The 54359-nt window shown below is 69.2% G+C and carries 62 protein-coding genes and 2 pseudogenes (2 of these 64 cut by a window edge); 35 read left to right on the forward strand and 29 right to left on the reverse strand.

The annotated features are described in order from the left end of the window. The 4 genes from ACAG26_RS12370 to ACAG26_RS12385 all read left to right on the forward strand — a co-directional run. Positions 1-456: the 3' portion of an MDR family MFS transporter gene (locus tag ACAG26_RS12370; RefSeq protein ID WP_370482554.1), read on the forward strand. Its footprint begins 1587 nt before the window's first position; the window shows 456 of its 2043 coding nt (coding positions 1588-2043); the start codon falls outside the window, past its left edge; its stop codon occupies positions 454-456. A gap of 136 nt (positions 457-592) precedes the next feature. Beyond that, a complete protein-coding gene (locus tag ACAG26_RS12375) occupies positions 593-1087 on the forward strand; it encodes a carboxymuconolactone decarboxylase family protein (protein ID WP_370482556.1) in 495 nt (164 codons plus the stop codon). Further along, complete coding sequence (locus ACAG26_RS12380; protein WP_370482558.1) at positions 1084-2427, forward strand: glutamine synthetase; 1344 nt, start codon at positions 1084-1086, stop codon at positions 2425-2427. Before ACAG26_RS12375 ends, ACAG26_RS12380 begins: the two co-directional genes overlap by 4 nt. Before the next feature lie 11 nt (positions 2428-2438). Then, positions 2439-3530: an amidohydrolase family protein gene (locus ACAG26_RS12385; protein WP_370482732.1), complete on the forward strand. Its 1092-nt coding sequence runs from the start codon at positions 2439-2441 to the stop codon at positions 3528-3530. A gap of 144 nt (positions 3531-3674) precedes the next feature. On the opposite strand, the gene ACAG26_RS12390 is transcribed toward ACAG26_RS12385, so the two are convergent. Together ACAG26_RS12390 and ACAG26_RS12395 are read right to left on the reverse strand one after the other, a co-directional pair. Next, positions 3675-4124 carry a nuclear transport factor 2 family protein gene (locus tag ACAG26_RS12390; protein ID WP_370482559.1) on the reverse strand — a complete coding sequence of 150 codons (450 nt, stop codon included), beginning with the start codon at positions 4122-4124 and terminating at the stop codon, positions 3675-3677. 13 nt (positions 4125-4137) lie between these two features. Beyond that, positions 4138-4242 (reverse strand): annotated as a pseudogene (locus ACAG26_RS12395) (hypothetical protein); the annotation flags it as partial. A gap of 217 nt (positions 4243-4459) precedes the next feature. On the opposite strand from ACAG26_RS12395, the gene ACAG26_RS12400 reads away from it, so the two are divergent. Then, a complete protein-coding gene (locus ACAG26_RS12400; protein ID WP_370482734.1) occupies positions 4460-6250 on the forward strand; it encodes a CocE/NonD family hydrolase in 1791 nt (596 codons plus the stop codon). A 5-nt stretch (positions 6251-6255) separates the two neighbouring features. Here ACAG26_RS12400 and ACAG26_RS12405 read toward each other — a convergent pair whose 3' ends face one another. The 3 genes and pseudogenes from ACAG26_RS12405 to ACAG26_RS12415 all read right to left on the reverse strand — a co-directional run bounded on the left by ACAG26_RS12405 (position 6256) and on the right by ACAG26_RS12415 (position 8552). Next, the gene (locus tag ACAG26_RS12405; protein ID WP_370482735.1) at positions 6256-7569 is read right to left on the reverse strand and encodes a cytochrome P450; all 1314 of its coding nucleotides are present in this window, start codon (positions 7567-7569) and stop codon (positions 6256-6258) included. Between the two features lie 24 nt (positions 7570-7593). Continuing rightward, positions 7594-8083: pseudogene (locus ACAG26_RS12410) on the reverse strand (SRPBCC family protein). Between the two features lie 40 nt (positions 8084-8123). Beyond that, entirely contained in the window at positions 8124-8552 is a 429-nt protein-coding gene (locus ACAG26_RS12415; protein WP_370482561.1) for a DUF6188 family protein, read from the reverse strand. 414 nt (positions 8553-8966) lie between these two features. Here ACAG26_RS12415 and ACAG26_RS12420 point away from each other — a divergent pair, with 414 nt between their 5' ends. After that, positions 8967-9356, forward strand: coding sequence for a hypothetical protein (locus ACAG26_RS12420; RefSeq protein ID WP_370482737.1), 390 nt, complete (start codon positions 8967-8969; stop codon positions 9354-9356). Here the strand turns inward: ACAG26_RS12420 and ACAG26_RS12425 are convergent. The 3 genes from ACAG26_RS12425 to ACAG26_RS12435 form a co-directional block, all read right to left on the reverse strand. Further along, on the reverse strand, positions 9353-9967 hold the full coding sequence (locus ACAG26_RS12425) for a chorismate mutase (RefSeq protein ID WP_370482739.1): 615 nt from the start codon (positions 9965-9967) through the stop codon (positions 9353-9355). The two genes, ACAG26_RS12420 and ACAG26_RS12425, sit on opposite strands and share 4 nt — an antisense overlap. Beyond that, positions 9925-10191, reverse strand: a complete 267-nt coding sequence (locus tag ACAG26_RS12430) for a DUF1918 domain-containing protein (protein WP_370482562.1) — start codon at positions 10189-10191, stop codon at positions 9925-9927. Before ACAG26_RS12430 ends, ACAG26_RS12425 begins: the two co-directional genes overlap by 43 nt. Positions 10192-10340: 149 nt before the next feature. Beyond that, a complete protein-coding gene (locus ACAG26_RS12435; RefSeq protein WP_370482564.1) occupies positions 10341-11315 on the reverse strand; it encodes an esterase family protein in 975 nt (324 codons plus the stop codon). Between the two features lie 374 nt (positions 11316-11689). On the opposite strand from ACAG26_RS12435, the gene ACAG26_RS12440 reads away from it, so the two are divergent. Then, positions 11690-12688, forward strand: coding sequence for a hypothetical protein (locus ACAG26_RS12440; protein ID WP_370482566.1), 999 nt, complete (start codon positions 11690-11692; stop codon positions 12686-12688). 9 nt (positions 12689-12697) lie between these two features. Here ACAG26_RS12440 and ACAG26_RS12445 read toward each other — a convergent pair whose 3' ends face one another. From ACAG26_RS12445 to ACAG26_RS12455, 3 genes are all read right to left on the reverse strand, one after another. Then, entirely contained in the window at positions 12698-13378 is a 681-nt protein-coding gene (locus ACAG26_RS12445; protein ID WP_370482568.1) for a DUF4389 domain-containing protein, read from the reverse strand. A gap of 96 nt (positions 13379-13474) precedes the next feature. Continuing rightward, positions 13475-14026, reverse strand: a complete 552-nt coding sequence (locus ACAG26_RS12450) for a YceI family protein (protein ID WP_370482570.1) — start codon at positions 14024-14026, stop codon at positions 13475-13477. 42 nt (positions 14027-14068) lie between these two features. Then, positions 14069-15319, reverse strand: a complete 1251-nt coding sequence (locus tag ACAG26_RS12455; RefSeq protein ID WP_370482574.1) for a cytochrome P450 — start codon at positions 15317-15319, stop codon at positions 14069-14071. A 189-nt stretch (positions 15320-15508) separates the two neighbouring features. Here ACAG26_RS12455 and ACAG26_RS12460 point away from each other — a divergent pair, with 189 nt between their 5' ends. The 8 genes from ACAG26_RS12460 (at position 15509) to ACAG26_RS12495 (ending at position 22842) form a co-directional block, all read left to right on the forward strand. Beyond that, a complete protein-coding gene (locus ACAG26_RS12460) occupies positions 15509-15925 on the forward strand; it encodes a hypothetical protein (protein WP_370482576.1) in 417 nt (138 codons plus the stop codon). 196 nt (positions 15926-16121) lie between these two features. Continuing rightward, positions 16122-17522 (forward strand): glucose-6-phosphate dehydrogenase, encoded by a 1401-nt coding sequence (locus ACAG26_RS12465; protein ID WP_370482577.1) that lies wholly within the window; start codon positions 16122-16124, stop codon positions 17520-17522. 25 nt (positions 17523-17547) lie between these two features. Continuing rightward, on the forward strand, positions 17548-18570 hold the full coding sequence (gene gnd, locus ACAG26_RS12470) for a phosphogluconate dehydrogenase (NAD(+)-dependent, decarboxylating) (protein WP_370482579.1): 1023 nt from the start codon (positions 17548-17550) through the stop codon (positions 18568-18570). 124 nt (positions 18571-18694) lie between these two features. After that, positions 18695-19666, forward strand: a complete 972-nt coding sequence (locus ACAG26_RS12475; protein ID WP_370482581.1) for a DUF4129 domain-containing protein — start codon at positions 18695-18697, stop codon at positions 19664-19666. Beyond that, positions 19663-20145: a hypothetical protein gene (locus ACAG26_RS12480; RefSeq protein ID WP_370482582.1), complete on the forward strand. Its 483-nt coding sequence runs from the start codon at positions 19663-19665 to the stop codon at positions 20143-20145. Before ACAG26_RS12475 ends, ACAG26_RS12480 begins: the two co-directional genes overlap by 4 nt. An 8-nt stretch (positions 20146-20153) precedes the next feature. Next, on the forward strand, positions 20154-21122 hold the full coding sequence (locus ACAG26_RS12485) for an AAA family ATPase (protein ID WP_370482740.1): 969 nt from the start codon (positions 20154-20156) through the stop codon (positions 21120-21122). 12 nt (positions 21123-21134) lie between these two features. Beyond that, the gene (locus ACAG26_RS12490) at positions 21135-22388 is read left to right on the forward strand and encodes a DUF58 domain-containing protein (protein WP_370482584.1); all 1254 of its coding nucleotides are present in this window, start codon (positions 21135-21137) and stop codon (positions 22386-22388) included. Position 22389: 1 nt separating this feature from the next. Next, a complete protein-coding gene (locus tag ACAG26_RS12495) occupies positions 22390-22842 on the forward strand; it encodes a hypothetical protein (RefSeq protein WP_370482586.1) in 453 nt (150 codons plus the stop codon). Here ACAG26_RS12495 and ACAG26_RS12500 read toward each other — a convergent pair. From ACAG26_RS12500 to ACAG26_RS12515, 4 genes are all read right to left on the reverse strand, one after another. Further along, positions 22820-23950 (reverse strand): nitronate monooxygenase, encoded by a 1131-nt coding sequence (locus ACAG26_RS12500; RefSeq protein WP_370482587.1) that lies wholly within the window; start codon positions 23948-23950, stop codon positions 22820-22822. The two genes, ACAG26_RS12495 and ACAG26_RS12500, sit on opposite strands and share 23 nt — an antisense overlap. A 168-nt stretch (positions 23951-24118) precedes the next feature. Continuing rightward, a complete protein-coding gene (locus tag ACAG26_RS12505) occupies positions 24119-25267 on the reverse strand; it encodes a thiolase family protein (protein WP_370482742.1) in 1149 nt (382 codons plus the stop codon). 23 nt (positions 25268-25290) lie between these two features. Next, positions 25291-25725 (reverse strand): Zn-ribbon domain-containing OB-fold protein, encoded by a 435-nt coding sequence (locus tag ACAG26_RS12510; protein WP_370482744.1) that lies wholly within the window; start codon positions 25723-25725, stop codon positions 25291-25293. A 223-nt stretch (positions 25726-25948) separates the two neighbouring features. Beyond that, positions 25949-27025: a diacylglycerol kinase gene (locus tag ACAG26_RS12515; RefSeq protein ID WP_370482589.1), complete on the reverse strand. Its 1077-nt coding sequence runs from the start codon at positions 27023-27025 to the stop codon at positions 25949-25951. Positions 27026-27158: 133 nt separating this feature from the next. Between ACAG26_RS12515 and ACAG26_RS12520 the strand changes: the two genes are divergently transcribed. Further along, positions 27159-27896, forward strand: a complete 738-nt coding sequence (locus ACAG26_RS12520; protein ID WP_370482590.1) for a glucose 1-dehydrogenase — start codon at positions 27159-27161, stop codon at positions 27894-27896. Here the strand turns inward: ACAG26_RS12520 and ACAG26_RS12525 are convergent. Further along, positions 27893-28798: a class I SAM-dependent methyltransferase gene (locus ACAG26_RS12525; RefSeq protein WP_370482592.1), complete on the reverse strand. Its 906-nt coding sequence runs from the start codon at positions 28796-28798 to the stop codon at positions 27893-27895. The two genes, ACAG26_RS12520 and ACAG26_RS12525, sit on opposite strands and share 4 nt — an antisense overlap. 90 nt (positions 28799-28888) lie before the next feature. Here ACAG26_RS12525 and ACAG26_RS12530 point away from each other — a divergent pair, with 90 nt between their 5' ends. Continuing rightward, a complete protein-coding gene (locus ACAG26_RS12530; protein ID WP_370482594.1) occupies positions 28889-29113 on the forward strand; it encodes a hypothetical protein in 225 nt (74 codons plus the stop codon). Here the strand turns inward: ACAG26_RS12530 and ACAG26_RS12535 are convergent, their stop codons facing one another. Further along, a complete protein-coding gene (locus ACAG26_RS12535) occupies positions 29114-29908 on the reverse strand; it encodes an HAD family hydrolase (protein ID WP_370482596.1) in 795 nt (264 codons plus the stop codon). A gap of 172 nt (positions 29909-30080) precedes the next feature. Between ACAG26_RS12535 and ACAG26_RS12540 the strand changes: the two genes are divergently transcribed. The 9 genes from ACAG26_RS12540 (at position 30081) to ACAG26_RS12580 (ending at position 39279) form a co-directional block, all read left to right on the forward strand. Next, a complete protein-coding gene (locus tag ACAG26_RS12540; RefSeq protein ID WP_370482598.1) occupies positions 30081-30590 on the forward strand; it encodes a hypothetical protein in 510 nt (169 codons plus the stop codon). Between the two features lie 87 nt (positions 30591-30677). After that, the gene (locus tag ACAG26_RS12545) at positions 30678-31985 is read left to right on the forward strand and encodes a competence/damage-inducible protein A (RefSeq protein WP_370482746.1); all 1308 of its coding nucleotides are present in this window, start codon (positions 30678-30680) and stop codon (positions 31983-31985) included. Between the two features lie 154 nt (positions 31986-32139). After that, positions 32140-32538, forward strand: a complete 399-nt coding sequence (gene tnpA / locus ACAG26_RS12550; RefSeq protein ID WP_370482600.1) for an IS200/IS605 family transposase — start codon at positions 32140-32142, stop codon at positions 32536-32538. 4 nt (positions 32539-32542) lie between these two features. Further along, positions 32543-33808 carry an RNA-guided endonuclease InsQ/TnpB family protein gene (locus tag ACAG26_RS12555; protein ID WP_370482601.1) on the forward strand — a complete coding sequence of 422 codons (1266 nt, stop codon included), beginning with the start codon at positions 32543-32545 and terminating at the stop codon, positions 33806-33808. Positions 33809-33888: 80 nt separating this feature from the next. Beyond that, on the forward strand, positions 33889-35343 hold the full coding sequence (locus ACAG26_RS12560; protein ID WP_370482602.1) for a lipase maturation factor family protein: 1455 nt from the start codon (positions 33889-33891) through the stop codon (positions 35341-35343). Positions 35344-35439: 96 nt separating this feature from the next. Next, a complete protein-coding gene (locus tag ACAG26_RS12565; protein WP_370482604.1) occupies positions 35440-37371 on the forward strand; it encodes a flavin-containing monooxygenase in 1932 nt (643 codons plus the stop codon). Position 37372: 1 nt separating this feature from the next. Then, positions 37373-38398: an alcohol dehydrogenase catalytic domain-containing protein gene (locus ACAG26_RS12570; RefSeq protein ID WP_370482605.1), complete on the forward strand. Its 1026-nt coding sequence runs from the start codon at positions 37373-37375 to the stop codon at positions 38396-38398. Positions 38399-38714: 316 nt separating this feature from the next. Then, positions 38715-38945, forward strand: a complete 231-nt coding sequence (locus ACAG26_RS12575; RefSeq protein ID WP_370482606.1) for an antitoxin — start codon at positions 38715-38717, stop codon at positions 38943-38945. Then, positions 38932-39279: a type II toxin-antitoxin system PemK/MazF family toxin gene (locus ACAG26_RS12580; RefSeq protein ID WP_370482607.1), complete on the forward strand. Its 348-nt coding sequence runs from the start codon at positions 38932-38934 to the stop codon at positions 39277-39279. Before ACAG26_RS12575 ends, ACAG26_RS12580 begins: the two co-directional genes overlap by 14 nt. A gap of 208 nt (positions 39280-39487) precedes the next feature. Here the strand turns inward: ACAG26_RS12580 and ACAG26_RS12585 are convergent, their stop codons facing one another. Together ACAG26_RS12585 and ACAG26_RS12590 are read right to left on the reverse strand one after the other, a co-directional pair. Continuing rightward, a complete protein-coding gene (locus ACAG26_RS12585; protein ID WP_370482609.1) occupies positions 39488-40744 on the reverse strand; it encodes an MFS transporter in 1257 nt (418 codons plus the stop codon). 4 nt (positions 40745-40748) lie between these two features. After that, complete coding sequence (locus ACAG26_RS12590; RefSeq protein ID WP_370482610.1) at positions 40749-41174, reverse strand: MarR family winged helix-turn-helix transcriptional regulator; 426 nt, start codon at positions 41172-41174, stop codon at positions 40749-40751. Positions 41175-41226: 52 nt separating this feature from the next. Between ACAG26_RS12590 and ACAG26_RS12595 the strand changes: the two genes are divergently transcribed. Then, positions 41227-41862: a TIGR03086 family metal-binding protein gene (locus ACAG26_RS12595; RefSeq protein ID WP_370482611.1), complete on the forward strand. Its 636-nt coding sequence runs from the start codon at positions 41227-41229 to the stop codon at positions 41860-41862. On the opposite strand, the gene ACAG26_RS12600 is transcribed toward ACAG26_RS12595, so the two are convergent. Together ACAG26_RS12600 and ACAG26_RS12605 are read right to left on the reverse strand one after the other, a co-directional pair. Further along, entirely contained in the window at positions 41852-43291 is a 1440-nt protein-coding gene (locus ACAG26_RS12600) for an adenylate/guanylate cyclase domain-containing protein (protein ID WP_370482747.1), read from the reverse strand. The two genes, ACAG26_RS12595 and ACAG26_RS12600, sit on opposite strands and share 11 nt — an antisense overlap. A gap of 41 nt (positions 43292-43332) precedes the next feature. Then, positions 43333-44247: an alpha/beta fold hydrolase gene (locus ACAG26_RS12605; RefSeq protein ID WP_370482612.1), complete on the reverse strand. Its 915-nt coding sequence runs from the start codon at positions 44245-44247 to the stop codon at positions 43333-43335. Between the two features lie 115 nt (positions 44248-44362). Between ACAG26_RS12605 and ACAG26_RS12610 the strand changes: the two genes are divergently transcribed. Next, the gene (locus ACAG26_RS12610; RefSeq protein ID WP_370482614.1) at positions 44363-44509 is read left to right on the forward strand and encodes a hypothetical protein; all 147 of its coding nucleotides are present in this window, start codon (positions 44363-44365) and stop codon (positions 44507-44509) included. Between the two features lie 24 nt (positions 44510-44533). Here ACAG26_RS12610 and dtd read toward each other — a convergent pair whose 3' ends face one another. Next, on the reverse strand, positions 44534-44965 hold the full coding sequence (gene dtd / locus ACAG26_RS12615; protein ID WP_370482615.1) for a D-aminoacyl-tRNA deacylase: 432 nt from the start codon (positions 44963-44965) through the stop codon (positions 44534-44536). A gap of 75 nt (positions 44966-45040) precedes the next feature. On the opposite strand from dtd, the gene ACAG26_RS12620 reads away from it, so the two are divergent. Beyond that, on the forward strand, positions 45041-45358 hold the full coding sequence (locus ACAG26_RS12620) for an MTH1187 family thiamine-binding protein (protein WP_370482617.1): 318 nt from the start codon (positions 45041-45043) through the stop codon (positions 45356-45358). Positions 45359-45377: 19 nt separating this feature from the next. Here the strand turns inward: ACAG26_RS12620 and ACAG26_RS12625 are convergent, their stop codons facing one another. Next, entirely contained in the window at positions 45378-46055 is a 678-nt protein-coding gene (locus tag ACAG26_RS12625; RefSeq protein WP_370482619.1) for a FadR/GntR family transcriptional regulator, read from the reverse strand. Between the two features lie 27 nt (positions 46056-46082). Here ACAG26_RS12625 and ACAG26_RS12630 point away from each other — a divergent pair, with 27 nt between their 5' ends. After that, complete coding sequence (locus tag ACAG26_RS12630) at positions 46083-47357, forward strand: CynX/NimT family MFS transporter (RefSeq protein ID WP_370482620.1); 1275 nt, start codon at positions 46083-46085, stop codon at positions 47355-47357. 81 nt (positions 47358-47438) lie between these two features. After that, positions 47439-47585, forward strand: coding sequence for a hypothetical protein (locus ACAG26_RS12635; RefSeq protein WP_370482621.1), 147 nt, complete (start codon positions 47439-47441; stop codon positions 47583-47585). A 19-nt stretch (positions 47586-47604) separates the two neighbouring features. Here ACAG26_RS12635 and ACAG26_RS12640 read toward each other — a convergent pair whose 3' ends face one another. Further along, entirely contained in the window at positions 47605-48246 is a 642-nt protein-coding gene (locus tag ACAG26_RS12640) for a M15 family metallopeptidase (protein ID WP_370482623.1), read from the reverse strand. Between the two features lie 126 nt (positions 48247-48372). Between ACAG26_RS12640 and ACAG26_RS12645 the strand changes: the two genes are divergently transcribed. Beyond that, the gene (locus ACAG26_RS12645; RefSeq protein WP_370482624.1) at positions 48373-48882 is read left to right on the forward strand and encodes an isoprenylcysteine carboxylmethyltransferase family protein; all 510 of its coding nucleotides are present in this window, start codon (positions 48373-48375) and stop codon (positions 48880-48882) included. A gap of 33 nt (positions 48883-48915) precedes the next feature. Here ACAG26_RS12645 and ACAG26_RS12650 read toward each other — a convergent pair whose 3' ends face one another. Continuing rightward, entirely contained in the window at positions 48916-49725 is an 810-nt protein-coding gene (locus ACAG26_RS12650; RefSeq protein WP_370482626.1) for a helix-turn-helix domain-containing protein, read from the reverse strand. A gap of 106 nt (positions 49726-49831) precedes the next feature. Between ACAG26_RS12650 and ACAG26_RS12655 the strand changes: the two genes are divergently transcribed. Beyond that, entirely contained in the window at positions 49832-50293 is a 462-nt protein-coding gene (locus tag ACAG26_RS12655) for a hypothetical protein (RefSeq protein WP_370482628.1), read from the forward strand. Here ACAG26_RS12655 and ACAG26_RS12660 read toward each other — a convergent pair. Then, positions 50263-51162, reverse strand: coding sequence for an SDR family oxidoreductase (locus ACAG26_RS12660; protein WP_370482629.1), 900 nt, complete (start codon positions 51160-51162; stop codon positions 50263-50265). The genes ACAG26_RS12655 and ACAG26_RS12660 overlap by 31 nt on opposite strands. A 99-nt stretch (positions 51163-51261) precedes the next feature. On the opposite strand from ACAG26_RS12660, the gene ACAG26_RS12665 reads away from it, so the two are divergent. Then, the gene (locus tag ACAG26_RS12665; RefSeq protein ID WP_370482630.1) at positions 51262-51822 is read left to right on the forward strand and encodes a TetR family transcriptional regulator; all 561 of its coding nucleotides are present in this window, start codon (positions 51262-51264) and stop codon (positions 51820-51822) included. On the opposite strand, the gene yaaA is transcribed toward ACAG26_RS12665, so the two are convergent. The 3 genes from yaaA to sigC are packed head-to-tail and all read right to left on the reverse strand — an operon-like array spanning position 51819 to position 53696. Continuing rightward, on the reverse strand, positions 51819-52565 hold the full coding sequence (gene yaaA / locus ACAG26_RS12670; RefSeq protein WP_370482632.1) for a peroxide stress protein YaaA: 747 nt from the start codon (positions 52563-52565) through the stop codon (positions 51819-51821). The genes ACAG26_RS12665 and yaaA overlap by 4 nt on opposite strands. A 10-nt stretch (positions 52566-52575) precedes the next feature. Then, on the reverse strand, positions 52576-53142 hold the full coding sequence (locus ACAG26_RS12675; RefSeq protein ID WP_370482749.1) for a phosphatase PAP2 family protein: 567 nt from the start codon (positions 53140-53142) through the stop codon (positions 52576-52578). Beyond that, positions 53142-53696 carry an RNA polymerase sigma factor SigC gene (gene sigC / locus ACAG26_RS12680; protein WP_370482633.1) on the reverse strand — a complete coding sequence of 185 codons (555 nt, stop codon included), beginning with the start codon at positions 53694-53696 and terminating at the stop codon, positions 53142-53144. The genes ACAG26_RS12675 and sigC overlap by 1 nt, the downstream gene beginning before the upstream one ends. A gap of 89 nt (positions 53697-53785) precedes the next feature. Here sigC and ACAG26_RS12685 point away from each other — a divergent pair, with 89 nt between their 5' ends. Then, positions 53786-54359, forward strand: the 5' portion of a protein-coding gene (locus ACAG26_RS12685) for a heavy metal translocating P-type ATPase (RefSeq protein WP_370482634.1). It continues 1664 nt past the right edge of the window; 574 of the gene's 2238 nt are visible here — the first part of the coding sequence; it begins with the start codon at positions 53786-53788; the stop codon falls past the right edge of the window.

A 54359-nucleotide genomic window follows, 5' to 3' on the forward strand; every position in this document is an offset into this window, starting at 1 on the left:
GCGCTGTTGGAGATCGCGATCGGACGGCTGCTGCGCGGCGCCCCGGGGGTGCGGTTGCGCAGCATCGCGCTGCGGCCCGACTGCGACCTCGACGTCGCCGCGCTGTGGGGGGTGCTGCGGATCCACCGCTACATCCAGACCTACCGCGCGGCGCGGTTGTCCGAGATCGGCGACGACCTGGGTGTGCCGTATGAGGTGCTGGAACCCGTCTTCGACCGGCTGGTCAACGACGGCTACGCGCTGCGCGACGGCGACAACCTGGGGCTGACCCGCGCCGGGCTCGCCTACGTCGATTTCGTCTCGCGGCTGCTCCATGAGTGGGTGCTCGACAAGCTGTCGAGGTCGGGGAGTTTTCAGGGCCGTCCGGACCGGGCCGCCGTGAATGCTGCGCTGGAGCGGATTTCGCAACGACTTCTGGCCCAACGTGATTGGCGTGAGCGTCAACCGCAGGGCTAAAGCGTCCGCGACTGTGCGGCCTCATCCGCCTGCCGGCCAAAAAGCGGATAAAACCGCACAGTCAGCAGCTTTTGCGAGGCGAACTTCGCCTAACGGCTCCTCGGCAGGGCATGTCCGGCGGCGTAGCATCACCACCATGAGCCGAATCGGAGCCTTCGCCGACGACGACCTTTCCGGCTGGTTCGTCAAATCCCCGGAACTCGGCGGCGCGCTGGCCGGACTGTCTGACGCCGTCTACAACCGCAACCGGCTGCCGATGCGCACCCGCGAACTCGCCCGGATGGTGATCGCTTACGACAACGAATGCGCGGTCTGCGTCAACACCCGCGACGCCGACGGGCCCGCCGCCGGCGTCGACGAGGAGCTCTACGAACACGTCGCGCAGTGGCGCACCTGGCCGGGCTACAGCCCCCAGGAGCGGTTAGCGGCCGAGTTCGCGCACCGATTCGCCACCGAGCACACCGTGCTGCGCGACGACGAAGACTTCTGGGCCCGTGCCGCCGAGCACTTTTCCGAGGAGCTGTTGGCCGACCTGGCGTTGTCGTGCGCGCTGTGGCTGGGCATGGGACGGGTGCTGCGGACCTTGGACCTCGGCCAGGCCTGCGCGTTCACCCTGCCCAGCCGGGTGTGAGCCGCCCGGCCGCGCCGCTGGCCGCCGCGGCGATCGCCCAGCTCGAATCCGAAGGGGTGGAGGCGGTCATCGGCACGGTGGTGAATCCGGCCGGGCTCACCCAAGCCAAGACGGTGCCGTTGCGGCGGACCAACACCTTCGCCGACCCGGGACTGGGCGCCAGCCCGGTCTGGCACGGCTTCGCCATCGACCAGACCGGGATCGCGTTCACCGACCATGTCGGCGTGGTGGGGGACCAGCGCATCCGCATCGACCTGTCGGCGCTGCGGATCGTCGGCGACGGGTTCGCGTGGGCACCCGGCGCGTTCTTCGAGCAGGACGGCACCCCCGTCCCGGCGTGCAGTCGGGGAACCCTGCGTCGGGTCGAGGCCGCGCTGGCCGAGGCCGGGATCGAGGCGGTGGTCGGTCACGAAATCGAGTTCGTCCTGGTGAATCCGGACGGAACGCGGCTGCCGTCGACCCTGTGGGCGCCCTACGGTGCGGCCGGTCTGCTCGAACATGAGACCTTCATCCGCGACATCATCGCCACCGCCGCCGCCGCGGGGGTCGGTGTCGAACAGATCCACCCCGAATATGGGGTCAACCAGTTCGAAGTCTCGCTCAGCCCGCTGTCGCCGGTCGCGGCCGCCGACCAGCTGGTGCTGACCCGGATCATCGTCGGGCGGGTCGCCCGCCGGCACGGCCTGCGGGTCAGCCTGTCACCGACCCCGTTTACCGACGGCGTCGGATCCGGTGCCCACCAACACTTCTCGCTGGCCAAGGCCGGCAAACCGCTGTTCTCCGGCGGCAAGGGCACCGGCGGGATGACCCCCGAGGGCGAAAGCGCGCTGGCCGGGCTGCTGCACGGACTGCCGGAAGCGCAGGGAATCCTGTGCGGATCTATCGTGTCCGGGCTGCGGATGCGCCCGGGCAACTGGGCCGGCGCGAACCTGTGCTGGGGCACCGAAAACCGGGAAGCCGCACTGCGCTTTGTGCACGACGGCCCCGGTGCCCCGGCCGGCGGCAACGTCGAAGTGAAAGTGGTCGACGCCTCGGCCAACCCGTATCTCGCCTCGGCCGCGATCCTGGGCTTGGCGGTGGACGGCATCGGGCAACACGCCGTGCTGCCGGAGGAAACCACGGTGGACCCGGCAACGCTGCCCGACTTCGACCACGCCAGACTCGCCGGTACCCAGGCCGAAGCCCTTGCCGCCCTGGATAACTCGGGGCGACTCCGCAAAATCCTGGGTGATCAGGTGATCGACCTGCTGGTCGCCGTCCGCCGCCTCGAGCACGACCGGTACGCCGACCTGGACCCCGAGGAGCTCACCGAGAAGTTCCGGATGGCCTGGAGTGTGTGACGGTGTCGGCGCTGACGGATCACATCGCCGCGGTGGGATTGATCGATCAGCATGTCCACGGCTGTTGGCTCATGGCGGGCGACCGGCAACGGTTTGAGAACCGGCTCAACGAGGCCAACACCGAGCCGCTGGCCGCCTTCGACTCCGGGTTCGATTCACAGCTGGGGTTCGCGGTCCGGGCACATTGCGCACCGCTGCTGGGGTTGCCCAGACACGCTGAGCCCGAGCGGTATTGGCAGCGGCGGGCGCAATCCGATGAAGCCGAGGTGGCCCGGACGTTCCTGGGCGCGGCCGGCGTCACCGACTGGCTCGTCGACACCGGGCTCGACGACGTGGCCGACGTCGCGACCATGCGCGCGCTGTCGGGGAGCCGCGCGCACGAGGTGGTGCGGCTCGAGCAGGTGGCCGAGCAGGCCGCGGCGGCACCCGGCGACTACGCCGCGGCCTTCGAGGAGATCCTGCAACGGCGCGCCGCCACCGCCATCGCCACCAAGTCGATCCTGGCCTACCGGGGCGGGTTTGCCGGTGATCTGAGCGCACCGTCGCCGGGTCAGGTCAGCCGGGCCGCCGCCCGGTGGCGCGACGCCGGCGGTGTCCGGGTGGCCGATCCGGTGCTGCTGCGGTTCGGGCTGCAGTGCGCGCTGCGGCTGGGCAAGCCGCTGCAGTTGCACGTCGGCTTCGGTGACCGCGACGCCGACCTGCGCACCGCCAACCCGCTGTATCTGAGGCAGTTTCTGCAGGACTCCGGCGACACCCCGATCGTGTTGCTGCACTGCTACCCCTATGAGCGGGAGGCCGGCTACCTGGCGCAGGCGTTCAACAACGTCTACCTCGACGGCGGGCTGGCCATCACCCATTTGGGGGCGCGTGCCCCGGCGTTCATTGCCCGACTGCTGGAGTTGGCGCCGTTCCGCAAAATCGTGTACTCCTCGGACGGCTACGGCCCCGCCGAACTGCACTACCTGGGGGCAGCGTTGTGGCGCACCGGCATACACCGGGTGCTGCAGGGTTTCGTCGAGGACGGCGACTGGAGCGAGGCCGACGCCATCCGGGTGGTGGACCTGATCGCCCGCGACAACGCGGCACGGATCTATCAGGTTTGACCTTGCGGTGGCGGACGAGTCGAGTGTGCGGTGAGGGCGGAGATTTCGCGAAAATCCCGCCCTGGACGCACACTCGGCGTCGTGTTGGCCCAGGTGGGACGCCGTGATGGCACGACGCGGCGCCGCGGCGGCAGAAAAGCTGAATCAGATCAATCCGGTGGCGTCGAACACCCATGACGTGTCCGCCAAGGCCAGGTCCTCCATCCAGTTCGGCGGCGCGAAGTTGGTGAGCCCGCCCAGGTCCCAGTAGTCCTTCCACAGCGTGATTTTTCCGTCGCGCACCTGGTGCACGGTCACGAACGGCAGCACCGCGGATTCCCCGCTGGCCCAATGCCACGTCTCGGAGTGCTCATACATCACGTCGGCGCCGTCGGACACCAGCACGCCGTCGTGGTTCTGGTAGCCGGCCAGCGGTTCCAGCCCGACCTTGAGCCGCTTGACGATGTCCTCGGGACCCCGCGCGGCCAGCGCCGGCCCGACCGGCATATCGACATAGATGCAGTCCTGCGACAGAAAGGTTTTCACCGCCTCCCAGTCGCGCCTGGACAACGCCCGCCACAGCCCGAGGACGGGCTCGCGGATGTCAGCCGGCATGGGCCGGCTCCGTTCCCGCGGTGCGGATCGACGGGGCGCCGGTGCCGTCGAACCACCGACCGTCCCGGATGATTGTGTCGTAGGTCACGGACGTCAATATAACGGCGACACTGGACAGGTGTCCAACGATTGGCTCGGCTTAGAGTGCGGGGAGTCGAGACGGCATGCGGAGGTAGCAGATGGCGGGATTGCGGGTGGGGCGGCGAGTCGGATGGGCGCTGGCGGCGCTCGGGACGGCGGCGGTGGTCGGCCGGGCCGCGACGGCGGTCCGGGATCGCAGCGAGAACCCGTCGCCGTTCCTGCCGTCGTGGACGCCGGGGCCGGCGCGCTACGGGGTGGGGGTGCGGCGCAATGTTGCGGTGCCGATGAGCGACGGCGTGGTGCTGCGCGCCGACATCCATTACCCCACCGTGCCGGAGACCGGGTCGCCGGCGGCCGGCCCGTTTCCGGTGCTGCTGTCGGTGACGCCGTACGGCAAGATGGCCCCGCCGCCGGCCGCCCAGATCGGTGGCGGCCCAACCCCGTACCTGATCAAGCGGGGCTACATCGAGGTGATGGTCGACGTCCGCGGCACCGGGGCCTCCGGCGGTTCGTTCGCGATGTTCGGCTCCGAGCAGGCCCAAGACGGGGTGGATCTGGTCGCCTGGGCGGCGACGCTGCCCAACGCCAACGGCCGGGTCGGCATGTTCGGGATCTCCTACCTGGCGATCAACCAGCTGTTCACCGCGGCCGCGGTGGGGCCGGACTCCCCGCTCAAGGCGATCTTCCCGGTGATGGCCGCCAACGACTTCTACCGCGACGCGGCCGCGATGGGCGGGGTGCCGCACCTGCGCACGGTGCGCGCCTACGGTGCGTTGTACACGCTGCTCAATGTCGTAAACCCGACCCTGGAGTTCTTCGCCCGGGGCGGGCATCCGCGGCCCCGGTCCGGGGGCCTAGCCGCGGTGCGCCAACGCGGCCGCGACCAGCGGCGCTACTTCGGACCGCTGGTCACCGAGGCCATGCACGGCGGTGACACCGCCTACGACGGGCCGTTTTGGGATGCCATGCGGCCGGACGCGGTGCTGCCCGACATCGCCGCCAACGGGGTGGCGGTGTTCCTGGTCGGCGGCTGGCACGACGCGTTCCAGCGCGGCGCACCGCTGAACTACGCCATCCTGCAAAACGCGTGTGCCGGGCGCCCGGCCCGGGCGCCGATGGAGCCGGGCCAGCCGCTGTCGGAGCGGATCCGGCTGTTGATGGGCCCGTGGTATCACGTGTCGAACTTCGACCGGCTGCACCTGCAGGCGCTGCAGTTGCGGTGGTTCGACCACTGGCTGAAGGATGACCCCGCCGCCGCGTTCGCCGGGGCGCCGTTCACCTTCCAGGCGATCGGGAGCCCGCGCTGGTTCCACGCCCGCGACTACCCGCTGGCCGAGGCGACACCGACCCGCTACTACTTGTCCGACTCCGGTCGCCTGACACCGGAGGCCGCCGAGCAGGAAACCGTGGCCACGTTGCCGTACCGGGCGCGGGGCCCGGTGGCCGGCCGCAGCCTCGAGCAGTGGAGCCTGGGCATGAACAGCTTCATCGCCACCCAGGCCGGCCGCCCGATTCGCTACGACCAGGACAACCGGCGGCTGCAGCGCGGCGCACTGTGCTACACCACCGAGCCGTTCGCCACGTCTACCCTGCTGGCCGGTCCGATCACGCTGACCGTGCAGGCCACCGCCACCACCACCGAGACGTTGTGGGTCGCCCACCTCGACGACGTCGCCCCCGACGGGGCCAGCCGGCCGTTGACCCAGGGGGCGCTGCTCGGGTCACACCGCGCGCTCGACCCCGACCGCACCTGGTATCTGCCCGACGGCACCGTGCTGCGGCCCCACCACGTCAGCACCCGCGCGGCCACCGACCCCGTCGTGCCCGGTGAGCTGACCCGTTACGACATCGAGGTGTTCCCCACCGCGGTGCTGATCGCCCCCGATCACCGGCTGCGGCTGACGGTGACCACCTACGACTTTCCCAACCTGGTGCCCACCCAGCCCGCCCGGGCCGCGTTGACCGGCGGCAGCTACCGCATCCACCAGGGCGGCCCCACCGCGTCACACATGCTGCTGCCGCTGCTTGACCCGGACCGGGTGTAGCCGGGTCACCGGCTGGCCAGCACCGGCTCACCCAACCGCACCGGCAGCGTCGACCAGCCCCGCAGCACCCGGGTGTCGCGGCGGCGCCCGGGGCCCGCGTCCTGAGCCTCGGGGAAGCGGTCGAAGAAGGCGCGCAAGCCGACCTGGCCTTCCGCGCGGGCCAGCGCCGCACCCAGGCAGAAGTGCCGGCCGCCGGAGAAGGCCAGATGCCGGCCGGCGTTGGCGCGTTCGAGGTCGAACCGGTGCGGGTCGGGGAACACGGCCGGGTCCCGGTTGGCGGCGGCCAAACCGATCACCACCACCTCACCGCGTCGGATGGCGGTGCCCGCCACCTCGGTGTCGGTGCCGGCCATCCGGGCGGTCAGCTGCACCGGGGAATCCAGCCGCAGGATCTCTTCGACCGCGCCGGCCCACAGCTCGGGGCGCTGCCGCAGGGTTTCCCGCTGCTGCGGCGCGTCCAGCAACATCCGAATCCCGTTGCCCAGCAGGTTGACCGTGGTCTCGAAACCGGCGGCCAACACCAGCCCGGCGACCGCGCGCAGCTCGGTCTCGTTGAGCTGGGTGTCGGGGTCGCCGGCCTCGGCGGTGCGGATCAACTCGCTCATCAGGTCGTCGCCGGGGGCGCGGCGCAACTGGCGCAGGTGGTCGGCCAGCCAGGCGTTGAAGCCGGCCACCCCGTGCTGCACCCGCCGGTACTGCGGCCAGGACACACCGAAATCGAGGCTGGGGGCCGCCAACTCGCCGTATTCCAGCACCCGCATCCGGTCGCGTTCGGGGACCCCGAGGATGTCGCTGATGATCGCGACCGGAAGCTGCGAACAGTACCGGTCGACGACGTCGACCACACCGGCGTCGCCGGCCAGCCCATCGAGCAGCGCCTCCGCCGTCCGTTGCACCCGGTCACCCAGCGCGGCGACCGCCTTGGGGGTGAACACCGAGGAAACCGTCTTGCGGTAGCGGGTGTGCTCGGGCGGCTCGACGGCCAACAGCGACGGTGGCCGCAGCGGCTGCAGCAGGTCATCCCGGGTGCGGGTCTCCAGCCAACGCAGCGGTGCGGGCAGGTTGGATCCGGGCGAGAACACCCGGAAATCGTCGGAGCGCAGCAACGCGTGGGCGACGGCGTGATCCACGGTCAGGTACCCGATGCGGGAGGCCACCAGCGGACCGTGGGACCGCAGTTCTTCGTAGAACGCGATGGGGTCGGCCCGCACCGCCGGGTCGGCGACCAGCCGGGCTTGCGGATCGCCGCGCCGCGCCGCGATCGACGCGACCCCGCGGACGAATCCGTGCAGGGCCAGCCAGTGCGCCCGTTGCCGCAACCCGCTCACCTCGACGCCCCTCGGCTACTGGTCTTCGACCACGTCCCTGATGCGCTCCAGGGTTTTGGTCATGTCCCGGATATTGCGCCGCTGGCGCAGAAAACCGCCAAACACCCAGTAATACACGGTGGTCAGCGGCGAGGAGGCCAGCCGGAACGATTCCGTGACGTCGGTGCCGTCGCCGCTTGGCGTCAACTGGTAGAGCCAGTTATTCACCGCCCGGTCGCCGGCCAAGACCGCGAACCCGAATTCGCGGCCGGGCTCGCACGCGGTAACCCGACACGTCGTCCAGTACACCGGCCCGATCTCATTGCGCCGTACGTGTCCGCGGAACCGGGCGCCCAGCGCGGGGCCGGTGGCACCGTCGAGCCACTCGGCCTCAAACGTTTCGGGGGAGAACCGCCCGGTGTTGCGGATATCCGCGATCAGCTCCCAGATCTTGTCCGGGGGTGCCGCCATGTGAACCGTCGCCGAACCTTGCATGGCTTTGATCCAAGCATGTTTGGGGGCGCAGTAAAACCGCGCCGGCCTTGCGGTGCGGCGAGTGGCTGGATTTAGGCCCGGTCGCCGTCCTCGGGCATATCGTGGCGCACCACGCGCAACTTCCCGCGGGCCAGGCAGGCCGCGTAGCCGTGGTACTTGCCGTACATCTCCCAGGCGGTGACGTGCAAGTCCGGCGCCACATCGATCTCGTGCCCATCGGAGAATTCCACGTGCAGGTTCCCGTGGTCGTCCCAGACCACTCGGGTGCACATCTCCCCGGCGAAATCGAATAGCGCCCGTTCCTGCACGGCCGGGTCGTGCGGGTCAATGGTGACCACTTCGGCAGGTGACTTATCCGTCGCGGGCAACCTCAGTCGGATCGGCGCCGATATGACGAGCTCGTTGTAATCGTCGAGGTTGAGCACCAGACCGTCGCGAAACATGATCCGTTGCAATACGCAGCCGTCAATCCACGGTCCGAGCAATTTCTGTTCCGCCATACATTCACTCTGGACGTTTTCCTAACGCGGCACAAGAGCCGAATGTCGGCTGGCCGCAAAAGCAGACAACGCTGATACAGATGTGCCAGAAGGTGGCGCGCGCGGCGACGAAATTGGCAATGGACACCACGCGCATCGATTACCGTGGGTACGCCGAGTTAACTGACGTGATCGGGCAAAGTCCCGATGCAGCCGACCTCCGCGGTGTTGCGCGGCGGACGGCTGATAACCCTTGTCTCGACGGTCGATCCGCGCTAGCGTGTCGTCGGCCTCCCGCACGATCAATTGGGGTGATCACCATCGACACGCTGACCAGTGCCACCACGTACCGGAGGGGTCGGTCCCATGGCTGAGGCCGCGCTGGATGACGGGGAAGCCCCGGTCATCGTCAGCCTGGTCGAGGCGGCGATGCAGATGTTTACCGCCGCGATCGACGCGCTGCCCGATCCCAGCGATGAGGAGTTCTCCGGTCGCGCCGCGGTAATCCTGTCCGGTCTCCGCAAGCTGCAAACCGCGCTGACCCAGGCCGCCGCCCGCGGCCGGGCCACGCCATCGGTCATTGTGGCGCTCAGCGGGGTCCGCACCCGCTACGACGACCTGATGGCCGACGCGGCCACCGCACCCGGCGCCACCTTGGGGCAACGGCTCTACGTCACCCGCCGCCGCGCCAAGCTTTCGGCGCAAGAGACCGCAAACGGCGCGGGCCTGCGGGCGGACCTGCTCGACGCCATCGAGGGCGATGAAACCCCGACCGACGAGGAAGCCGGCAAGATCAAGGAGCTCATCGCCGCGCTCGGCGGTTAGGGCCGGCAATAGGACCGGGTCGCGAACGAAAGCGCCTGCCGGTAAAGGGCGTCGAGCCCGCGGGCGCTGCTGACCGCGCCCAGCGCCGCGTCGAGTTGACTGGTGCATCCCGCGGAATGCAGCAGGTCCCACTGCCGGCCGATCTCTGCCACCATCACCTGGTTGACGGCGTCGATCGCCGACCGCGAAGCCGCCAGGTCGGGCGCGGTCCCGGGCGCGGCGGCGGGATCCAATTTCCATTGCCCGAAACGGGTGTACTCGACCGCCTCCGTCGCATTGATTTGGTCGGCGAAGACCCGCCGGACGTAGCCGGCATCGAGGTCGGCGTCGGCCGCATCGGCGGCCAGGGTGGCCAACTCCTGGTTGACCCGCACCGAATCCTCGACGGCCCGTCCGGCCGTCCATTTGAACGCCGCCACCGCCTCGGCGGTGTGCAGCCGCTCGGCGGCCGCATCGACCAGCGCGGTCAAATCGCCCGGGTCCGGTCGGGCCGGTGCTGGGGCGGCGAGCGCCGCCACGATGAGCACCGCGACCCGAACGGCGACGGACCGGGTGCGTCGACCCCGGTCTAACCGCTGGTGATGTGGTGCGCGATCGAGGTTGCCACCGATGCGGACTTGGACCGGCTCCGCTCGTCGGCGGCCTGCAGTTCCGCGGCGGTGACGATCATGGCGTCCGAGCCGGGAAACACCGTCGCCACATGGTCCGTGGCCCACTGGACCACGTAGGGCGGCGAGCCGTCGGCCGAATGCACCTCGGTGATTCGTCCGCGCTGATCCGGCTGCGTGATGGTCCCGCCCTTGATCACCAGCCAATCGCCAACATGGGCCTTCATCGTCCCTCCTTCCGTTGCGCCCCGTGACGATTGTGCGCGCTCTCGGCGCGGTTGGGGAGGGCCCAGTTGTGGCCGGGCGCGCGGGGCCGGAAAAGAAACTGCGCTTGGCGGCGGTGCCGACAAGCGCAGTTATCGCGGTGCGGATGGGGTTATCCGGCGCCCAGCGTGCTCTGCAGGTCCGGCTTCATCGCCTGCAGTTGGGCGCCCCAGTACTCCCAGCTGTGGGTGCCGTAGTCCGGGAAGTTGAACACGGCGTTGTGACCGCCGGCGGCCTCGTAGAGTTCCTGGAACTTCTTGTTCTGGCCGATCATGAAGTTGCCTTCAAGGAACGTCGCCGGCAGGTTGGCGCCACCCAACTCGTTGGGGGTGCCGTTGCCGCAGTACACCCATAGCCGGGTGTTGTTGGCGACCAGCTGGCCGACGTTGACGGTGGGGTCGTTGCGCTGCCACGCCGGGTCGTCGTCCGGGCCCCACATGTCTTCCTTCTTGTACCCGCCGGCGTCACCCATCGCCAGGCCGATCCAGCCCTTGCCCTCGGAGGGGTTGACGTAGCCCGACAGTGAGCCGGCGTAGATGAACTGCCCGGGGTGGTAGATCGCCAACGTCATGGCCGAGCCACCGGCCATCGACAGACCGACCGCGGCGCTGCCGGTGGGCTTCACGTTCTGGTTGGCCTGCAGGTAGCCGGGCAGCTCACTGGTGAGGAAGGTCTCCCACTTGTAGGTGGAGCAACCCGCCTTACCGCACGCCGGCCGGTACCAGTCGGCGTAGAAGCTGGACTGCCCACCGACCGGCATGACCACCGACAGGCCCGACTGGTAGTACCACTCGAACGCCGGGGTGTTGATGTCCCAGCCGTTGTAGTCGTCCTGGGCGCGCAGACCGTCCAGCAGATAGACCGCCGGGGAGTTGGGGCCACCGCTTTGGAACTGCACCTTGATGTCGCGCCCCATCGACGGCGACGGCACCATGAGGTAGTCCACCGGCAGACCCGGCCGGGAGAACGCCTGCGCGGGTGCTGTCCCGCCGGCGAGACCGCCCAGCCCGGGCAGCGCGGCGGCGGCGACCGCGGCGATCAACAGCCGACGGCCCCAGCCGCGCCATATTTTGCTCACGTTTGTCATACCTTGGCCCCTTAGAGATGTATGCACCGTGTGCTCCGCGGGTGAACTTACCCTGAAAGTGGCCGATGTGTCGATCACAACGCGAAGACATCGCGTTTTTGTAACGAAATGTGTGTTGCGTCGGCGGCACGTGATATGGGCGGCCGGCCGACTTAACCGGCCACGCCGATGGCGCTGTGCTTTTGGTCACCCAGTGCGGTGGCCTTGCGCACCTTGGGTAGGCTCACCCGCGATAAAGCCGACGAAGACCACGCTGTCCTGATCCGGTCCGGCGCGCGCGAACCCATACACACCGCACGAATTCGCGCTGCGGCGGTATCGCAGGTCGGGGCACGATTGGGGTGCGAATTTTGGAGACCGTTCTAGGCATATCGATGACGCGGACCAGGGTGGGGTGGGTCCTGGTGGAAGGCCACGACGCCGACGGCGTCACGCTCGACCATGACGAGTTCACCGTGCGCACGGGACGCGGGGTGCGCGCGGTCGATACCGCCGAACAAACCATGGCGGCGGTGTGGCAAACCCAAGCCATGGTCGACCAGCGTGACCAGCGGTTACACGCCATCGGCATGACCTGGAGCGACGAGGCGGCCGCGGATGCCGCCCTGCTGCTGGAGTCGTTGACCGATGCCGGGTTCGACAACGTCGTACCAATCCGGTTCGCGGATGCCGCCGAGGCGTTGACCCGCGGAATCGGGCCGGTCATCGGGTCGGAGCGGACCGCGGTCTGCCTCATCGAGGACGACGCGGCGACGGTCGTCATGGTCGAGGGCGGCGGCCACGGTGCCCGCACGGCGGTCAAACAGCCCATCGACGACAACGGCCTGATCCGGTGGCTGACGGCGCTGTTCGACCGGGCGAACTGGCACCCGGACGGGTTGGTGCTGGCGGGCTCGGGCACCAGCACCAACGTCGACGCCATCACCCGGCGGCTGGAGAAGTCGCTGGGTATACCGGTTTTCGCGCAATCCGGTGCGCAACTGGCGGTCGCCCGCGGTACGGCCCTGGCTGCCGCGCCCGGCGACGGGGAGTTCACCGATGCGCGGTTCGTCGCGCCGCGCCGTGGGCCCGCCGCCGCGCCGCGGCGGTCGTTGAGCTACGCCGGCGGGGTGACGATGCTGGTCGCCGGCGCGGTGACGTTCGTGGCCTCGGCGTCGTTGGCGCTGGGTTTGCGGTTCGCCCCCGAACACGGCCCCACCTCCATTGAGCAGGTCACCCACACCTCGTCGACACCCCCGGTGGCCGAGGCCGCGACCCCGCCCCGGCCGCCGCGGGCCGCCGCGGTGCGGGCCCCGGCCAACCGGCCGGCCGCCGAACCCGAGGACGCGCCGATCGCCGCGCACGATGAGGACGTCTCGGTTCCCTCGCCGTAGCCCGGCGACTTAGGATGATTCGGGCGACGGCTCCCGCGGGCCCAGATCCAGCCGAAACGGCGGGTATTCGTCGCGCATCAGCGACGCGTACACCCGCACCCGAAGCGCCCACCGGTTGATGCCGATCATCAAGTCGTACAGGCCCTTTGGGTAGCGGCCGGTGAACAGCAAACCGATCATGGCGATCAGCAGCAAAAGCGGCGCCAGCGGCAGCACGAAATGCAGATCCCAATGGTCGCCGTGGTCGTTGAAAAATCGCCAACCGCCGTTGTACAGCAGGGCCAGCACCAAATAGTGCGGCAGCGCCAGCAGCCACCATTTGACCAGCACCCGGCCGCGGTGCAGCCGCTCGGGGTAGTCCACCTCCAGGTCGGCGGGATACTCCGGATTGGGCCGCAGGCTAAACGGCGGATACCGGTCGGTTCCCAACGCCGAGATCGCGTAGAACGCGACCCGCCAGCGCCAGCGCATCACACCGACGGTGAAGTCGAACAACGCCCGGGGATACCGCCCGGTGAACAGGATCGCGAAAAAGGCGATCACGGTGACCACCAGGTAGCCGAGGGCCAAGACCAGCAGCACCAGGTAGTGCGGGATGGCCAGGATCCACTTGATCAGCCACCGCCAGCGCGATACCGCATCGAGCTCGCCGCGGACCCGGACCGGATAGCGGGCAGATTGAGGTTGCATGAGCGACGCCTCCTGCGACGGCTTCGACTCGAAGGTGAGCCTGCCCCGATTGTGTCGCAGCAACACCGCCAGGCCCAGCATTTGGGCTTCGGTCGCTCAGGTGTCCTTGGCGCGGGTGGCATGAAACGTGACCGAGACCTCGTCGGCGACTTTCAGCGAACCCATCATCATCGAGTAGGGCCGGACACCGAAATCGGATTGCCGGACCGCGGCTTTGCTGGACAATTCCCACACCGCACCGGAATTCGTTGTGTGGAGCTCGATTACCTGCCGGTGTGCGGTTCCGTGGATATTCAGCTCCCCGGTCAGCCGGTATCCGTCGGCGGTCGGTTCAACCGTGTTGGCGCCGAAACGAATCTGCGGATAGCGGCGGGCATCGAGGGAGCGTAAGGCGTTCGAGCGCACCAGCGCCTTTTCCGGCCCCGATAAGGGGGTCACGCCGCCTTCGCCGCGCAGCACCTCCAGGGAGTCCACGTCGACGGTGAGTTCGGCCGCCGCGGGCGCACCGCCGGCCCAGCGCACCGTCGCCTGCCAGTGCCGCATCGCGATGGTGAGACGATGCCCCATTTTCGCTGCTCGACCGGTGACGCCGGTGTGAATGAGCAGCTCACCGTGCTGCCCGTCGAAAGTCCACGCTGTGTCGGCCACAGCTGCCACCGTAGCGGCGGGCCCGCGACGGTCGGCGGCGCCTCAGTGGGCGACCGGGCACCGCGCGCCGTAATCGACCTGCCAGTGCTTGATCCCGTTGAGCCAGCCGGACCGCAGCCGCTCGGGTTGGCCCACCGACGTCAGCTCCGGCATCCCATCGGCGATCGCGTTGAACATCAAGTCGATCGTCATCCGGGCCAGGTTGGCGCCCATACAGTAGTGCGCGCCGGTGCCGCCGAACCCGACGTGCGGGTTGGGGTCACGCAGGATGTTGAAGGTGAACGGGTCATCGAACACCTCTTCGTCGAAATTCGCCGACCGGTAGAACATCACCACCCGTTGACCCTGTTTGATCGGCACCCCGGACAGCTCATAGTCGGCCAGCGCGGTGCGCTGAAACGAGGTGACCGGGGTGGCCCACCGAACGATCTCATCGGCCGTGGTGGTCGGGCGTTCCCGCTTGAACAGTTCCCACTGGTCGGGGTGGTCGGTGAACGCCATCATGCCCTGGGTGATCGAGTTGCGGGTGGTCTCGTTGCCGGCGACCGCCAGCAGAATGACGAAGAATCCGAACTCGTCGTCGGAGAGTTTGTGACCGTCGACGTCGGCCTGAACCAGGGTGGTGACCAGGTCGTCGCCGGGGTGCTCGGCCCGATCGGCGGCCATCGCCATCCCGTACATGATCAGTTCGACCGACGCCGCGATCGCGTCGTTGTCGGCGAATTCGGGATCCATGTCGCCGACCATCTGGTTGGACCAGTGGAAAATTTTCTTCCGCTCGGCCTGCGGCACCCCCATCAGGCCGGCGATCGCCTGCAGCGGCAGTTCGCACGACACCTGCTCGACGAAGTCGCCGGCGCCCTCGGCGGCGGCCACCGTGACGATCCGCCGCGCGCGTTCGGCCAGATCGTCGCGGAGGCGCTCGACCGCTCGCGGGGTAAACGCGCGGGAGATGATCTTGCGCAGCCGGGTGTGCTGCGGGGCGTCCATGTTGAGCAGCACGAACTTGCCGCGGTCGATCTGCTCGGGCACCGTGCCGTCCTTGTAGCGCGGTAACGCGGTCTTTTGCAGGCTGGAGAATACGTCGCTGCGCAACGAGATTTCCTTGACGTCTTTGTGCTTGGTCACCACCCAGAAGCCGCCGTCGTCGAAGCCGCCTCGGCCCACCGGCTGTTCGTTCCACCAAATCGGCGCGACCCGGCGCATCTCGGCGAGCTCTGCGACCGGCAGCCGCTCGGCGTAGATGTCGGGGTCGGTGAAGTCGAAACCGGGCGGAAGATTTGGCGTTGGCATCGGTGCATTCCTCGCGGCGACGGGTTCTGTGCCAGTAATACACCGCCGCTGCCCCCGCGGGCGTCACTATCACCGGATTGCGGACTCCGCCGGCCGCACGTTTGTGCGCGGAAGCACCCGGGCGCCCCGACGGCACCGGATAGGCTCTCGGCGAGGACCGACCGGGCACAGCAGACGTGAGGGTGCGACATGATTCGTGAACTAATGACCGCCGCTGCCATCGCCGCGGCCGTCTCGGCGCCGGTCGCCGGCGCCGAGCCACGCCACTATCCCGGCGACGTGCCGGGTATGGCCGAGGGTGCCACCCAGGGCGATGCCTGTTACAGCTGGGAGCGCTTCATCTACGGGCACGGCCCCGACGGGGAGGCGCTGGCCTGCCACTTCATCCCCAACCAGTTTCCGGGTAAGGACACCGGATTCTGGATGATCTCGTATCCGCTGCAGGGGGTGCAGAACATCGGCGCGCCCTGCTCGAACCCGCAATCGGCCGCGCAGTCACCCGACGGGCTGCCGCTGCTGTGTGTCGGGGCCCAAGGATGGCAGCCCGGCATATTTACCGGTGGCGCCGGTCCCTACGCCCCGCCGGGGATCCAACCGGTCGGCTGAATTCCGCTAAGCAGCTCGGGCGCTTGCGCTTTCGCGCATTGTGCTGGTTCGGTGCCGGCATCGTCGGCTTCCCGCCCTGACGGTTGCTGGTTGTCGGGCCTCACCGCAATGTTTAGGGTGGAGCCTGGTCACAGCGGGGGAGTGGGATGTGGTGCGCAGACCGATTGCTTAGCTGACTTTCGTTGGAGGTGGCGGATTGGCCGAACACAACGGCACCCCGTCGGACCTGCTGGTGATCTTCGGGATTACCGGGGATTTGGCTCGCAAGATGACGTTCCGTGCCCTGTACCGGCTGGAGCGCCGCCACTTGCTGGACTGCCCGATCTTGGGCGTCGCCAGTGATGAGATGACCGTCGAGCAGTTGGTCAAGCGGGCCCGCGACGCGATCGGCACGGCCGAGGACATCGACGAGGCGGTGTTCGACCGGTTGGCGCAGCGGTTGTCCTATCTGCACGGCGATGTCACCGACGCCGCGCTGTACGAGGCGTTGGCCGCCCAGATCGGCGCCGATCGGCACCCGCTGTACTACCTGGAGATGCCGCCGTCGCTGTTCGCGCCGATCGTGGAGAACCTCGGCAACGCCGACCTGTTGCAGCACGCCCGGGTGGCGGTGGAGAAGCCGTTCGGCCATGATCTCGCGTCGGCGCGCGAGCTCAACGCCCGGCTGCGCGCGGTGCTGCGCGAAGACCAGATCCTGCGGGTGGACCACTTCCTGGGTAAACAGCCGGTCGCCGAACTGGAATACCTGCGGTTCGCCAACACCACGCTGGCCGAACTGTGGGACCGCCGCAGCATCTCCCAAATCCACATCACCATGGCCGAGGATTTCGGTGTTGAGGACCGCGGAAAGTTCTACGACGCCGTCGGCACGGTGCGCGACGTCGTGCAGAACCATCTTTTGCAGGTGCTCGCCTTGGTCGCGATGGAACCGCCGGTCGGACCGAGCGCCGACGACCTCAACGACAAGCGCGCCGAGGTGTTCCGAGCGATGCCCGCGCTGGACCCCGCGCACTACGTTCGGGGCCAGTACGCGGGCTACACCGACATCGACGGGGTGGCGGACAACTCGCAGACCGAAACCTTTGTCGCCCTGCGCATGGAGATCGACAACTGGCGCTGGGCCGGGGTGCCGATCTTCCTGCGGGCCGGCAAGGCGCTGCCGGAGAAGGTGACCGAGGTGCGGCTGTTTACCCGCCGCGTGCCCGCATTGGCGTTCCTGCCCAAGCGCGAACGGGCCGAGCGCAACCAGATCGTGCTGCGCGTCGACCCCGATCCCGGAATGCGCCTGCAGTTGGTGGCCCAACGCGACGACTCGTGGGGCGATGTCCATTTGGACTCCTCGTTCGCCGCGGACCTGGGCGAGCCGATCCAACCCTATGAGCGGCTGCTGCATGCCGGGCTCACCGGTGACCGCCAGCTGTTCGCGCGGGAAGACAGCATTGAAGAGACTTGGCGGATCGTGCAACCGCTGCTGGACACCCCCGGCGCGGTGCACACCTACCAGCCCGGTTCCTGGGGGCCCGACGCGGCGCACACACTGCTGCGCGGTCACCAGGGTTGGCAAGAGCCGTGGATGCCGGGGGACAAGCGCGCCTGAGCGCGACGTAACGACAGGGGAGAAGATGCAGTTAGGGATGATCGGCCTGGGCCGGATGGGCGCGAATCTGGTTCGCCGGCTCGTCAAGGACGGCCATGAATGTGTGGTGTACGACCACAACCCCGACGCGGTCACCGCGATGGCCGGCGAGGACAACTGCACCGGGGCGTCGTCGCTGGCCGAGCTGGCCGAACAGCTCAACGCACCGCGCGTGGTCTGGGTGATGGTGCCCGCCGGTGACATCACCACCGGGGTCATCGAGCAGTTGGCCAGCACCTTGGCTTCCGGGGATATCGTGATCGACGGCGGGAACTCGTATTACCGCGACGACATTAAGCATGCAAAGATGCTGTCCGACAAGGGTATCCGCCTTTTGGACTGCGGTACCAGCGGTGGCGTGTGGGGGCGCGAACGCGGCTACTGCCTGATGATCGGCGGCGACGCGGACGCCGTCGCGCACGCCGAACCGATTTTCGCCAGCATCGCGCCCGGGGTGGATGCGGCGCCGCGTACCCCGGGGCGAACCGGTGAGGTCGCGCAATCCGAGCAGGGCTACCTGCACTGCGGGCCGTCCGGCGCGGGCCACTTCGTCAAGATGGTGCACAACGGCATCGAGTACGGGATGATGGCCTCGCTCGCCGAGGGGCTCAACATCTTGCGCAACGCCGACATCGGCACCCGCATCCAGCAGGGCGACGCGGAAACGGCGCCGCTGACGTATCCGGAGTTCTACCAGTACGACATCGACATCCCGGAGGTGGCCGAGGTTTGGCGACGCGGCAGCGTGATCGGTTCCTGGTTGCTGGATCTGACCGCGATCGCATTGCACGACTCGCCGACCCTGGACAAGTTCGCGGGGCGGGTCTCCGACTCCGGGGAGGGCCGCTGGACCTCCATCGCGGCGATCGACGAAGGCGTCCCGGCGCCGGTGCTCACCACCGCGCTGCAGTCCCGCTTCGCCTCCCGCGACCTCGATGACTTCGCGAACAAGGCGCTGTCGGCGATGCGCAAGCAATTCGGCGGACACGACGAAAAACCCGGTGGCTGACCCGGCCGGCCGGTAAGCCGGCCGGGAACACGGTCCCGCCGCATTCCGGCCGCCGGGAGCGGCCGGCGTGCCAGGATGGGGGTGCCGCAACCGCGGCGCGCGACCCAGTCGAGTGGTGTGGCCGATGCCCGGTATTGACAAGCCGACGGGGCGGGTGCTCGCCCTGATCGTGCTCTTGGTGCTCGGTGCCGCGGCGCTGCGCGGATACCTGCCCGACGCCGGCCGGCGAGCCCGACACTCGCCGGAGCACCCGGGCTCGGCGTTCGCGATGGCGGCGCTGCTCAGCGTGACGGTGGCGATCCTCGCGGTGTCCCTGATCGTACGGCTGCGGGAGCGGCGCACGCCGCTGCCCCGCGGCTCGGCCGAACTCGCCGAGGGCGCCGTCGGAGCCGGGGGACGACCGAGCTGGCGGGTGGTGCTGATCGGTCTGGCGGTACTACTGGCCTGGCTGCTGATCGTGGTGCTGCTGGTGCGCTGGGGCGCTCCGCACGGCTTCGGCCCGCCCGAATCCTCACCACAGGCGCCGACCGGGGCACCGGTGGGCGAGCCCGCCCCGCCCACCGGTGCCACCCCGCCGCCGCAACCCCGGTCACCGCGGCAGCCGGCTTCCGGGGACCTGTTGGGCTACCTGGCGGCCAGCGCGGTGGGGATGCTGGTGCTGCTCACCGCGGCCGCGGCGGTCGGGCGCCGCCGTCGGCGGCGGCGCCGACCCGCGCCGCCGATCCAGCGCGGCCGCCGCGGCCCCGAGGTACCCGCCGGCGGGGCGGAGTCCCTGGCGCGGGCGGCGCAGGCCGGGCTGGCCGAGATCGGCGACCTGGCCCGCGGCCCGCGCGAGGCGATCATCGCCTGCTACGCCACGATGGAGCGGGAACTGGCCCGGGTGCCCGACGCCGTCCCGCAGGACTGCGACACCCCGTCGGAGGTGTTGGCCCGTGCCGTCGATCACCACGCGGTGCACGCCGACAGCGCGGCGCAGCTGGTGAACCTGTTCACCGAGGCGCGGTTCAGCCCCCACGTGATGGACGAGGGGCACCGTGCAGCCGCGGTCCGCGTGCTTCGCCTGGTGCTGGCCGAACTTCCGCGGGGCGCACCGTGACCCGGCTGGTGATGCTGGGTCTCGGTTTGGTCGCCGGGGCCGAGCTGCTGCTGCTGGTGGTGCAGCAACGCCGCTATGTGCTGGCGATCTCGGGGGTTTCGGTGGGGTTGCTGCTGCTCGGATTCCGCCGCCTGCTGGGCCGCGACCTGGCGCCGGACACGCTGCCGCCGGATGCAAGCGTTGGTGATTCGTTGCGACACTGGGTATCCCGCACCGAGACGCTGATCCACTGGTCGGAGGCGACCCGGCGGGACTGGGATCGGCACTGGCGTCCGATGCTGGCCCGGCGCTACGAAAACGCGACCGGCCAATCGCGCGCCAAGGACCTGGCCGCGTTTACCGCCACCGGCCGGATGCTGTTCGGCGACGAGCTGTGGCAGTGGGTGGATCCGAGCAACGTCGCCGACAGCGGCGCCGGGGCGCCCGGGCCGGGCCGCGCGGCGCTCGAGGAGATCCTGCGGCGATTGGAGCAGGCGTGACCGGGGGCGTGGCAAAACCGGCGGCGGCGACCACCGCGCACTGCGAGGCGGTGCTCGACGAGATCGAACGCGTCGTGGTCGGCAAACGGTCCGCGCTGAGCCTGATCCTGATCGCCGTGCTGGCGCGTGGACACGTGCTGATCGAGGACCTGCCCGGCCTCGGCAAAACCCTGATCGCGCGGTCCTTCGCCGCGGCACTGGGGCTCGGCTTCACCCGGGTGCAGTTCACCCCGGATCTGCTGCCCGCCGACCTGCTGGGGTCGACCATCTACGACATGCAGTCGGGTCGTTTCGAGTTCCGGCGCGGACCGATCTTCACCAACCTGCTGCTGGCCGACGAAATCAACCGGACCCCGCCGAAGACCCAGGCGGCCCTGCTGGAGGCGATGGCCGAAGGCCAAGTCAGCATCGACGGCCAAACCCACCGGCTGCCAGCGCCGTTCATCGTGCTGGCGACCGACAACCCGATCGAGTACGAGGGCACCTACCCGCTGCCGGAGGCCCAGCTGGACCGGTTCGCGGTCCGGCTGGAATTGCGGTATCTGTCCGAACACGACGAGACCTCGATGCTGCGGCGCCGGCTGGACCGCGGGTCGGCCGAGCCCACCGTCAACCAGGTCGTCGACGCCCACGATGTGGTGGCCATGCGCGAATCGGTCGAACAGGTCAGCGTCCACGAGGACGTGCTGCACTACGTGGTGTCGCTGGCGACCGCGACCCGGCATCATCCGCAGGTGGCGGTGGGCGCCAGCCCCCGCGCCGAACTCGACCTGGTGCAGCTGGCCCGGGCCCGGGCGCTGCTGCAGGGCCGCGACTACGTGATCCCCGAGGACGTCAAGGCGCTCGCCGTGCCGACCGTCGCGCACCGGATCACGTTGCGGCCCGAGATGTGGGTGCGGCGCATCCAAGGCTCCGACGTGGTGGCGGAACTGTTGCGGCGCTTACCGGTGCCGCGGGCCCGCGGCACCACACCGTAACCGGCGGCGCGCGTGATCGAAACCCGGGAGGTGAACGTCGAATTGCGGTGGCGCGCCGCCCCGCTGGCCCTGGCCATCGCCAGCTGCGCGGCGCTGGCCCTGGCGCTGGCGGTGATCGCCGCCCGCTGGCAGCTGATCGCCTTCGCCGCGCCGCTGCTCGGGGTGCTGGCGTCGACTCCCTGGCAACCGCCGGCACCGAAATTCCGGGTCCGGGCGCGGCCCGCCGCGCAGCGCTGCTTTGAAACCGAGCAGACGTCACTGACCCTCGAGTTGACCACCGAACCCGCCGGTGCCGCCGGCCAATTGACCGCCCGGGCCGACCCCGAGATGCGGCTGGAGGTCCTCGACGACTCCGGCCTGGGACGGCAGACGGTGGCCGCGGTCGCCGACCGCTGGGGTCGCTACCCCGTCCAGGTCCGCGTCGATGTCGTCGCGCGCGGCGGGCTGCTGGCCGGCACCGCCACCGTCGACGCCGCGGAGATCACCGTGTTCCCGCTGACCCCGCCGCAGGCGACACCGATTCCGCAGACCGAGTTGCTCGATCGGTTGGGTACCCATCTGACCCGGCACGTCGGCCGGGGCGTCGAGTACGCCGACATCCGGGCCTATGTGCCCGGCGACCCGCTGCGGATGGTCAACTGGCCGGTGAGCGCACGGCGCGGCAGATTGCATGTGACCCAGCGGCTCACCGACCGCGCCGCGGACGTGATCGTGCTGATCGACAGCTATCCGCAGGCGCCGGGGCCGGCGACCCAGGCCACCGAACGGGCCGTGCGCGGCGCGGCGCAGGTGGTGCAGACCGCGCTGCGCAACGGGGACCGTGCCGGCGTCGTCGCGCTGGGCGGTCGCCGCCCGCGCTGGTTCGGCGCCGACATCGGGCAGCGGCAGTTCTACCGGGTGATCGACACCGTCCTGCACGCCGGCGACGAATTCGAAACCACCACCGGCACTTTGGCGCCGCGCGCCGCGGTGCCGCCCGGGGCGGTGGTGGTGGCGTTCTCCACGCTGCTGGACACCGAGTTCGCGTTGGCGCTGATCGACTTGCGCAAGCGCGGCCACGTGGTGGTCGCCGTCGACGTGCTTGAAGGCGCGCCGTTCGAGCAGCAGCAGGAGCCGCTGATCGACCGGATGTGGGCGTTGCAGCGGTCCGCGATGTATCGCGACATGGCCACCGTCGGCGTGGACGTGCTGCGCTGGCCGGCGGACAGCACCCTGGACCAGTCGATGCGGCTGCTCACCGGGCGTCGCCGCCGCGGGCGGCGCTGACATGAAAGAGCCGCTGTCGCAGGCGTTGTCCGCCGGATGCGGGCTGCTGATGGCGGCCGCAGCCGCGGCGGGGGTGGCCGGTGCGGCGCTGGCCGCCGCCGTCGCCGCGGCCGTCGCGGTGTTGGCCGGGGTGACCTATCGTCCCGCCGCCACCGTTGCCGCCCTGCTCACCGTCGTGGCGATCACGCTCGGTGACCCGGCGGCGCCGCTGACCGCGCTGGCGGGGCTGGGCGGCGCCGGCTACCTGGTGTTGCGGCACACCGGAACCGTGACGGTGCCGACCCTGACCGCGGCCGCGGGTTTCAGCTTCGCCGGCCTGGTCGGGACCGCGTTTCCGCTGTCGCTGCCGTGGCTGCCGCTGCTGGCGCCGCTGGCGGTGTTCGGGATCTACGCGTTAGCGCTGCACCCGTTCCTGGGCGCGCCGCTGCAGCTTAGACGGAGGCAGCGTCGTTGAGGGCGTCCAGCGTGCTGGTCGCCTCCAGGTACTCCTGGACCCAGCGCTCAATGACCGACGCCGTCTTTTCCACCTTGGTGAACTGACCCACGACCTGGCCGACCGGGTTGAACGCGACGTCGACGGTCTCGTTGGGGTACTTGTGCGTGGCCTTCACCGCCATCCCGGACACCATGTACTGCAACGGCATCCCGAGCGGCTCCGGGTTGCCCGGGGTCTGCCAGGCCTCGGTCCAGTCGTTGCGCAGCATCCGGCACGGCTTGCCGGTGAACGACCGGCTGCGGACGGTGTCGCGGCTGCTCGCCTTGACGTAGGCCGCCTGCTGCACCGGGGTGTTCTCGGCCTCCTCGACCATCAGCCACTGCGAGCCGGTCCAGGCGCCCTGGGTGCCCAGCGCCAGGGCGGCGGCGATCTGCTGACCGCTGCCGATGCCGCCGGCGGCCAGCACCGGGCGCGGCGCGACCTCCTTGACGACCTGCGGCCACAACACAATCGAGCCGACCTCACCGCAGTGGCCGCCGCCCTCACCGCCCTGGGCGATGATGATGTCGACGTCGGCCTCGGCGTGCTTGCGGGCCTGCGACGGCGACCCGCACAGCGCGGCCACCTTACGGCCCGAGTCGTGGATGTGATTGATCATGTCCGCCGGCGGGGTACCCAGCGCGTTGGCGATCAACTTAACCTTCGGGTGCCGCAACGCCACCTCGACCTGCGGGGTGGCGGTCGCCTCGGTCCAGCCCAGCAGCTGCAACGCGTTGTCGGCGCTGTCCTCGACCGGGACGCCGTGGTCGGCCAGGATCTTGCGGCCGAACTCCAGGTGCTCCTTGGGCACCATCGCCTGCAGCGTCTTGGTCAACTCCTCGGCGGACAGGTTGGCGTCCATGCCCTCGTACTTGTTGGGGATGACGATGTCGACGCCGTACGGGTGATCGCCGATGTTCTCGTCGATCCAGTTGAGTTCGATCTCCAGCTGCTCGGGCGTGAAGCCGACCGCCCCGAGCACCCCGAAGCCACCGGCCTTGCTCACCGCGACGACCACGTCGCGACAGTGGGTGAACGCGAAGATCGGAAATTCGATGCCGAGGTCATCGCAGATCGGGGTATGCATGCCTGCTCCTAAGCGGGACGAAAGGCGACCAGAACCAAATTTGAAACGTGTTCTAGTTTAGTACCAGATTCCCGCCGTGAGGGCCAGCGGGCGCCACGAATCGCAAGTTTTTGCGCCGTCCCGACGCGGTGCGCATCCCGCCCCGGCGCGCGGGCGGGGGCGGGCAGCTCAGACGGTGACGATGGTCGCCGAGGCGGTGCCCGGCGCGCCATAGACCTGCGCGAATCCCACCCGTGGCGTCCCCGGCACCTGCCGCTCGCCGGCCTCGCCGCGCAGTTGCCGCACCAGCTCGTGCACCTGCCGCAGCCCCGACGCGCCGATCGGCTCGCCGTTGGCGATCAGCCCGCCGTCGGTGTTGATCGGCAGTGAGCCGGCGATCTCGGTGGCGCCGTCGGCGACTAGCTTCTCTTGTTCGCCGTCGGCGCAGAACCCGGCCTCGGCCATGTGGATCACCTCGGCGCCGGCGTCGGTGTCTTGCAGCTGGATCACGTCGACGTCCTCGGGGCCCACCCCGGCCGCCTCGAACGCGGCGCGCGACGCGTACACGGTGGGGGAGACATCCTCATCGATCGGCGCCGAGGTGGCGTGCACCTCGTAGGCGCCGAAGCGGCGGGTGCGAATCTCGGCGGCCCGCAGGTACACCGGTTGGGAGCTGAACCGGTGCGCGATGTCGGCGCGGCACATGATGACCGCCGCGGCGCCCTCGTCCGGCGCGCAGAACATGTACTGGGTCAGCGGGTAGTTCAGCACCGTCGAGTTGAGGATGTCTTCTTCGGCGATGGGCTTGCGCCGAAACGCGTTGGGGTTCAAGGCGCCGTTGCGGAAGTTCTTGGCGGCCACCTTGGCCAGCGTCTCCTGCGATACACCGTGGTCGTGCAGGTAGCGGTTGGCCTTCATCCCGAAGAACTTGGTGGTGACGAACTGCCCGTTCTCGGCGTACCAGGCCGGCAACGCCAGCTTGGCCGGGTCGTCGGTGAACGCGCCGCGCGGATGCTTGTCCAACCCGACGGCGATCCCGACGTCGTATTTGCCCAGCTTGATGGTGTCCGCGCACAGTTGGATGGCGCTGGCCGCGGTGGCGCAGGCGTTGAACACGTTGGTGAACGGAATGCCGGTCAACCCCACCAGCCGGGTCACCGCATCCGGGTTGGACACCTCATAGCTGCCGCCGACACCGAACTGGATGTCCTTCCAGCTGGCGCCGGCGTCGGTGAGCGCGGCCTGGATCGCCTCGGCGCCCATCTCCATCGCGGGTCTGCCGTCGAACCGGCCGAACGGGTGCAGGCCCACGCCGACAATCGCAACGTCATTCATGATTTGCAGACTCCTTGGCTCTTGGCTCAGACCGGCTGGAATGCCCAGGTCACGATTTCGGTCCCGTCGCCGTCGACGTAGAACGGGACGAAGACCAACTCGACGTCCATGCCGAACTGCAGCTTGGCCGGGTCGTGCTCGGTGAGCCGCGCCTCCACCCGGACGACATCGCCGAGCTGGACCAGGCCGACACCGAACGGGGTGAAGCTCGCGGCGGTCTCGCCGCCGGCGTACGGCAGCTTCGGCACGAACCCCTGCGTCGTCCAGGCCACCAGGGTGCCGCGGCGGGGGAGCCGCAGCTCGGACATTCCGGGTTCGCTGCACTGCGGGCAACGGGATTGTTTGGGCCACGTCGTCGCACCGCACGCGTCGCAGTGACTGCCGACCAGCTGCGGATTCTCCTCCGGCCAGGTCGAGACTTCGGGCGCGAGCACCTTCTGTGTTTGCACGGCGTTGACGATAATCGGAAATGCGATTCTCGTCTAGAGCGAACGAGCGTGTTGGAAGGTGTTTTGGCTGCGCTGGCGGCCTCGACACTGCATCCACGGCGTCGAGCCTGAAGTGAGAGCGACTTTGCGGCCAGAATCACGCCCTGGTTACAGGCTGGGCGCCCTGGTCGCAGGCTGGGCGCCGTGGCCGCAGGCTCGACGCCGTGAATGCGGTCTCGACCGGCAGCCCCGCCGATCAGCCCGCGGTGTAGAGGCCCTTTCCGGTGACCAGCGGGAGGTCCAGCGTGGTCCGAATGCCCGGCGGGGCCGCCACCACCGCGGGGATGGCGTTCACGATCCGCCCGGCCGCGGCGACGATGGCGGCGTGGTTGTGGTCGCCCTTGCGGCTGGAGGGGCAGATGTCGACGGCATACGAGGGTTCGCCGACGATTTCGACGCGGTAGGACCCGCCCGGCTGCGCGGGCTGCCGCCAGTCCGGCCGCAGGTCTTCACGCAACCGGGTGATGTGTTCGATGACGATGGCCGGATGGCCGCCCACCATGCCGCGGATCTCGAACCGCAGCGCGGCCACGCTGCCCTTGGCGACGTGGCCGGCCGCGATGTCGAACGCCTCGGGTGCCGGCTCCTGCTCGTAGCTTTCGGTGATCTCGTCGACCTCGATGCCCAGCCCGGCCGCCAGCTGGCGGATCGTGGTGCCCCAGGCGATGCTCAACACCCCCGGTTGCAGCAGGATCGGCAGCTCGCCCAGCGGTTTGCCGAAGCCCATCACGTCGAACATCACCACGGCGCCGTCGTAGGTGGCGTAGTCGGCGATCTCCAGGCACCGCACCTGTTCGATGCGCTGGCAGGTGCCGGCCAGTGCGAACGGGATCAAGTCGTTGGCGAATCCGGGGTCCACGCCGGTGATGAACAGGCTCGACCCGGCTTGCCGCGCAGTGTCTTCCAACCCGGCGATGTACTTCTCGGGCATCACCTGCCACGGGTACTGCAGGATCACCGGCGCGGACCCGACGACGTTGATCCCGGCGGCCAGGAAACGCGCACAATCCGCCATCGCCTCCGGTGACCGGGTGTCACCCATCGCGCAGTAGACGACGCATTCGGGCCGGGCGGCGAGCACCGCGTCCAGATCATCGGTCGCGGTGACCCCGGTGGCTACCTGCAGGCCGGCGAGCTCGCCGGCGTCCTTGCCCACCTTGGCCTCCGACGACACGCACACCGCGACCAGCTCGTACTGCGGATCGGTGATCAGCTGGGTCAGCGCCAGCCGCCCCACGTTGCCGGTGCCGACGTGCGCCACCCGGATCGCCATGATGTCTCCTTACCGGACCCTGTTGTCCTATTGCGTGACACCGTAACAAGTTGATGCACTGCCAGTCTGCGCATCCGAGGGCCGGAATGAAACAGGTTCTAGTTCCGCCGGTTCTGGGGTAGCCTGACCCGTCATGGGACGCGTGGACGACAAAGTTGCATTGATCAGCGGCGGCGCGCGGGGCATGGGCGCCGCGCACGCCCGCCTGCTGGTGGCCGAGGGCGCCAAGGTGGTGATCGGCGACATCCTCGACGAGGACGGCAAATCGCTGGCCGACGAGCTCGGGGCCGCGGCCCGCTACGTCCACCTCGACGTCACCGACGCCGACCAGTGGAAGGCCGCGGTCGGCACCGCCGTCGACGAATTCGGCAAGCTCAACGTGTTGGTCAACAACGCCGGCATCGTCAACGGCAGCCTGCTGCAGCAGTTCGACCTGGCGCAATGGCAGCGGATCCTCGACGTCAACCTCACCGGCACGTTCCTGGGCATGCAGGCCGCCGCCGATCCGATGATCGCCGCCGGCGGCGGGTCGATCATCAACGTCTCGTCCATCGAAGGGCTGCGCGGCACCCCGTGGGCGCACGGCTACGTGGCGTCGAAGTGGGCGGTGCGCGGGCTGACCAAGTCGGTCGCCATGGAGTTGGCGCCGCACAACATCCGGGTCAACTCGATTCACCCCGGCCTGATCCGCACCCCGATGACCGAGAACGTGCCCGAGGACATGATCAGCATCCCGCTGCGCCGGGCCGCCGACCCGATCGAGGTGTCGACCTTCGTGTTGTTCTTGGCCAGCGACGAGTCGTCCTACGCCACCGGCACCGAGTTCGTGATGGACGGCGGCACGGTGTCCGGCATCCCGCACAAGGGCTAACCGCGCCGGACGGCGGTGATGTACTCCGAGTGCAGCACCCGATCGACCTGCACGTCGACGTCGAGCGGGGTGCGGCCGTAGCGGGTCTGCAGCTGCGGGGAGGTGCTGACCGCCTCGACGGTCCACCCGCGCTCGGCGAGCCAGGCGGCGGGTTCGGCCCGGGCATCGCGGGGATAGGTCAGCGCGGAGAAGTCCACCTCACTCGAGGACGTCAAGCCCGGATAGCGCTCGCCGAGCGCGGCCAGCCGCCCCCAATCCGATCCCGTGCCCAGCGCGCCGACGGCCAGCCGGCTGCCGGGCGCGGACAGCTCACCGATGCGGGTGAACAGCGCGTCTTGCGCCGGGCCGGTCAGATACGGCAGCAGACCCTCCACCGACCACGCGGCGGGCTGCCGGGCATCGAACCCGGTGGCGGTCAACGGCGCCGACCAGTCGTCGCGCAGATCCGTTGCGACCTCGCGTCGTTGGCAGCGGGGCGCGGCGCCGTGCTGCGCGAGGACGCCGGCCTTGAACTCGAGAACTTTGGGCTGGTCGACCTCGAACACCGTGGTGTGCGCGGGCCAGTCCAGCCGATAGGCGCGCGAATCCAGCCCGGCCGCGACAATGACCGCCTGCCGGAGGCCGGTCGCCGAGCCGAAGAAGTCATCGAAGAACCGGGTCTGCACGCCGTAGAGGCGCGGAAAGACGGTGGCGTTGTCGGAGGTGGCGGGGTTCGCCAACAGGCCGGTCAGATACGGGTCGGCGGCGGCCGCGATGAACAGCTGGGCGTAGTCGTCGGTCACCAACGGGTGCGGGCTGGTCGCATGCAGCGCACGCCAGCCGGCCACCACCAGTGCGGTGTAGCCCACGCTGCTCACGATGTCCCAGTCGTCGTGCTCCGAGCGTGCCCACGATGCTGCCATCCGCCCAGTTTCCCACGCTTGCGGTCGATGGCCGTCCGGCGACAACTGCTAGCGTGAGCGCCGGCTTGCAGTACAGGAGGGATCGCAATGATGACCGCAATCGACCAGCGCCAGGAGCTGCACCGGCTCGCCGAGGAGCACGGGTGGCAGCGCAACGAACGCGACCGCGTTGACATCTACATCCGCGGCCGGGACCAGGTGCACGTGGTGTGGCGGGGCACCGAGGCGATCAGTGGGGGATCGCGGTACGAGGACTACATTCTGGGCACGTACTCAAGGGATTTGGCGACGGTCCAGGGCTGGCTCAAGCGTTAGTCAGCGGGTGGTGACCGCCCGCAGCAACCCCACCCCGAAACCCGCGACGTGGCGCAGGGATCGGCTGCTGGCGCGGGTGGGTCGAGGCAGCTGCAGCACCGGCCAGCCGTGCGTGGCGGCCGCGGCGGCTAGGCCGGGACGCGGGTTGACCGGCCGCGGTTGGCCGACCATCGACATCAACGGCACATCTTCGTCGCCGTCGGCGTAAAAGTAGCTGTCGGGCAGGCCAATCCCGTGGTCGGCGCTGAATTTCTGGACTAGCACGGCTTTTTGCGGGCCCCAGACCACCGGGGTGACGATCCCGCCGGTCAGCCGGCCGGCGTCATCGAGTTCGAAGTGGTTGCACAACACGCGGGTGATGCCCAGGTAGCGGGCCACCGGTTCGGCGTGGATGGTCAGCGCCGAGGAACTGAGCACGACGGTGTGGCCGCGCAGCTGATGCGCCTGCACGATCTCCTGCATGCGCGGGTAGACGCGGGTGGCGATGCGCTCGACGAACAGCCGCTCACCGAGTTCGTCGAGGTCGGCGATGGATTCGCCGCGCAGATATCCCGCGGCCCGTACCAGCAGCCGGGCGAACTGCATGCGGCCGAATCGGTACCGCAACGCGGCTTCGACCACGCCCAGCACCTCGCCGATCCGGGCCTGCCGCCGGCGGATCCGATCCCCGGCGTGCGCGGTCGCGGTGAAGCCGTCGACCAGCGTGCCGTCCAGGTCGAAGAATGCGCCGATGCGGGGTCCGGGCGGGCTCGCGGCGATCTCCGGGAGCGGATCGAAGGGCGCCGGCGGCTGCATCTAGTCGATGTTACGGTCCGTGCCGGGCGACCGCCCGTCACCGCCGCGCCCAATCACCGCCGTGGCACTCCTTCGCAACGGTTCCATAAACCGCCACTCGCGTCGCTTGAGTAACTTGCGTAACTGGCTAGCTTCGGTTTCGCACGTTCAGTCGAACTGATTTAGGAGCACCATGTCACGTATCCGCAACTGGATGGTCTTGACCGCGGGCGCGGCCGCGGGCCTGTTCATGACCGCTCTGGCGACCAGCGCCAGCGCGGCGGCCGACACCGCCGCCCCGAGTAACCCGGCCCCCGGGCTGCCCGGTCTGGTGTCGCAGGTGGTCACCTCACCGGCCAGCATTCCGCAGCAGATTCTGCAGACCACCACCTCGGCGCTCACCGGCGCGCCGGCGACCCCGGCCACGCCGCCGCCGCTCGCCAGCGCCTCGGTCAACCTGCCCAACCCGGCATCCGCCACCGGCACCGCGCCGGTGGGGCAGTCCAATCTGCCCGGAGTGCCCGGGATTCCCGGGACCGGCGACCTGAGCCGGATGCTGCCGGTGCCGATGCCGAACTTCGGGACCGCCCCGGTGGCACCGGTCCGGGCCCCGGCCGCGACGGTTCCCGGGTTGGCCGCCCCCTCGGCGCCGGTCGCGGCGCCGCCGGCGCTGAGCCCGTTCCCGGTGTCCGGGCTGCCCTGATCGATCTCGGCGGCGCAGCGAAATACGCTGTCCGCCAACCGAAGCAACGGGTAGGCGGGCGATACGCGACGTCTGGTGCGTAGTCTCATTGCGGTGAGTGCACGTGCAGGCATTGTGGTCACCGGGACCGAGGTCCTGACCGGACGAGTTCAGGACCGCAACGGCCCCTGGCTCGCCGACCGGTTGCTCGAGCTGGGCGTGGAGTTGGCGCACATCACGATCTGCGGCGACCGTCCCGGCGACATCGCGGCCCAACTGCGGTTTCTGGCCGACGAGGGGATGGACCTCATCGTCACCAGCGGCGGCCTGGGCCCGACGGCCGACGACCTCACCGTGGCGACCGTGGCCGAATTCTGCGGGCGTGACCTGGTGCTGGATGGCGCGCTGGAGGCCAAGATCGCCGCGATCCTGCGCTCCCTGATCGCTCGGGTCGGGCCGGTGGACTTCGACGCGCTGCTGGCCGCCAACCGCAAGCAGGCGCTGATTCCGGCTGGGTCGGAGGTGATCGACCCGGTCGGAACGGCACCCGGTGTGGTGGTGCCCGGGCGCCCGACCGTGGTGGTGTTGCCCGGGCCGCCGCGCGAACTGCAGCCGATGTGGGCCGCCGCGGTGCGCACGGCCGCGGTGGCCCAGGCGATCGCCGGACGCACCATCTACCGCCAGGACACCGTGCGGATGTTCGGGTTGCCCGAGTCCGGGCTGGCCGACACGCTGCGCGATGCGGCGCAGTACATCCCCGGTTTCGAACAACTGGAGATCACCACCTGTCTGCGTCGCGGCGAGGTCGAGATGGTCACCCGGTATGAGCCGGCCGCCGCCGCGTCGTATGCGCAGCTGGTGCAGTTGCTGCGGGACCGCCATCCCCGCGAGGTGTTCGCCGTCGACGGCGCCCGGGTCGACGATCAGGTCGCGAAGTTGTTGACCGGACGTCGGATAGCCACCGCCGAATCCTGCACCGCCGGGCTGCTGGCCGCCCGGCTGACCGAGCTGGCGGGCGCGTCGGCGTATGTCGCGGGCGGGGTGGTGGCCTACGCGAACGACGCGAAAACCGCACTCCTCGACGTCGATCCGGCGGTGATCGCGACGCACGGGGCGGTGTCCGAACCGGTCGCGACCGCCATGGCGGCCGGTGCGCTGCGCCGGTTCGGCGCGGACACCGCGGTCGGGATCACCGGCATCGCCGGCCCCGGCGGCGGCACCGAAGAAAAACCGGTCGGCACAGTCTGTTTCAGCGTGGTGCTCGCCGACGGCGCCACGCTGACCCGCACCGTCCGGCTGCCCGGCAACCGCGCCGACATCCGGGAGCGCTCGACGACGGTGGCGCTGCACCTGCTGCGGCGCGCGTTGAGCGATCCGACCGCGGCCATTGCGCAATGCTCGTCCACCGCGTCTTGACCCGGCCACGATCGGGTTGGGCGTAGCGCGGCGGACTCCCGGCTTTAGCCGTGGGGGTGAGCGCGTCAAGTTCGTACTCGTGGCGGCCACTGCCATGTGGGGTTTCGGCCTGTTGAGGTAGTAGATAGCTGCTCGTTGTCTAGTGTTGTCGGTTGTGGGTGTTACGTTGCGGTCGAGCGCGAATATCGCGTTTCAGTGCGCATATCACGTGGTGTGGTGTCCGAAGTATCGCCGCAAGGTGATCGGCGGGCCGATGGAGACGCGGCTGAAGCAGATCATCGGTGAGGTGATCACGGAGAAGGGGGCGTGGTTGATCGAGATGGAGACCATGGTTGATCATGTGCATCTGCTGGTGGAGGTGGATCCGCAGTTCGGGGTGCACAGGCTGGTCAAGGCCATCAAGGGGCGTTCGTCGCGGGTGTTGCGGGAGGAGTTCCCGTGGCTGAAATCCAAGCTGCCGTCGTTGTGGACGAACTCGTATTTCGTGGCGACGGTGGGCGGGGCGCCGCGTTCGGTGATCAAACGCTACGTGGAAACCCAAAAGGACCGGTGAGGTCGTGTTGACGGGGCGGCGGTTTCGGGTGGAGTTCACCGCCGCGCAGGCAGAGTACGCCGAGCAGGTCGGCGCGGCGTGTCGTGCGGTGTGGAACGTCGGGTTGGAGCAGCGGCGCGAGTACCGCCGCCGGGGGGCGTGGATGAACTACGGCCCGCAGGCCGCCGAGCTCGCCGACGCCAAGGCCGAGCACCCGTGGCTCAAGCAGGTGCCGGGGCACTGTCTGCAGCAGACGTTGATGGACTTGGACAAAGCCTGCCGTAAGCACGGCACATTTCGGGTGCACTGGCGCTCAGGTCGGCGCTGGTCACCGTCGTTCCGGTTCCCCGAGGGCAACAAGATGGTCGTGGAGAAACTCAACCGCCGCAAATCTCGGGTGAAGCTGCCCAAACTGGGCTGGGCGAAGTTCCGCTGCTCACGCCCTTTGGTTGGGGAGAGCATTCGTTCGGCCACGGTTTCGCGTGAGGGTGGTCAGTGGTTTATCTCGCTGCTGGTCGACGACGGTAAAACCACCCCGGACTGGCACGCCGCACCCGGTAGCGCGGTGGGTGTGGATCGTGGTGTGGTGGTCGCGGTCGCCACCAGCGACGGGCAGCTGATCGACCGTGAGTTTGTCACTGCCGGTGAGCAGCAGCGCATGCTGGTGTTGCAGCGGCAGTTGGCGCGTGCGGGTACGCACTCCAGTAACCGCGCGAAAATCCGCGCCCAGCTGGCCGGGCTGCGGGCACGGGAGCGTCGCCGCCGCCAGGACTTCTGCGCTAAGACCGCCCACCATCTCGCTGGCGCCAACGCAGTGGTGGTGCTGGAGACATTGCCGACCAGGAATATGACTCGTCGGGCGCAGCCCGTCGAAGACCCCGAACACCCGGGCCGCTGGCTGCCTAACGGGGCGGCCAGCAAGTCCGGTTTGAACAAAGCAATCCTGTCGAAAGGGTGGTATCGGTTTGAAACAGCGTTGACGTCGGCGGCCCGCTATAGCGGGACGCAGATTGTGAAAGTCCCGGCAGCGTTCACCTCACAACGGTGCTCGGCATGTGGGCATGTGGACCCTAAATCCCGTGAGAGCCAAGCGGTATTTCGGTGCACCTCATGCTCGGTGTGGCAGCACGCGGATACCAACGCCGCCAAGAACATCCTGGCCGCAGGGCTTGCGGTCACCGCCTGCCGAGAACTCACCGCGCCCGCGGGCGCGGTGAGGACGTCGAAGCAGGAACCAGCAGGAAACCGCGAGGAATTACTGCTCCAACCCCCGGCTGGAACCGCAGCATGAAAGGGTTGGAATCCCCGGCTTCAGCCGTGGGGAGGACGTCAACGGTGGTATGAACGTCCGTAGTCCAAGGAGTTGCGGACATGGGTTGGTTCACGGCACCCGACTATTGGCTGGCCCGGCTGCTGGTGGAGCGCGGCATCGCGGCCATCTATCTGCTTGCGTTCGTCGCGGCCGCCCGCCAGTTCCGGGCGCTGATCGGCGAACACGGCATGCTGCCGGTGCCGCAGTTCCTGGACCGGCAATCGTTCCGGCGTGCGCCCAGCATTTTTCACCTGCACTATTCGGACCGGTTCTTCGCGGCGGTCGCCTGGTTCGGCGCGACTCTGTCGGCGGCCATCGTGGCCGGGGCGGCCAACCTGGTGCCGTTGTGGGCGGCGATGCTGGCCTGGCTGCTGATCTGGGTGCTGTACCTGTCGATCGTCAGCGTCGGGCAGACCTGGTATTCGTTCGGCTGGGAGTCCATCCTGTTGGAGAGCGGATTCCTCGCGATCTTCCTGGGCAATGACCGCGTCGCGCCACCGGTGCTGACGATCTGGCTGGCCCGCTGGCTGGTCTTCCGGATCGAGTTCGGGGCGGGGTTGATCAAGCTGCGCGGCGACTCGTGTTGGCGGAATCTGACCTGCCTGTACTACCACCACGAGACCCAACCGATGCCCGGGCCGCTGAGCTGGTTCTTCCACCACCTGCCCAAGCCGCTGCACCGGGTTGAGGTGGCGGGCAACCACTTCGCCCAGCTCGTCGTGCCGTTCGGGCTGTTTGCGCCGCAGCCGGTGGCCAGCGTGGCGGCGGCGATCATCATCGTCACCCAACTGTGGCTGGTGGCCTCGGGGAACTTCGCCTGGCTGAACTGGGTGACCATCATCTTGGCCTGCAGCGCGATCGACGCGTCGTCGGCGGCGGCGGTGCTGCCGCTACCGGCCTCGCCCGCCCTGCCCGCGGCGCCGCCCTGGTTCGCCGTGCTGGTGATCGCGTTCACCGCGGCGGTGCTGGTGCTCAGCTACTGGCCGGTGCGCAACATGGCATCGCACCATCAGCGAATGAACCTGTCCTTCAACCCCTACCACTTGGTCAACACCTACGGGGCGTTCGGAACCGTGGGCCGGATCCGACGCGAGGTAATCCTCGAAGGCACCGACGAGTCCGAGATCACCGACCAAACCGTATGGCGGGAATACGAATTCAAGGGCAAGCCGGGCTCCGTGCACCGACTGCCGCGGCAGTGGGCGCCTTACCATCTGCGGCTGGACTGGCTGATGTGGTTCGCTGCCATCTCGCCGCTGTACGCGCAGGGGTGGCGGGCCGCGTTGTTGGCGCGGCTGCTGAAAAACGACCGCGCGACGCTGCGGCTGCTGCGACACAACCCATTCCCGAATGCGCCGCCCCGCTACGTGCGGGCGCTGCTGTACACCTATCGCTTCACCACCTGGCAGGAGCTGCGCCGCGACCGGGCCTGGTGGCATCGCACCCTGATCGGGGAGTACCTGCCGCCGGTCGCGCTGCGCACGGCGGGTGCGGCCTCCGAGCCCCGCGACTGACCGGGGCCTCGAAGTCCTTGCCTCATTACGACACGAGCGGTAGCGTAATCGCCATTACGAAACCAGAGGTAGCGTAATTCCGAAAGGATTGCCTCGATGCGCAGCCGCTACGCCGGTGCACCGTTCACCACGCCGACGCCGGCGATCGCCGCCGCGTTGGAGGACGTCAGCATCCCCACGCTGCTGCTGTCCCTGGTGCACATCACCGGCGACCCCCGGTTCATCCGGGAGTTCAAACCCGCGGGCTTGTTCCTCAACGAGATCCAGGGGTTCATGTCCGAGGAGGACAAAGCCCGGGCCCGGGCGGCGGCGCTGCCGGTACTCACCGACTACCGCGACCGCGGCTGCCCCGAGCCCGCACCGCTGGGCCACGAACTCATCGCCGAAATGATGGACTGGGCGGCCTGTGAGCAGGTTCCGCCCGATTACCTGCCGCTGCTGGCCGAGGAGATGGACCTCGACGGGACCGACCCGCGCCGGCCGGCCCCGGTGGATCCGGAGCGGGCCGCCGAGCTGCCGGTCGTCGTGATCGGATGCGGCGAATCGGGGATCCTGGCCGGAATCCGGCTCAAACAAGCCAACATTCCGTTCACGATCGTGGAGAAGAACGCCGGGCCTGGCGGAACCTGGTGGGAAAACAGCTATCCGGGTGCGCGCGTCGACGTCGCCAACCACTTCTACTGCTACAGCTTCGAACCCAACAACGACTGGTCGCACTACTTCGCCGAACAACACGAACTGCGCGACTACTTCACCGCCGTCATCGCCAAACACGGTATCGGCGAGCAGGTGCTGTGGCAGACCGAAGCCGTTGGTGCGCACTGGGATGACGACGACGCGGCGTGGACGGTGTTGCTGCGCGCGCCGGACGGGTCACCCAGCAGGGTGCGCGCCCGCGCCGTCATCACCGCGGTCGGCCAGCTCAACCGCCCGCACATTCCGGATTTCGAGGGTGCCGACACCTTCGCGGGGCCGGCCTTTCACTCGGCGCGCTGGGACCATGCGGTCGACCTGACCGGTAAGCGGGTGGCGCTGATCGGCGCCGGCGCCAGCGGTTTTCAAATCGCGCCCGCCATCGCCGCCAACGTGCAACGGCTCACCGTCTTCCAGCGCACCGCCCAGTGGATGTTCCCCAACCCGATGTATCACGACCGGGTCGGCGACGGGATGCGCTGGGCGATGAAACACCTGCCGTTTTATGGCCGCTGGTACCGGTTCCTGGTGCTGTGGCCCGGCGCGGACAAGGGGCTCGACGCGGCGCGGGTCGACCCGAATTACCGCGACCAGGATTACGCGGTCAGCGACATCAACGCGGTGGCCCGGGTGATGTTCACCGATTGGATCACCAACCAGGTCGACGGTGACCAGGAGCTGCTGGCCAAGGTGCTGCCCGACTATCCGGCGACCGGCAAACGCACCCTGCAAGACAACGGCAGCTGGTTGGCCACCTTGCGGCGCGACAACGTCGAGTTGGTGCGCACCCCGATCCAGCGGATCACGCCCCGCGGCGTGGTCACCGCCGACGGGGTCGCCCACGACGTCGACGTCATCGTCTACGCCACCGGGTTCCGGCACACCGAGGTGTTGTGGCCGCTGGCCATCACCGGCCGCGGCGGTGCGGACCTGCGCTCCCGCTGGGGTCAGCGGCCGTCGGCGTACCTGGGGATCACCGTGCCGGACTTCCCGAATCTGTTCCTGATCTACGGGCCCGGCACCCACCTCGCGCACGGCGGCAGCCTGATCTTTCACTCGGAGCTGCAGATGCGCTACATCAACCACTGCCTGGACCGGCTGGCCCAGCCGAAGGTCCGCTCGCTGGAGCCGACCGCCGCGGCCACCGCGGCCTGGCATGCGCGCACCCAACGGGAGATCGCGAAGATGGTGTGGTCGCAGCCCTCGGTCAAACACTCCTACTTCAAGAACAGTGACGGGGAGATCCACACCGTGAGCCCATGGCGGCTCACCGAGTACTGGTCGGCCGTGCGGGAACCCGATTGGTCCCAATTCGTGCTGCGGGAGGAAAACTGAGATGCGCGCGGTAGTCATCGACGGTCCCGCCAGCATCCGGGTCGAGGGCCGGCCCGATCCGGTGTTGCCCGGTCCCGACGCGGCGATTGTCGCGGTGACCGCGGCCGCGATCTGCGGATCCGATTTGCACTTCTACGACGGCGAGTATCCGCTGGCCGAGCCGGTGGCGCTGGGGCATGAAGCCGTCGGCACCGTGGTCGAGGTCGGGGCGGCGGTGCGTACCGTCGCGGTGGGCGATCAGGTGCTGGTGTCGTCGGTGGCCGGGTGCGGGGCCTGCCCGGGCTGCGCGACCCGGGATCCGGTGATGTGTTTCTCCGGCCCGCAGATCTTCGGGTCCGGGGCGCTCGGCGGCGCCCAGGCCGAGCTGCTGGCGGTGCCGGCGGCACACTTTCAGCTGCTGGCCATCCCCGACGGGATCAACACCGAACAGGCGCTGTTGTTGACCGACAACCTGGCCACCGGGTGGGCCGCCGCCCAGCGCGCCGATATCCCGGTCGGCGGCACGGTGGCGGTGCTCGGGCTGGGCGCGGTGGGGCAGTGCGCGCTGCGCAGCGCCTTCGCCCACGGCGCGGCCACGGTGTTCGGCGTCGACGGGGTCGCCGGGCGGCGGGACCGGGCCGCGGACGCGGGGGCCACACCGGTCGAGGTGCCGGGCACCGCGGCCCTGTTGGCCGCCACCGGCGGCCGGGGCGTGGACGCGGTGATCGACGCGGTCGGCAGCGACGCGTCGATGACCGATGCGTTGGCCGCGGTGCGGCCCGGCGGCACCGTGTCGGTGGTCGGGGTCCATGACCTGGCGCCGTTTCCGTTCCCGGCGCTGGCGTCGCTGCTGCGCAGCGTCACGCTGCGGATGACCACCGCGCCGGTGCAGCGCACCTGGCCGCAGCTGATTCCATTGCTGCAGTCCGGCCGGCTGGATGTCGACGGCCTGTTCACCAACACCTTGCCGCTCTCCGAGGCCGCCAAGGGGTATGCGGCGGTGGCCGCGCGGTCCGGGGAGGAATTGAAGGTGATCCTGAGGCCGTAGCCCCTAACCCGCTAGTGGCACAGCGGTCACGTTGGTCCCGGACGTCACTCCAGCCTCGGATTTGCGGCCAGGTGGTGTTGCGCGAAAGCGATAGCGCATCCGATACCACCGCCGGGTGGTATCGCGGGCGCTATCCGTTTGGAGAACATCCTCCTGCTCCAGCCAGGGACTGCCGAGGCTGCTGGGGCACCTGAGGTCAGTCCCCGGCGGCGAATTCGGGGGCGAGGTCGTGGATCCGGTTTTCCCGCTGAGGTGTACCTTCCAAGGCGCTGGCGCCTTCCTTGCTACCTGATTGCTACTCGAGTAGCATCACCGTATGAAGCTCAGCGTGAGCCTGTCGGACCAGGACATCGCGGTGTTAGACGAGTACGTCAAGAGGGCCGGTCTGCCCTCGCGATCGGCGGGGCTGCAGCGTGCGGTGCAGATGCTGCGCTTTCCGGGCCTCGAAGAGGACTATGCCGAGGCGTGGGCGGAGTGGGTATCGGATGAGAACGCCGAGTCCTGGGAGGTTACCGTCGGGGATGGCGTGAGCGATGCTGCGCGGTGAAATCTGGCAGGTCGACCTGGAGCCCATCCGCGGTAGCGAGGCGAGCAAGCGGCGTCCGGCGGTCATCGTGAGCAACGACCGCGCCAACGCCACCGCGGCGCGCCTGGGTCGTGGTGTGGTCACGGTGGTGCCGGTGACCAGCAATACCGACAAGGTCTACCCGTTTCAGGTGTTGTTGTCGGCAGCGGCCAGTGGACTCGCGGTCGAGTCGAAAGCACAGGCCGAGCAGGTGAGATCCATTGCAACACAGCGGTTATTGCGTCGCATCGGTCGCGTTTCCGCTCCCGAACTCGCGGAGCTCGATGATGCGCTGCGACTCCATTTGGCGCTCTAACCTGCTCGTGGCACAGCGGTCACGTTGGTCCCGGACGTCACTCCAGCCTCGGATTTCCGACCAGGTGGTGTTGCGCGAAAGCGATAGCGCATCCGATACCACCGCCGGGTGGTATCGCGGGCGCTATCCGTTTGGAGAACGTCCTCCTGCTCCAGCCAGGGGCTGCCGAGGCCGCTGGGGCACCTGAGGTCAGTGCCCCAGCGGCGGTTCACGGCGCCTCGCGCACCAGATCGGCGCTCGGCTGGGTCCCGAACCGGATTCCGGTCGCGTCCTTACCCAGCAGCGATAAGACGGCGACCACCACCAGCACCGGGCCGATCGTGACCGCCAGCGCGAACGGATAGCCACGCGACGCGGCCAAATGCTCCTGCAACGGCAGGTTCAACGCCGGCAACAGATTGCCCAGCTGGTAGGTCACCCCGGGATAGAAACCGCGGACCGCGTCCGGCGACATTTCGGTCAGGTGCGCCGGGATCACCCCCCACGCCCCCTGCACGACGGCGAACATCAAAAACGCGCCCAGGCACAACAGCGCGGCCGCCTGCGAGTAGGCGAACAGCGGCACGATCGGCAGCCCGGCCAGCGCGCAGAACACGATGGTGTAGCGGCGGCCGTAGCGCTGGGACAACGAACCGAACACCAGCCCGCCGATCATGCCGCCGAGGTTGTAGATCACCACGATCCACTTGGCGGTCGCGCTGGACAGCCCGGCCCCGTCATGGTGGACGGCGGACAGGAACGTCGGGTACACGTCCTGGGTGCCGTGACTCATCCAGTTGAACGCGGTCATCAGCACCACCAGATAGAGGAACCGGCGGATAATCCGCGCATCGCGCAGCACGTCGCGAATCCTGGTACGGGTCACCCGCATCCGGTCGTGGGCGGCCTCCCACACCTCGGACTCCTTGACCCGGAACCGGATGATCAGGCTGACCAACGCCGGAAGGATGCTCAACCCGAACAGCCAGCGCCACGACAACCCCAGCCAGTTCGTCACCAGCAGCGACGCCAACGTCGCCAACAGATACCCGAACAGGTAGCCCTCCTGCAGCAGCCCGGAGAAGAACCCGCGCCGCTCGACGGGGACCTTCTCCATCGCCAGCGCGGCGCCCAATCCCCACTCGGCGCCCATCCCAACGCCGTACAACAGCCGCAGGATCACCAGCACGGTGAAGTTGGGTGCGAACGCACACAGGAACCCGACCACCGAGTAGAACACCACGTCGACCATCAACGGCACCCGCCGACCGACCCGGTCGGCCCACAGCCCGAACAGCAGGGCGCCCACCGGGCGCATGGCCAAGGTCGCGGTGGTGAGGAATGCAACTTCGGTGGTGCTGCGCCCAAAGCTTTCGGCGATGTCGGCGTAGACCAGCACCACGATGAAGTAGTCGAAGGCGTCCATCGTCCACCCCAACAGCGCCGCCACAAAGGAGTTGCGCTGGTCGGCGGACAGCCGCGTCATCGCGTCACTGCCCCGGGCTGAGCTGCTGGAGTGCGCGCAAAAATGCGCGCCGGTCGTCGGTGGACAACGTTCCCAACCATTGCTCCTCACCCCGCTGAATCTCTTCTTGGACAGCATCTTTGACGTCCCGCCCGGACGAAGTAATCGCCAGCAGGCGCACCCGGCGATCGTCGGGGTCGGGCCGGCGTTCGATATAGCCCCGCTGCTGCAGCTCGTCGAGGGTGGGGATGATCCGGGTCTTATCCGCGCCGATCGCCTCGGCCAGGGCTGCCTGGGTGCGCATGGGGGAGCGGTCCAGTGCCAGCAGCACGGTGTACGCCCACATCGACAGCCCGTGGGCCTCCAGCACCGGAAGTTCGGCGGCGATCAGCTCGCGCACCAACGGAGCAAGCATGGCCGCCAAGTCGGCGCGCTTCGTCCGCGACGTCATGGCGGAGATGCTAACCATTGACCAACGATATGCAGACGCGTACGATAAGCCGATGAATATTAATGAGGGAATCGGGGCGGACCTGCGGCCGCTGCACCGCATCGCCGTCCAAGCCAGCGTCGACGCGGTGAAACTGGTGTCGCGCGACGACCTGGCGCGCCCGACGCCGTGCGCCGGCTGGGACCTCGCGGACCTGCTGGCCCATATGACCGTGCAGCACCGCGGCTTCGCGGCGGCCGCGCGGGGACGCGGCGCCGCGCTCGCGGTGTGGGACGTCGCCGCGGTGGCCGGAGCGGTCCGGGACGATCCGGCGGGTGCGTACGCGGCGGCGGCGACGGAGGTGGTCGACGCGTTCGCGGCCGACGGGGTGCTCGACGCGCCGTTCGCGTTGCCCGAGCTGGCCGCGGAGGCGGTTTTCCCCGGCGCGCTGGCGATCGGATTCCACTTCGTGGACTACGTGGTGCACGGCTGGGACGTCGCCCGCAGCATCGGCGCGCCGTTTGAGCTGCCGACCGAGGTGGTCGCGGCGGCGCTGCCGCTGGTGTTCGCCATCCCCGACGGCGAGTTCCGCACCATGGACAACGCCCCCTTCGGGTTGGCCCAACCGATCCGCGGCGACGCGACCGACTTCGACCGCATCCTGGCGCATCTGGGCCGCTCACCACAGTGGTCGCTGGCTACTCGGTGAGCACCGGAGCCGACATGTGGGTCGCCGCGACCCGGCCGCGCAGCACCGCCGAGCCGTGCGCGGCCCACCGCCGTTGTTCGTCGGGGTCGGCCTGGGTCAGCGCGGTCCGCGAGCACAGCACTCGGGCGTCGGTGGCCTTGGCGTGATCGGCCAGCCGTGCCGCCTCGTTGACGGCGTCGCCGATCACGGTGTACTCGTAGCGGTTTTCGCTGCCGATATTGCCGGCGAACACCGGTCCGGCGGAGACCCCGATCCCGAAATCCACCATCGGCAACCGGCGCAGCTGGTGGCGCAGGTCGCGTGCGGTCGCCAACGCCGCCGAGGCCGCGCCGTCGGTGCGCAGCGGCGCACCGAACACGGCCAGCGCCGCGTCGCCCTGGAACTTGTTGATCAACCCGTACCGCTGGTCGACGGCGGCGACGACGATGCGGAAGAAGTCGTTGAGCACCTCGGCGACCTCTTCGGGGGGACGGGAGGCGGTCAGCGTGGTTGACCCGGCCAGGTCGATGAACAGGATGGCCACCTGCCGCACATCGCCGGTCAGCGTCTCCCCGGCTTGCACCGCGCGGTTGGCGACGGCGGTGCCGACGTGCCGGCCGAACAGGTCGCGTAGCCGGTCGCGCTCCTTGAGGCCGGCCACCATCCGGTTGAATCCGCTTTGCAGCCGCCCGATTTCGGATTGCTCATACACGTCGACCACGTTGTCCAGGTGGCCGTGTTCGATCTCGGCCATCGCCTCGACGACGTCGCGGACCGGGTCCGAGATCGAGCGCGCCACCAGGATCATCGCCCGCAGCCCCAAAAACAGCGCGACGAACGAGACCACCAGCACCGGCAGCTCCACCGATGCGGTCCGCTCAAGAATCCAGCCGTTCCACCGGCAGACGATCAGCATCACGACGGCCGCACTGGGCAGCGCACTGGTCACCACCCACATCGTCACCAGCCGGGCCAGCACACCGGGGGCCGTCTCGCGGCTCTCGAAATCCGCCGATGCCGCGGCCACGATGGGACGCAACGTGCGTTGGGTGAACAGCAGGCTGGTGCACACCGTGGCCGTTCCGCCGAACACGATGGCCAGCACCACCAACAGCGTCAACCGGGCGCCGGCGCCCAGGGCGATCAGCACGACGACACCGCCGCCGACCCACGTCGACAATAGGATCGCCGACTGGTTGCGCACCAGATTGATGGCGATGCGGCGCTGCCGCAGGTCGGGTTCGCGCCCGGCCACAAACCATTGCAGCGAGGACGCGATCGTCACCGCGCCGGCCACCGCCGCCACCACGGTGCCCACCCCGACGAGCACCGCCGTGGTGATCAGGGTGTCCGCGCCCCATAGCGTGCTCAGGCCGGCTTGTGTCTCGCCGCTGAGTGACACCATCACCGCGACGACCTCGACGGCGGTGAGCAGGTGGGCGAACGCCAACCCGGCCGCGTAGCGAGTCCCGAGCCGGACGGTGGGCGAAATCACTTCTGCCCGTGGCTGTCCCAGATTTCAATCATGGTGCGCAGGATCTCCTCGCCGCGGCCCAGCCCGGCGAGATGGCTTTCGCCCGGCAGGTGGTGCAGCTCGGCGTCGGGCAGCCGGGACACCACGTGCTCCCCGTGCGCGAACGGCACGATGTGGTCGTGGTCGCCGTGCCACCAGCGCACCGGCACCTTGACCTCGTCGAGCCGGAATCCCCAATCGCGGGAGAACAGCACGACGTCGGCGAACGGTGCGCCCAGTTGTTTGCGGCTGCCGTTGAGCAGGTCGTCGAGGAACATCGCCCCGAACTCGGGCCGCAGCAGCAGGCGGCGGTCGGCTTCCGGGGAGACCCGCGCGTACAGCCGCAGCGCGGGGGAGGCGAGCGGCCGGATGGTCCGGATCACCGCGCTGGCGGTTAGGCGCAGCGGGGTGCCGGCCACCTGCAGCAGCGGTGCGACCAGTGCGGCCAACGCCACCACACCGCCGCCGATCGCGTCGGGGCCGCTGGTCGGGGCGACACCGCCGAGCACCCCGGCGGCGACCACCCGGTCGGGCATGGCGGCCGCGCATGCCAGGGCGTACGGGCCGCCGCCGGACAGCCCGACCACCGCCATCTTGTCGGTGCCGAAGGTGTCGGCGATGGTGCGCAGGTCGTCGGCGAACGCCGAGAGGGTTTCGTACTGGTGGGGCGTCGACGATCCGGTCCCGGGCCGGTCGACGCCGATCAGCCGGATGCCGTGGTGCTGGGCGAACACCCGCGCCTCGGTCGGGATCTGCCGGCGGGCCCCCGGCGTGCCGTGCAGCCAGAAAATGGTGCGACCCTGCGGGTCGCCGAACTCCGCGAACCCGATCTGGCGGTCCTCGCCGACGGCGATGTTGCCTTCGATCTTGGGCCGGTCAATTGCGACAACCATGCGCAAGAGTGTTGCACGCGTGGTGTGCCGATCCCCCCGCTTTGCCAGTTGTGGTGTGGCGGGCGCTCCGCACTGCTGACATCTTGATGACTTGCAGAGCCACTAAGATGTCACCATGCGGACGACGATCCGGCTCGACGATGGCCGCTACACCGTCCGGCCGACCGGCCAGGGGGGTTTGCGCCACGGGGTGGATCTTTCGTCGAATGCGTCCGTCACCGAGACAATGCACGAAGGCGAATCACTCGATACCTTGCGCTGACGTTAACAATCTGCGGACGCTGGATCACAGCTCCAGCAACACGGTCACCGGACCGTCGTTCACCAGCTCGATCTGCATGTGCGCGCCGAACACCCCGGTTTCCACCTGCGCACCCAGCGCCCGCAACGCCTCCGCGAAGGCCGCGACCAGCGGCTCGGCGACCGGGCCCGGCGCGGCGGCGTTCCAGGACGGCCGCCGGCCCTTGGCGGTGTCGGCGTATAGGGTGAACTGGCTGACCACCAGGATCGGCGCTCCCACGTCGGCGGCGGCCTGTTCGCCATCGAGAATGCGCAGCCGCCAAAGCTTTTCGGCCAGTCGCTGCGCCTTGTCGACGTCGTCGCTGTGGGTGACACCGACGAATGCCAGCAGTCCATGCCGCTCAGGTCGGACCGCACCGACGACCTGGCCATCGACCGACACGCTGGCCGATGAGACCCGTTGCACCAGAACCCGCATGGGCGTCGATGCTGCCATCGGTGCGTGCGGGTGGCCAGCCCGGGTAGGCTCGGCCTGATGCCGGAGGTGAGGTAGATGTCTGTCCTGGTCGCGTTTTCCGTCACACCGCTGGGCGTCGGCGAGGGCGTCGGGGAGATCGTCGCCGAAGCGGTGAAGGTGGTCCGGGAATCCGGGTTACCCAACAAGACCGATGCCATGTTCACGGTGATCGAAGGCGACACCTGGACCGAGGTGATGACCGTGGTGCAGCGTGCCGTGGAAGCCGTCGCGGCTCGCGCGCCCCGGGTCAGCACGGTGATCAAGGCCGATTGGCGGGCCGGTGCGGTCGGCGCCATGACTGCGAAGGTGGAGTCGGTGGAACGGCATCTCAGGCGCGACGCCGACAGCGGATAGCTAGACGGCCTGATTCGAGTCAGCGCGGCTCGGGCAACTGGCCCAGCAGCTCGTCGAGGAAGCCGCCCGCCTCACGCCCGGCCGACTCGACGTCGCCCGCGGCGATCGCCGCGATGAGGTCGTGGTGCCCGATCCGGTCGGCCTCCACCGGTTTGGCGCTCGTCGTCGCCACGCTGGCCATGATCACCTCGGTGAGCCCGCGGTACAGCTCGGTCAACACCGGGTTGTGCGCGCAGCGCACCACCGCGAAGTGCAGTTCGGTGTCGGCCCGGACGAATTCGTCGCGCCGACCCTGGCGCTGCAGGGCATCGCGGCGCTCCAACAGGGTGCGCAGCTCGCCGAGATCCTGCTCGGTGCGGGCGGCGGCGGCCAGCCGGGCGCCCTCCACCTCCAGGCAGCGCCGCACCTGCAGCACGTCACGCAACTCCGAACCGCACAGCCGACGCAGCGCGCCGGAGACCTCGCTGGTGGCCCGCACGTAGGTGCCGTCGCCCTGCCGGACCTCCAAGATCCCGCTGTGGGCCAGCGCGCGCACCGCCTCGCGCACGGTGTTGCGGCCGACCCCGAGGGCCTGCGCCAGCTCCGGTTCGGTCGGAATCCGGGACCCGACGGGCCACTCCCCGGACGTCACGGAGTCGCGCAGCTGCCCAATGGCCTGGTCAACGAGGCCGGCGCGGTGCGTGGTGACCAACGGCACACCGTGCTCCCTTCATCCAATCATGGGATGTATGGGATCATACCCCAAGTGACCTGCGCAGACCGGAGCGACATCCTCGACCAGTACGAGCACGACCTCGAACTGGAACTGGAGGGCGCCACCGAACTGCGGCCCGCGGCGCTGGCCGCCGGCGGCGTGGTGCTCGCCGTGGCGGTGGTGTTGACCGCGCTGAACCTGCGCCCGGCGATCACCAGCGTGGGGCCGCTGCTGCCGGAGATGCGCGGCGCGCTGGGCGCCTCGGCGATCTGGGCGGGTGTGCTGACCACGTTGCCCGGATTGTGTTTTGCCGCGGCGGGACTGGCCGCACCGTGGTTGTCGCGGCGCATCGGGCTGGGCCGGGCCATCTCGGTCGCCCTGGTCACGCTCACCGTGGGACTTCTGGTGCGGGTGCTCGACGGCCCGGCGGTGGTGATCGGCGGCACGCTGATCGCGACCGCCGGTATCGCGCTGGTCAACGTGCTGATCCCGGTGGTCATCAAGGGGTCGTTCCCCGCCCACGTGGGGGTGATGACCGGCATCTACACGGCGGCGCTGCAGGGCGGCGGGGCATTGGGCTCCGGGCTCACCCCGACCCTCGACCACGTGTTCGGCGGCTGGCGCCCGGCACTGGGCGCGTGGAGCGTGCTGGCCGTCGTCGCGTTCGTGGCGTGGCTGATCGGCTCCCGCGGTTTCGGGACCGGCGACGCCGCGATGTCGACGACCGCGTCGCGGGGCCGGTCGCTGCTGCGCAGCAAGCTGGCCTGGACGGTCGCGCTGTTTTTTGGCACCCAGTCGTTTCTGGCGTACGTGGTGATGGGCTGGCTGCCCGAGGTGCTCATCGACACCGGAATGAGCGAGGGACGCGCCGGGCTGCTGCTGGGACTGATCTCGCTGATCGCGGTGCCGATCAGCCTGTTCGTCTCCCCGCTGGCCGCCCGCCAGTACAGCCAGACCGGATGGATCGTGGGGCTGGGCGTGTTCGGGCTGGCCGGGGTGGTGGGCCTGCTGCTCGCCCCGGCCGCCGCGCCACTGCTGTGGAGCGTGCTGGTCGGGCTGGGCATGAGCGTGTTTTCGTTGGCCCTCACCGTGATCGCGCTGCGGGCCCGCAACACCGAGGACACCGTGCGGCTGTCCGGGATGGCGCAGGGTTTCGGCTATCTGCTCGCCGGGGTGGGCCCGTTCCTGTTCGGTCTGTTGCACGACCTGACCGGCGCCTGGACCGCGCCGTGGCTGATGATGCTCGCCGTGTATCTGGTGCAGATCGTGATGGGGGCGCTGGCCGGCCGCAACCGGTACGTCTAACCGGTCGGCGCGGCCGGGAATGGAAACGACGTCACCGTGGTTGCAGGCCGCGTCGGTGTTTTCTGGTGTGAGGAACTGAGCATGAACAATCGTCTGCTCGTCGAAGACCCGTACGTGCACCTCGCGTCGGATGGTGTGAATTACGGCGCTAATGCGATCCGCTCGGCCATTTCGACGGCCGCATTGTTGGGGCTGCTGATCACCGCGTTTCTGTTGGTGCTGGTCTAAGCGACCAACCCTCGCCGGCTCAGTTCACCGGCGCGTCGAGAATGGGCCGATCGACACCGGCGCCGGGACCGTCGAAATGCCACCACTCACCGGAGTAGACCGTCAACCCGCCCGCGGTCATCGCGTCGCGCAGCGCGGCGCGGTTGGCCACCGCCTGCGGGTCGACGCCGTCGGTGGCGAACGCCAAAGCGCGGGGCGAGAAGTCGTCGAAGTCAGTGCCCATGTCGGCAAGGCGCCCGTCGGCGCTGGCCATCGTCACATCCACCGAGCGGCCGGCCTCGTGGCTGCGCGCAAACTGGCCGGGCCGGGCCACCCAGTTCGGGTTGGGGACCGCCTCGAACATCCGGACCTGCACCGCATGCGGCCGGTAGCAGTCCCAGAACAGCAGTACCCGGCCCTGCCGCGCGAGCGCTGCGGAGGCCGCGGTGAGACCCGACGCCAGCGATTCGTGCACCAGGCAGCGGGCATCGGCGGGATACAACGGGGTGCCGACAAAATTGTTCGGGGTCGCATAGCGCAGGTCGATCAGGGCGCTCGGAACGACGCTGCGGACGTCGACCAACCCGGCCGCGCGGGCTTGCGGGCTGACCGGGGGCACCGCGGGCGCGGCCGTACTCACACCGCCGGTGCCGCACATCAACACAACTACAGAACCGACCATGCGCCGCACCGCCACCATTCGGCCATTGTCCACCACCGATGCCCTGGCGGGACCGGTGGCGCGAGTGCTGCAATTCATCCAGGGGGAACCGGTGCTTTAACGGGCGAAGCGCAAGGGGATGAGACGATGCGCAGGTCGGTGGCCGCCGCGGGTACGGCGACGTTCTTTGTGGTGGCTCCCGGCACCGTCGTGGGGGTGATCCCGTGGCTGATAAGCCGCTGGGAGCTGGCCGGTTTCACTCCGGCGTGGCGGCTTGCGCAGGCCGTGGGCGTTCTGCTGATCGTTATCGGCCTTGTCCCGCTGGTCCATTCATTCGTGCAGTTCGCCAAGGCGCTCGGCACACCCATGCCGCTCGCGCCGACACAGCACCTGGTGATCACCGGGTTCTACCGCTTCGTGCGCAACCCGATGTATGTCGGACTGTTGTTCATGATTGTGGGTCAGGCAGTGCTGTTCGGTAGTCCCGGTGTGTTGCTCTACGCCGCCATCGCGTGGGTCGTCACAGCGGCGTTCATTCGCTGGTACGAGGAACCGACGCTGGCCCGCCAGTACGGCAGCCAATACGACGAATACCGACGCAACGTGCCGGCCTGGCTACCGCGCTGGCGTCCCTGGATGCCGCCCAGACAGTCGTAGGTAACGAATCGGCCCGTAGCCGGGTGGGTCCGATTAACGCTCTTCGCGGTCTCGCGCAAGGGATTCAAACGCATCCGCAGTCGCACGATCGGCGGGAAAGAGCAACTCGATCGCCAATTCTGAAATCGTGACTTCAAACGGCATGTCGAACGTGCCGAACATGCCAAAGAACGACCACTCGCCGCCGTCGGGCGCCCGGACTCTGACCGGGCCGAGGCTCTGCGCGAAGTCGGATTCGCTTGCCGGATCGCGCTCGTCGTCGACAGGCATGTGGTGCTCAAACGCCTCAAGGAGCTGTGCGAGCTGCTCGTCTGCGGTGACGGCGAGTTGGCGTTGAACGCGATCACGAAAGTAGGCCATCACGTCGCGGGCGTTGATGATGCGCGACATCAACGCCAGGCCGACGCCCAGGACGTTGACCGGAGGGTCGAGGAGTGCGGGATCGATGCCTTCGATGAACGGTTGGATGGCGGCGTTGGCGGCGACCAGGTACCAGTGACGGTCGAAGACCACCGCCGGATACGGCTCGTGACTTTTCAGAATCCGCTCCAGTGCCTCACGGACCGGAGCGAGTTCGGGTGCGCCGAACGGGTGCTCGGGGAATGCTGGCGCGTGCCCGGCGGCGAGCAGCAGCCGGTTGCGCTCCCGGAACGGGATCTCGAGGCGGTCGCCAACCCGCAGCAGCATGTCCCGCCCGGGCTTGGAGCGGCCGGTCTCGACGAAACTCAGATGGCGCGCCGATACACCCGCATCGAGAGCAAGCTCTAGCTGGGTCAGCCGCCGTCGCTGGCGCCACTCCCGCAGCAGCGGCCCGACCTGAGGAGCGGAGCCGGTGGTCGCCATCGGCACTGACTGTAACCGCACCGGGTTCGCAGCTCGATTACCCCGAGGTAATCGACAACATGACCTTGGGCCGGGACGATCCCTGGTAGGACCTTAGGAGGACGAGATGACCACATTGCTCCGACGGCTGGTCTGCGGCGCAGCCGGCGTCTCGATGATCATGGCATTGCTTCTGCCCTGGACCAGTGTTCAGAGCGCCGATCGCGGCGGCTGGGAGTTGTGGAAGCTCACTTTTCCGCTCTGCGTGCTCGTCGCCGCGTGCGCATTGACCACGGCGATCACCGGCGGACAGTTCGGCCTAAACAGGCCGGATGTTTCGATTATCGGCGCCACCGACCTTCTTGGTGTAATCACCACGGTGACTCTGGCTTGGTTGCTGTTTTACGACTTCCCAGCTCACGCCAGCCGCCAGCCAGCCCTCATCCTGGCGCTGCTATCGGCAGCCGCGGCAGCCTTTGCAGCTGCTGACTACGGCCCGCTGCGAGGAGCACCTCTATTTCCGCGGATGGTCGATCAGCGAAGCAGTAGTCGCCCGTCTCAAAGTCTTTCCAAATCCTCGGCGAAGTAGTGGCCCTGGTCGAGGTCCGCGAGCAGGCCCGGCCGGGTCGGTCGCCAGCCCAGCCGCTGCTGGGTCAGGGCGCTGGAGGCTCGGATGTCGAGCGCGAAAAACGCGCCGAGCCAACCGAAGTGGTCGAAGGCCTGCTCGACGGGGATCGAGGTCACCGGCAGGTTCAGGTGCCGGCCGATGACGGTGGCGATGTCGCGGACCGGGATGCCCTCCTCGGCGACGCCGTGCCAGATGGTGCCGGCGGGCGCCTGCTCGAGGGCCGACCGGAACAGCTGCGCGGCGTCGAGTCGGTGTACGGCCGGCCAGCGGTTGGATCCGTCGCCCGGGTAGGCCGAAACGCCCTTGTCTCGGGCGATGTCGATCAGCCGGGGAACGAAGCCGTGATCGCCCTCGCCGTGCACCGACGGTGACAACCGCACCACCGACGCGCGCACCCCCTGCGCCGCCAACGGCAGCGCCGCCGCCTCCGAGGCGCGCGGCAGGGCCGGGTCCGCCGGATCGGTTTCGGTGATTACCCCGTCCACGGCGGCACCGCCGAGGCCGGCGGTGACGACGAGGGGACGACCGGACCCGGCCAGCGCCGCACCGAGCGCCTCGATGGCGCGCCGATCGGTCTGGCCCGCGCCGGCGTAGTCGGTGAAGTCATGGTTGAACGCCAGGTGCACGACGCCGTCGGACCCGGCGGCGCCCGCGCACAGGCTGTCCGGGTCGCCCAGATCGCCGCGATGCACCTGGGCCCCGGCGTCCGCCAGCGCCCGGGCCGAAGAATCCGAGCGCGCCAGGCCGACGACCTGATGTCCGGCGTCGAGCAGTTCGGCGACCACGGCGGAGCCCACAAAACCGGAGGCCCCGGTGACGAATACCCGCATATTTCCACCTTCCGAGAAGCCGCCCGAAGCGGCAATGACAGTTACTGTCATCAACCATAGCACTGATGGCAGTCACTGTCATCACCTAGAATTGGGCGCATGAGTCGTTGGGAACCCAATGCACGCGGCCGCCTGGAGCAGGCGGCGCTGGAGCTCTACCACGAGCGCGGGTTCGATCAGACGACGGTGGCCGAGATCGCCCAGCGGGCCGGGCTCACCGAACGAACCTTCTTCCGGCACTTCGCCGATAAGCGCGAGGTGCTGTTCTGGGGGGAGGGGGCGCTGCACGAGCTGTTCGTGCACGCGGTGGCCGGCGCGCCGGAATCGGCGGCGCCGCTGGATGCGGTCGCGGCGGGTCTGACCGCGGCCAGCGACCTGTTCCACGACCGGCGGGAGCGGGCCCGGCAGCGTCAGGCCGTCATCGCCGCCAACCCGGCGTTACAGGAACGGGAGCTGGCCAAGCTGGCGTCGCTCGCCGCGGGGATGGCCGACGCGTTGCGCGGCCGCGGCGTGGCGGATCCGGCGGCACGGCTGGCCGCCGAGGCCGGGGTCGCGGTGTTCAAGGTGGCGTTCGAACGCTGGATCGACGACGCGAACCGCCAGGACCTCCCGGACCTCATCCGCGAGTCGCTCGCGGACCTCAAAGCGCTAGGCCGTTAGGCGGGCACCACCACGGTCAGCTGGCTGTCGTGGCGTTCCACCCGCATGCCGGCCCGGCGGGCAATGCCGGCCACCGCCGCGGCGTCGGCGGGTTCGGCGCGGCTGGTGGCCAGCGCCCGCGCCAGCCGGCCCTTGTGCGCCTTGTTGAAATGGCTGACCGTGCTGCGTCGGCCGTCGGCGTGCTCGGCGACCACGTCGACGCGGACGGCGCCCGGCAGCCTGCCCAGCGCGGCGTACGAACCGGAGCGCAGGTCGACGACCAACTCGCCGGCGGCGAGCTGGGTCAGCACCGGTTCCAGCGCCGGCCGCCACCGCGCCGTCAAACTGGGTTGTCCGGGCAGCTTGGAGGTCGCCGAGAGCCGATAGGCCGGCACCGGATCCTCGGCGCGCAGCAGCCCGAACAGCGCCGAACCGACCGCCAGCCGCGCGGTGGCGCGGGCGGCCGCCGCGCCGTGCAGCGACTCGACATCGAGCGCGTCATACAGCACCCCGGTGTAGCGGCGGATGGCCGGCAACGTCGGCGCGGCGCGCAGCGCCGCATTGCGGTCGATCTCGGCGTCCTGCGATGCGGACAGCCCCAACGCCCGTCGGCTGGCGGCGCGGTCGCCGGCCAGGGCGACGAGCTCATCGACCAGCGCGGTGCGCACCGGGGTCAATGCCGGCGCACTGAGCTCGTCCAGCCGCAGCGGCGGGCCCTCGCCACCACCACGTTTGGTCTCCGAGGGCGGCAACAGCACAATCACGGCGCCGACGTTAACCGTCGACGGGTGGCGCCGGCCCGCGGGGTGCGGCGGCCCCGGCAACCCGGGCGGCCAGGCACACCATCGCGCTGGCCAGCAGCACCGCCCCGATCGTGTCGGTGAGGTAGTGGTAGCCGCAGGCGATCAGCCCGAGCGCGCCGAGCGCACTGCCCACCGCCGCGACGGCCACCGCCCACCGTCGGCCGCCGGTCACCAGCACCACCATGCCCAACACCGAAACCACCAGTGCCGTATGGCCGCTCGGATATTCCAGGTACGTACCGTTGTGCCGGTCGAACCACCGCTTGAGCGCCTGGTCGATCGCAATGGTGGCGAACGGGCACACCAGCACCACCGCCGCCAACCGCCACCGCCGCCGATACAGCGCGGCCGCCACGCACGCGGTCAGCACCGGGCCGAGCAGCCACCAGTCGGTGAAGGCCAGCAGCCAGCGCGGCTGGGTGCCGACGACGTCGTGGGTGTAACGCGCAAACCCGTCGTCGACCGACGTCGAACCCGTGCCGACCGCCCACCCCAGCAGCAGCATCGCCGCCACCGCGACCGGCGGCCACCAGCGCATCACCCGGTCAGATGGGTGCGCTCGGCCGCGTTGATCAGCTCTTCGCGCGCCCGGGCGACACGGGAGCGGATGGTTCCCACCGGGCAGCCGCACACTTCGGCGGCCTCGGCGTAGGACAGGCCGAGCACCTGCGTCAACAGCAGCGCGTGCCGGCGGTCGGCGTCCAGGCCGTCGAGCAACATGCGGACCTCCACCATGTGCTCGAAATTGCGGGCCGGGCGGTGGCTTTCCAGCACCTTGTCCACGTCGACGCCGTGGTGGGCGCGGGGGCGGCTCTGGTTGTAGCGGATCTGGTCGACCACCACGCGGCGGGCGATGGACAGCAGCCAGGTCTTCGCCGAGGAGCGGCCGGCAAACCGGGGCAGCGCGGCGATCGCGCGCAGAAACGTCTCCTGGGTCAGGTCGTCGGCCGCGCCGGGATCCCCACCCAGGTAGGCCACGGACCGCCAGACATCCCGGTGGGTGGCGCGGATGAACCGCTCCAACGCGGCGGGGTCGCCGCGTCCCGCCGACAATGCGAGCCCGGTAATTTGGTCGTCGTCACCGGATGCCACAGGCGTTGACCCTATTCGATGTCGGCCGGGAACTCACCGGCAGCCCGACCCGACTACGCAACTGTGGCGAATACCACCGGGGGTGAGGAATGACTTTGGCGACCGTTGCGGCCCCCACCGTGGGCGTTCGGCGGATCCAGCTCGACGTCACCGGGATGACGTGCGCGGCGTGCGCGGCCCGGGTGGAGAACGCGCTGAACAAGCTCGACGGGGTGCGGGCCTCGGTGAACGCGGCGACCCGGGTCGCCACCGTCGACGCCGCCGGGGATGTCGAGCTGGGCGAGCTGTGCGACGCCGTCCGGCGCGCCGGCTACCGGGCCGAATCCCGCTCGGCGCGGCCGGTGGCCGACGCGGACCCCGACGCGCGCCAAGCCCGCGGCCTGTTGCTGCGGCTGGTGCTCGCTGCGGCCTTGTTCGTGCCGCTGGCCGGCCTGTCGGTGCTGTTCGCGGTGGCACCCGAGACCCGTTTCGCCGGCTGGGCGTGGGTGTTGACGGCGCTGGCGGCGCCGATCGTGGGGTGGTCGGCGTGGCCATTTCACCGGACCGCGCTGCGTAACGCCCGGTTCGGCACCGCCAGCATGGAGACGCTGATCTCGATCGGTGTCGGCGCGGCCAGCGTCTGGTCGCTGTACACGATCTTCTTCGAAAACCGTCCCGCCCGCG

The sequence above is a fragment of the Mycobacterium sp. pUA109 genome (assembly GCF_041287095.1).
GTDB lineage: Bacteria > Actinomycetota > Actinomycetes > Mycobacteriales > Mycobacteriaceae > Mycobacterium.

Excerpts from the sequence above, each read along its gene's own strand:
- ACAG26_RS12375 (WP_370482556.1), top strand. The coding sequence starts at position 593 with ATGAGCCGAATCGGAGCCTTCGCCGACGACGACCTTTCCGGCTGGTTC.
- ACAG26_RS12390 (WP_370482559.1), bottom strand. The coding sequence starts at position 4,124 with ATGCCGGCTGACATCCGCGAGCCCGTCCTCGGGCTGTGGCGGGCGTTG.
- ACAG26_RS12415 (WP_370482561.1), bottom strand. The coding sequence starts at position 8,552 with ATGGCGGAACAGAAATTGCTCGGACCGTGGATTGACGGCTGCGTATTG.
- ACAG26_RS12420 (WP_370482737.1), top strand. The coding sequence starts at position 8,967 with ATGTTTACCGCCGCGATCGACGCGCTGCCCGATCCCAGCGATGAGGAG.
- ACAG26_RS12430 (WP_370482562.1), bottom strand. The coding sequence starts at position 10,191 with ATGAAGGCCCATGTTGGCGATTGGCTGGTGATCAAGGGCGGGACCATC.
- ACAG26_RS12435 (WP_370482564.1), bottom strand. The coding sequence starts at position 11,315 with ATGACAAACGTGAGCAAAATATGGCGCGGCTGGGGCCGTCGGCTGTTG.
- ACAG26_RS12440 (WP_370482566.1), top strand. The coding sequence starts at position 11,690 with ATGACGCGGACCAGGGTGGGGTGGGTCCTGGTGGAAGGCCACGACGCC.
- ACAG26_RS12445 (WP_370482568.1), bottom strand. The coding sequence starts at position 13,378 with ATGCAACCTCAATCTGCCCGCTATCCGGTCCGGGTCCGCGGCGAGCTC.
- ACAG26_RS12455 (WP_370482574.1), bottom strand. The coding sequence starts at position 15,319 with ATGCCAACGCCAAATCTTCCGCCCGGTTTCGACTTCACCGACCCCGAC.
- ACAG26_RS12460 (WP_370482576.1), top strand. The coding sequence starts at position 15,509 with ATGATTCGTGAACTAATGACCGCCGCTGCCATCGCCGCGGCCGTCTCG.
- gnd (WP_370482579.1), top strand. The coding sequence starts at position 17,548 with ATGCAGTTAGGGATGATCGGCCTGGGCCGGATGGGCGCGAATCTGGTT.
- ACAG26_RS12475 (WP_370482581.1), top strand. The coding sequence starts at position 18,695 with ATGCCCGGTATTGACAAGCCGACGGGGCGGGTGCTCGCCCTGATCGTG.
- ACAG26_RS12495 (WP_370482586.1), top strand. The coding sequence starts at position 22,390 with ATGAAAGAGCCGCTGTCGCAGGCGTTGTCCGCCGGATGCGGGCTGCTG.
- ACAG26_RS12500 (WP_370482587.1), bottom strand. The coding sequence starts at position 23,950 with ATGCATACCCCGATCTGCGATGACCTCGGCATCGAATTTCCGATCTTC.
- ACAG26_RS12515 (WP_370482589.1), bottom strand. The coding sequence starts at position 27,025 with ATGGCGATCCGGGTGGCGCACGTCGGCACCGGCAACGTGGGGCGGCTG.
- ACAG26_RS12520 (WP_370482590.1), top strand. The coding sequence starts at position 27,159 with ATGGGACGCGTGGACGACAAAGTTGCATTGATCAGCGGCGGCGCGCGG.
- ACAG26_RS12525 (WP_370482592.1), bottom strand. The coding sequence starts at position 28,798 with ATGGCAGCATCGTGGGCACGCTCGGAGCACGACGACTGGGACATCGTG.
- ACAG26_RS12530 (WP_370482594.1), top strand. The coding sequence starts at position 28,889 with ATGACCGCAATCGACCAGCGCCAGGAGCTGCACCGGCTCGCCGAGGAG.
- ACAG26_RS12535 (WP_370482596.1), bottom strand. The coding sequence starts at position 29,908 with ATGCAGCCGCCGGCGCCCTTCGATCCGCTCCCGGAGATCGCCGCGAGC.
- ACAG26_RS12540 (WP_370482598.1), top strand. The coding sequence starts at position 30,081 with ATGTCACGTATCCGCAACTGGATGGTCTTGACCGCGGGCGCGGCCGCG.
- ACAG26_RS12560 (WP_370482602.1), top strand. The coding sequence starts at position 33,889 with ATGGGTTGGTTCACGGCACCCGACTATTGGCTGGCCCGGCTGCTGGTG.
- ACAG26_RS12565 (WP_370482604.1), top strand. The coding sequence starts at position 35,440 with ATGCGCAGCCGCTACGCCGGTGCACCGTTCACCACGCCGACGCCGGCG.
- ACAG26_RS12570 (WP_370482605.1), top strand. The coding sequence starts at position 37,373 with ATGCGCGCGGTAGTCATCGACGGTCCCGCCAGCATCCGGGTCGAGGGC.
- ACAG26_RS12575 (WP_370482606.1), top strand. The coding sequence starts at position 38,715 with ATGAAGCTCAGCGTGAGCCTGTCGGACCAGGACATCGCGGTGTTAGAC.
- ACAG26_RS12580 (WP_370482607.1), top strand. The coding sequence starts at position 38,932 with ATGCTGCGCGGTGAAATCTGGCAGGTCGACCTGGAGCCCATCCGCGGT.
- ACAG26_RS12585 (WP_370482609.1), bottom strand. The coding sequence starts at position 40,744 with ATGACGCGGCTGTCCGCCGACCAGCGCAACTCCTTTGTGGCGGCGCTG.
- ACAG26_RS12590 (WP_370482610.1), bottom strand. The coding sequence starts at position 41,174 with ATGACGTCGCGGACGAAGCGCGCCGACTTGGCGGCCATGCTTGCTCCG.
- ACAG26_RS12595 (WP_370482611.1), top strand. The coding sequence starts at position 41,227 with ATGAATATTAATGAGGGAATCGGGGCGGACCTGCGGCCGCTGCACCGC.
- ACAG26_RS12605 (WP_370482612.1), bottom strand. The coding sequence starts at position 44,247 with ATGGTTGTCGCAATTGACCGGCCCAAGATCGAAGGCAACATCGCCGTC.
- ACAG26_RS12610 (WP_370482614.1), top strand. The coding sequence starts at position 44,363 with ATGCGGACGACGATCCGGCTCGACGATGGCCGCTACACCGTCCGGCCG.
- dtd (WP_370482615.1), bottom strand. The coding sequence starts at position 44,965 with ATGCGGGTTCTGGTGCAACGGGTCTCATCGGCCAGCGTGTCGGTCGAT.
- ACAG26_RS12620 (WP_370482617.1), top strand. The coding sequence starts at position 45,041 with ATGTCTGTCCTGGTCGCGTTTTCCGTCACACCGCTGGGCGTCGGCGAG.
- ACAG26_RS12630 (WP_370482620.1), top strand. The coding sequence starts at position 46,083 with ATGTATGGGATCATACCCCAAGTGACCTGCGCAGACCGGAGCGACATC.
- ACAG26_RS12635 (WP_370482621.1), top strand. The coding sequence starts at position 47,439 with ATGAACAATCGTCTGCTCGTCGAAGACCCGTACGTGCACCTCGCGTCG.
- ACAG26_RS12640 (WP_370482623.1), bottom strand. The coding sequence starts at position 48,246 with ATGGTCGGTTCTGTAGTTGTGTTGATGTGCGGCACCGGCGGTGTGAGT.
- ACAG26_RS12645 (WP_370482624.1), top strand. The coding sequence starts at position 48,373 with ATGCGCAGGTCGGTGGCCGCCGCGGGTACGGCGACGTTCTTTGTGGTG.
- ACAG26_RS12650 (WP_370482626.1), bottom strand. The coding sequence starts at position 49,725 with ATGGCGACCACCGGCTCCGCTCCTCAGGTCGGGCCGCTGCTGCGGGAG.
- ACAG26_RS12655 (WP_370482628.1), top strand. The coding sequence starts at position 49,832 with ATGACCACATTGCTCCGACGGCTGGTCTGCGGCGCAGCCGGCGTCTCG.
- ACAG26_RS12660 (WP_370482629.1), bottom strand. The coding sequence starts at position 51,162 with ATGCGGGTATTCGTCACCGGGGCCTCCGGTTTTGTGGGCTCCGCCGTG.
- ACAG26_RS12665 (WP_370482630.1), top strand. The coding sequence starts at position 51,262 with ATGAGTCGTTGGGAACCCAATGCACGCGGCCGCCTGGAGCAGGCGGCG.
- ACAG26_RS12675 (WP_370482749.1), bottom strand. The coding sequence starts at position 53,142 with ATGCGCTGGTGGCCGCCGGTCGCGGTGGCGGCGATGCTGCTGCTGGGG.